The following is a 57,671-nucleotide window of genomic DNA, read 5'->3' on the forward strand; positions in this document are numbered from 1 at the left end:
GCACATTACCCGGCCAGGGATAGGCAGCCAGCTTCTTGATGGTACCCGGCCCCAGTTTCATCTGCCCTTTTTTGTATTTCCGCCCATATAATTTTAAAAAATGATCACACAGCAGCGGCAGATCGTCTTGCCGTTCGCGCAGCGGTGGCAGCTTGATTTCGACGGTGTTGATCCGGTAGAGAAGGTCTTGCCTGAACTTGTTCTCAGCCGACATCTCATAGAGCGGCATGTTGGTTGCACAAATCAGGCGGACATCAATTGGGCGGTGTTTATTTGAGCCGACCCGAGTAATTTTTCGATGCTGGAGGGCCGAGAGGAGCTTGGCCTGCAAGGGCAACGAGAGGTTACCGATTTCGTCGAGGAATAGTGAGCCTTTGTGTGCTGTTTCGAAGCGTCCGGCGCGGTCTTCGCGGGCATCCGTAAAAGCCCCTTTCACATGCCCAAATAACTCGCTCTCAAAAAGCGTTTCACTGACTGCACCCAGGTCGACCGTGACAAAGACCTGCTCTGCACGCTGCGAGGCGCGGTGAATTGCGCGGGATACCAATTCTTTACCTGTACCGTTCTCGCCAAGTACCAGCACATTGGCGTCGGTAGGTGCCACTTTGCCGATCGTTTCGAACACTTTACGCATGCCGGCAGACTCCCCGAGAAAAACCTGGTAGGGCGAGTCCATTGCTTCGCTCAGGTGCCGCTTTTGCCGGCGCAACTGGGTCATTTCTTTTTTTGAGGAACGCAGCCGAATGGCATTTTTGACCGTGGTAATCAAGCGCTCATTTTGCCACGGTTTAAGGATGAAATCCGTTGCCCCCTCCTTGATGGCATTTACGGCGGTTTCGACGTCGCCAAAAGCGGTAATCAGGATGACCGAAATGGCCGGGTCAATTTTGATGATTTCATTTAGCCAGTGGAGTCCCTCGAGGCCGGTGTTGTTGCCGCGGGCAAAGTTCATATCGAGCAGTATGACGTCATACGAAGTCTGCTGGAGCAGGGCCGGCAGGGCCGCGGGGTTCTCCTGGGTATCTACCTGCGCAACGTGTTGCTTGAGCAGCAATCGGGCTGCTTGCAGAATGTCGGGATCATCATCGATGACCAATACGCTCCCATGCTTCATATTAAACCACCAGATGCTTTGAATTTGTTGCTGTAAGATAGAGGTGTTCGATAACGAACACAAGCTGAATCGTATCCGAACACCAGCGCAATGTCTTTGGGTTTATTTATTTGGCTTAAGTTGTTGTTTTTAATAGGTTTGAAAATATTGGCACTGCTTTTGGAATAGAAAGTAACGGTAAGTAATCATAGCCCCATCAGGCAAATACAAGATGCAACAGTCAGACCTCAAACCAGGCCTCGGAGACACAAACCACAAGTCGTCATTCACGACGAGCGGTTCCGGGATGGATCGCGTCGTAGAAAAGCCGAAGTGGCCGCCCCAAAAGATCGGACTCATCGTTGGCGCCGTTCTTTTTGTCGCCATGGTCGCATATGGACTCTGGACGCAACAAGGTGGACGTAAGTTACGTGTTGAACAAGACAAGCTGACCATCAGCACCATCGCGCAAGACGATTTCCAGGAGTTTATCGCCGTGACTGGTGTAGTGGAGCCGTTGCGGACAGTTTTCCTCGATGCTGCGGAAGGTGGACGGGTGCAAGAGATCTTTGTCGAAGAGGGCGCGATGCTTGAAGCAGGTGACCCAATCGTAAAGCTCACCAACAACGATTTGCAACTGGATCTGCTGAACAGGGAAGCGCAGTTTTATGAGACGATGAACTTCTTGCGGGAGGCACGCCTCTCCATGGAGCAAAATACGCTCAACCTCCGCCAGCAGATTGTGGAGATCAATTACCAGATCACCCGCCTGCAGCGGCAGCACGCGCGTAATGAAGAGCTATTTAGCAAAGAGCTGATTTCAGACAACGATTACCATGAAGTGGCTGATGAACTGGAATATCAGAAACAGCGCAGAACGCTTACCCTGGCTTCACACAAGCAGGATTCCCTGATGCGGCTTGTACAGGTAAGCTCACTGGAATCTTCGGTTGAGCGGTTGCAACGCAACCTTGATGTGGTGCGGGCGAACCTGGAAAACCTCGTGGTTCGCGCGCCGATTGCCGGCCAACTTACCTCTTTTGATGTGGAAGTAGGGGAAGCCATTGGCGTCAGCCGGCGCATCGGGCAAATAGACAAACTCGATGGCTTTCGGGTCAATGTGCCCATTGATGAACATTACCTGACCCGCATCAACACAGGACAAATGGGGTCTTTCACCCTCGCGTCGTCAGACTATGCCTTGCAGATCCGGAAAGTTTACCCGGAAGTGCAAAATGGGCGTTTTGAAGTCGACATGGAATTTACCGATGAAAGCCCGGCCGGCATTCGCCGAGGGCAGACCCTTCGCATCCGATTGGAACTGGGTGACCTGACCGAGGCGCTGCTGGTGCCCAAAGGCGGATTCTTCCAGCAAACGGGTGGCAACTGGATTTTTGTTGTTGAAAATGGCGAGGCCACGCGACGCGATATCCAGTTGGGCCGGCAAAACCCGCAGTTTTATGAAGTGCTTTCTGGCTTGCAGCAAGGAGAGCGCGTCGTTACATCTTCTTACGATACGTTTGGCAACGTGGACCGCCTGGTGCTCCAGGAGTAAGGTGCACACACCCAAAGCCACGTTCCTCTGAACTTATTCTGAATAGAACCTAACGTTATGATTCGCACTAAGAACCTGACCAAAGTATACCGCACGGAAGACATTGAGACCTCAGCCCTGGGCGGCGTAGATATCGAAATCCAGGCCGGAGAGTTTGTATCAATCATGGGACCCTCCGGGTGCGGCAAGTCTACTTTGCTGAACATTCTTGGCCTGCTCGACAATCCTTCCGGCGGCGCCTACCATTTCTTCGGCGAAGAAGTTGCCGGCTTTACAGAGCGGCAACGCGCCGGCCTCCGCAAAGGCAGCATCGGGTTTGTCTTCCAAAGCTTCAACCTGATCGACGAGCTGTCGGTTTTTGAAAACGTAGAACTGCCACTGCTCTATATCGGCGTGAATGCCAAGGAGCGCGAAGAGAAAGTACACGCGGCGCTAGACCGGGTAGGAATGATGCACCGCCGCAAGCACTTCCCGCAACAACTCTCAGGTGGACAGCAGCAGCGTGTTGCCATAGCGCGGGCTGTGGTAGCCATGCCCAAGTTGATCCTTGCTGACGAACCTACGGGTAACCTGGATTCGGCGCATGGACAGGAAGTGATGAAGCTGCTGACTGAGCTCAACGAAGCCGGCACAACAATCATCATGGTAACGCACTCGCCAGCAGACGCTGAGTATAGCCACCGCGTGATTCACTTGTTTGACGGACACGTCGTGAGCGAGAACTTCATGCGCGAAAAATACGCCCTCAACTAGGCGCTGTCCAATAATAAAAAACAGCCAGCACCTATCCCGAACCTGATCCGGGATCTCATGACACGGTAGTGAAGGACCATCCTGTACTTAAACCCACCCGCTATGCTAAAGAACTATTTCAAAATCGCCGGTCGCAATCTGCGGCGCAACCTGGGATATACCTCCATCAATATAGGCGGCCTGGCGGTTGGTATTGCGTGTGTCTTGCTCATTCTGGCATATGTCCGCGATGAGGCGGGGTACGATGATTTTCATGTGGATGCTGAACGCATTTATCGTGTGCATGTCGGGGAAGACCAGGAAGTGACACCGACAGCCATTGCGCCCGTTTTGAAGCGTAGTGTCCCTGAAGTGGAAGCCGTAACGCGGCTGTATGACGTCGGGCGATTCCAGCCCCCCGTTGTACGACGCGGGACCATGCAAGCGCTCGAATCGAGCTTCTTCTATGCGGATTCAACCGTGTTTGATGTGTTTTCGCTACCCCTTGTGGTAGGGAGTCCATCTGATGCTCTCAGCCGGCCCCGAACCCTGGTTATCTCACAGACCCTGGCAGCCAAATACTTTGGGGATGAGAACCCGATCGGCCAGACCCTGGAAATCGGTCAGCGGCGGACCCCATTTGAAATAACCGCTGTAATGGCAGATCTCCCGAGTCAGTCTCACGTCCAGTTTGGTTTGATGGCATCATTCAATACAACCGGATGGGCAGATCGGGAGATTTGGGATTCTGCCAACTTCTTTACCTATGCAAAACTGGTTAATGCCGGCGCTGCATCAGCTGTATCTGCAAAAATGGCTAACCTTGTAGAGGAAGCACGGATAAGTGGATTGGTTGATGATGACTACAGCCTGTCGCTGTTTCCGCTGATAGGGATACATCTCGATTTTGAAGGACGGTCGATTTATCTGTACCTGTTGTCTGCCATTGCATTGATGATTTTGCTGATTGCCTGCGTGAACTACATTAACCTGGCAACTGCTCGTGGGGCTCGGCGCGCGCGGGAAGTCGGGGTGCGCAAGGTAGCTGGCGCAGAGCGGTTGCAGCTGATAAACCAGTTTCTGAGCGAATCGGCGCTAACAACCTTGCTTGCCTTGGGTTTGGCTGTATTGATAGCTGAACTCGCACTGCCCTTTTTCAACGACATCACTGGCAAAACGCTGGACTTGAACTACTTTGCTGATCCCATGCTTTGGGTGAGTATGGCCGGCATATTATTGCTTGTTGGCATTGCCGGTGGAGCGTACCCGGCGTTTATGCTCTCATCGTACGAGCCCGGGCATATATTCAAAACGACATCGCAAGCCGGAACGGGCGGAAGCGGGCTGCGGCGCTCACTTGTGGTTTTTCAATTCTCTGTATCAGTGGTGCTGATTGTAGGTACCGCGGTCATTTACCAGCAATTGCGCTACATACAGGACAAAGACCTGGGGTTCAACAAAGAGCAACTTGTTGTTTTGCCGATGGGACTCGGGAATGCCATTGAAGAATCCTATCCATCGATTCGGGGTGCCCTGTTGCAGGAAACGCAGATTGAGAGCGTGGCTGCCATCAATCACATTCCAGGGTACCAGGAAGGCGGCTACGGGTTTTGGGCAGCCGGCGTATTTGAAGACAGTAACACACTGCCTGATATCGGTGGGGTGCCTTCAGATCCGCATGTGGTTGAAACACTGGGACTTCGGCTGGTTGCCGGCCAGGACTTTCTTCCAATGACTGCCGATTCCATCACTTCCGGTACGTACCAATATCTCCTGAATGAGGCGGCTGTAGCAGAAGCCGGCTGGACACCCGAAGAAGCCATCGGCAGGCGGATTGCGCTGTCTGGAAACCGTATGGGTGCCGTCCGGGGCGTCATTGCAGACTATCACTTCCTTTCGCTCCACGAGAAAATTCAGCCCCTGGCTTATTTTTATGAGCCTTCAGGCTGCAACTACATGCTGGTGCGGCTTGCCGCTGGCAATACTTCAGAAGCAATGGAGCGGGTGGCTGAAGTCTGGGCCGCCATGTTGCCTGACAGGCCATTCAATTACACATTCCTTGATGACGAAATCGGCGCGCTCTATCGCAGTGAGCAGCAAACAAGCCGCGTGTTTTTCCTCTCTGCAATGCTTGCCATTTTTATCGCCTGTCTGGGCCTGTTTGGGCTAGCTGCTTTCACCACGGCGCAGCGGCGGAAAGAAGTAGGCATCCGCAAAGTGATGGGCGCGAGTGTTTGGCAGGTCATGGTGCTCCTGACCAAAGAGTTTTCCTGGCTGGTTGTGCTTGGGTTTGGCATTGCAGCGCCAATTGCCTTTGCAATCACGCAGCAGTGGCTACAGAATTTTGCATACAAAGCGCCTCTTTCGATCTGGCTATTCCTTACAGCCGGCCTGCTTGTACTCTGTATCGCATGGTTCACGGTTGGCTACCAGGCGTTTCGTGCAGCGCGTGTCAATCCGGTTAATGCACTACGCTATGAGTAGGGCATATGGGTACCCGGTGATACGCATCAAATGGCTTTAAACAGATCAACACCATGCTCAAGAATTACCTCAAAGTAGCTTTCCGAAACCTGCGCCGGCATCCCGGACAGACAGGCATCAACATCGTTGGGCTCGGTATGGGCATTGCCTGTGCCATGCTTGCCATGCTGTTTCTGCATAACGAGGTCACGTACGACAAATTTCACGATGATATAGATGATATCTACCGGGTGACGTCGCGTTTTGCCAAAACCATCCAGTTTACTGTTGTCCCAGATCCGATGGTGCCGGCGGCAATTGAAGAGATCCCGGACATCGTTGATGGCACCAGGGTTTGGGCCAGTGAAGTGCTCATTGCACAAGATACCGAGTTGTACGAGGAGCAGGCATCGTACGTAGATCCTTCGTTTTTTGATGTGTTCTCGTTTCCATTGCTCTCGGGGTCGCGTGTTTTTGATAAGCCACATGAAGTGATGCTTTCGCCGGCGCTTGCAAAGAAATATTTTGGCGAAACGAACCCGATAGGGCAGACCCTTTCTTTGCAACTCAATGAAGGCTTTCAGGCCTATACGGTGGTTGGGGTAACCGCACCCGTCCCCGAAAACTCGTCCATCGATTTTGACATGCTGCTTCCCTTTTCTCAGCGGTATGAACTGAAAGACCCTGCAGATGAAGAATCATGGGCGAGTTATGGGGTGACCGGGTTTATTCAATTGCGGGCAGATGCGGACACCGCGGCGGTTAGCCAGCAATTGCTCTCCCTGCTCGATAAGTACAGTGGGGAGCGGATTCGGGAGGAAGAGGCTGCACTGACAGACTATGCGTTTCTCCTTTCCCCACTGGCAAAACACCACCTCGCCGGGACGGGTCTGGGCGGGCACGGGATTTCATCGGGTACCAACCCGTCGTATGTCTACATCCTCTCAGTTATTGCTGGCCTTGTGCTGTTGATTGCCTGTTTTAACTTTATGAATTTGTCGATTGGACAGGCTTCGAGTCGGCTTAAGGAAGTGGGGGTGCGCAAGGTCATCGGCGCGGCGAGAAAGCAGCTTGTTTTGCAGTTTAGCTTTGAAGCGTTATTACTCAGCGCAATTGCTGCTGCCATAGGCGGGATCCTCGTGTATATCGCGTTGCCACATTTCAACAATTTAACGGGTAGTGCACTTTCCGTCGCATTTGTTGATGGGCCGCTTGTGGCGGGTACGTTTCTCTTTGTCACATGTACAACGGCTTTCTTCGCCGGCGCCTATCCCGCGATCATGCTGGCCGGCGTTGGTTCTATGGCGGCTTTTGGAGGCAAATACAAATTTGGCGGGGCCAATTTCTTTACCCGGTCACTTGTTGTGTTACAGTTTGCCTGCACCATCATGTTTCTGATCGGGACGGTGTTTGTGAGCCAGCAGCAAGCGTTCATGCGCAATGCAAGCCTTGGCTTCGAGCAAGAGCAGCTTGTTGTGTTGCCCGTTTCAGCACCATCAAATCAGCCACAAGCCGGCGCGCAGCTGCTTGAACGGTTTCAGGCACATATGAATGGACATCCAACGGTCCACGCAATTGTCGGCACCTCCAATGCATTTGCTGATGGCAATTCAGCAACCATGAAAACCCTCGAAGACGGACGGCAGCAGATTCTCTACACCTACCGGGTTGACAATGCTTTTGTGGATGTAATGGAAATACCCGTCGCAACTGGCCGCAACTTCGACGCATCGAAACCTACCGATGCCCAGGCCGGCATTCTGGTCAATGAAGCGTTTGCCCGGGTGTTTGCTATGGATAATCCCGTCGGACAAGTGGTGCCAGTTGACCTGGTTGGTATCGACAATCCTGTTATTCTCGGGGTTATGGAAGACTTCCATTTTGAAAGCCTGCACCAGCAAATCAAGCCGGTATTCTTCCATCAGCAAGCTGGCAATTACAAAATCAATTTCTTGCTGGCCCGCATTGCACCACACGATGTGCCGGCCAGTATCGACGCGTTGCGGGCTGCATGGGGCGAATTGCAGCCCGGTTATCCTTTTGACTACTACTTCCTCGATGAAGCCATCGATGCCCAGTACCAGGCTGAAGAAAGATGGGCACGTGCCATGCGCTATGCGTCCTGGATTGCCATTTTCATCGCATGCCTGGGTTTACTCGGACTGACCTCAATCACCATGTCCAAACGCACCAAAGAAATCGGAATCCGCAAAGTGCTCGGCGCTTCTGTGCCCGGATTGGTGCAACTGCTTTCTCGTGAGTTTGCGGTGCTTGTTGTCCTTGCAAACGTACTTGCGTGGCCCCTGGCCTTTTTCGCACTGGAGTGGTGGCTTGGGGCTTTCTCCTACCAGATCGATTTGAGCCTCATTGTTTTTGCCGGCATCGGTTTGCTCACGCTGGGCATCGCCTTGCTCACGATCAGCTTTCAAAGTATCAGAACGGCCCGGGCAAATCCTGTTTCAGCACTGCGATACGAATAGGTATTCGCCTTTTTGTCCTTATTCAAGCTATAAAACCAAAAAGCTGCACATGCTCAAGAGTTATTTCAAAAGCGCATTGCGGAGCCTGCGGATGCAACCCGGGCTTGCACTTATCAACCTGTTTGGGCTGGCGGTTGGATTGGCCTGCTGCATCTTAATTACGCTTTACCTGCAAGATGAACTCGGATACGATTCTTATCACGAAAATGGCCCGCAGATTCACCGTGTTGTGATCGATTACACAACAAACGGCGTCAAGCGCGAGCAGGGGTATACGCAGGGCATGCTGGCGCCGCTGCTAAAAGAAGAAATCCCCGAAATCAGTGATGCTGTACGATTGCTGGGCACCGGGGGCATCATGAGCTACGGAGACCGGCAGTTCAACGAAACGCGGCTTATTGTATCAGACCCGGCTGTGTTTTCTGTTTTCAGTTTTGAACTGCTTCGGGGTGCGCCTGAAGAGGTGTTGTCAGCGCCCGGCAGTATTGTGCTTACGGAAATGATGGCTGAAAAATACTTTGGCCGTGCTGATCCTATTGGAGAAGTGTTACAGTTTAGCAACGACCGTCAATTGACCGTCACCGGCATTGTAGCTGCACCGCCGGCGCAATCACACTTCACATTTGAAGGCATTATTTCCATGGCCACGCTGGACACTGCAGATGCGCCTTCGTGGATGTTCAGCGAATGGCTGTCTACTTTTGTACAGACGTACGTGTTGCTCGGCGAGGGCACCACTGCACCACAGGTTGAAGCAAAAATTGCTGGCCTTGTTGAGCGCCGCGCCGGCGAAATGATGCGAGGCGCCAACCGATGGGTTGACCTGTACCTTGAACCCTTATCTACGATTTATTTGACCTCTGAACGCGACGGGCTGGGAACGCGGGGCAGCCTGACCAATCTGTATGTGTTTGGGTTTATTGCCGGCTTTATTCTGCTGATTGCGTGTATCAATTTCATGAACCTCGCCACGGCGAGGGCCATGCGGCGCGCACGAGAAGTAGGGGTAAGGAAGTCTCTTGGGGCAGCCCGTCAACAGCTGGTTTTACAGTTTTTGCTAGAGGCGCTTTTTACTACGTTACTGGCTACGGCATTGGCTGTCGGGTTGGCTGGCTTGAGCATGGGGGCCTTTAATGATCTTGCTGGCAAATCCCTCGGGATACAAGCATTGCTTGATGGCCGCAATTTACTCGTGCTATTTGCAATGGTAGGCATTGTAACCTTGCTTGCCGGCAGTTATCCCGCGCTGGTATTGTCTGGGTTTGAGCCCATGGGTGTGTTGAAAGGCAAAATGGGGAACTGGCGTAGGGGGGAGGGCTTGCGTAAATCGCTCGTTGTATTCCAATTTGCAATCTCGATTGCGCTGATCGTGGCGACGGGCGTGGTGTACTACCAACTGCAATTTATGAAAGGCCAGCAGCTAGGCTTCGAAAAAGAGCAGGTGCTTGTCCTGGATTTTCAGGGAGATGATGAGGTACAGCAACAACTGCCTGCCATTAAATCTGAAATGCGCCGGCAGCCGGGGGTACTGGCCGTTTCAACATCGCAAACGGTACCTGGTCGTGGCTTGCCAGCAAGTGGCGGTGCGGTGCAACTCGCGGATGGCGTTTCGCAGGATATAAGCGTTGGACTGTACATGGTAGATTTCCCGTTTGTTGACTTGTACCAAATGGAAATGGTTGCCGGCCGTGATTTCAATAGCCAGATCGCTTCAGATTCTACGGCGGCGCTCCTCTTGAATGAAACAGCTGTTGCCCAACTGGGCCTGTCTTCTCCCGAAGATGCCCTTGGGCTTGAAGCAAGCTTCTGGGGTAATGCTGGCCGTGTTGTGGGCGTAGTCCGCGATATTCACCACTTCGCCTTGCAAACCAGCGTTACGCCGATGGCCTTGCGGATTGATCGGGATAACCAGTCCCTCTTTTCCGTGCGCATCGCACCAGAGAACATTTCACAAACAGTGGCGGCGTTGCAGGGCGTATGGCAGCAGATGGTACCAAGCCGGCCTTTTACTTACGAATTTTTGGATGAAACCTTTGATGCCCAGTATCGCGCTGAAGAACGGTTTGGTCGTGTCTTTTTTGTCTTCACCGTGCTGGCATTGCTGATCGCGTGCCTCGGACTATTTGGGCTTGCTGCCTACACCGTTGCCTATCGCACCAAAGAAATTGGAATACGCAAAGTGCTTGGCGCATCAACGCAATCTGTGATTTTGTTGTTGTCAAAAGACTTTACGCAGCTTGTGCTGATAGCCGTCTGCCTGGCTACGCCGGCTGCTTACTTTGCCATGCAGTCGTGGCTAGAGGCCTTTCCTTACCGGATCGGTGTGCCGTGGTGGCTCTTTGTAGGCGCCGGCGCACTTGCGCTCATAATCGCGTCCCTCACGGTTGGCGCGCAGTCGCTTCGCGCTGCCAATACCAACCCGGTAGAAGCACTAAAGCGCGATTAACCCCGGTAACAATAACATTCTCCATTTATCACCGTTGTGAGCCATGTTTCGTAATTATCTTCGCATCGCATTTCGTAACCTGTATCGGTATAAAGGATACGCCCTGATCAATATCCTGGGCTTATCGATTGGTATTGCACTGTGCCTGATTATCCTGCGGTACGTTCAGTTTGAAAAAAGTTTTGATCGTTTTCATACCCACGCAGCAGATATTGTGCGGGTGGAGAACCTTGTTCAGGCTGAGCAGGGCATTCGGCAATGGGCTTACACGCCGCGAGACCTGGCTGATTTTCTGCAAGACACATACCCGGAGATAAAAACGGTTACGCGAATTGGTTCAGAAGATGAGCCGCTGGTAAGCTTTGAAACAAAGCGATTTTACGAGTCGAATTTCCACTATGCAGATGCCAATGTATTTGATGTATTTGACCTGCGCGTCTTGCGAGGTGATGTAGAAGCATTGGATCGTCCGGGTACGGTGATGCTTACCCAAGAAATGGTGCGAAAATATTTTGCTGGCGTAGATCCTGTGGGGCAAACCATTGACGTATCTGATAAGTGGGAGGGGAGCGTACATACCTTCGAAGTTGTTGGTATTATCGAAGCCTTGCCTTCAAACTCGCATTTCTCTGTGCATTTTTTGGGCTCGCTGGCTACCCTTGATGCATTGTATGAGGACATGAACAGCCAGCAAGTGTACACGTACGTGCGCTTGAAGCGCGGTGCTTCTCCCGCGGCATTTATAGAGAAAGTGCAGGGGTTGCACGAGCGGTCCCAACTGGCGTGGTTGGAGAATGGCCGGCGGCTCTCAGGGACCCCGCTACTCGACATCCACCTGTATAGCAACAATGACCCGACCACAGAAATTGCTGTACAGGGAGATATCCAGGTTGTCTATCTGTTTTCTCTTACCGCTCTTCTGGTCATTATTCTTGCCTGTATCAACTATGCTAATCTGGCTACGGCGCGTGCATCAGCCAGAGCGATGGAGGTAGGGGTGAGGAAAGTAGTCGGCGCCGGCCGGAGCCAATTAATTGCACAATTTATTGCTGAATCGTTTGTGTTTGTCATCCTGGCACTCGGACTTGGTATTTTGCTTTCCAACCTGGCGCTACCCTTCTTTTACGGGCTGCTCGACAGGGAATTTGTATTTGACTGGGTAAACCCTTCCTTCCTTTTGGCAATAGGGCTTGGCACGGTTGCCATTGTGCTGCTGGCCGGCAGCTATCCAGCCTTTTTGTTGTCGGGGCTCAGGCCTATCCGCATCATCAAGGGCTTTGATTACAAGCAGAGTGGGGTAAGTTTTCGGAAAGGGCTGGTGGTGTTCCAGTTTGTGGTATCGATTGCATTTATTGCTGCAACCGTCACGATTTACCATCAGCTCAATTTTGTTACCAGTGAACGCCTCGGATTTGCGCAAGAGCAGCGGCTGATCCTCAAAACGCGCAACCGGTTAAATGCCAATGCGACAGCGCTAAAAGAAGAGCTGGAGGCTACAGCCGGCGTGAAGCGCGTTTCGCTGAGCTCCGGTTTGCCGGGCCATCCTTCAGCTATTTCCTTTTATACCCGTTCTGCTTTTGAAGGGGCAAGCGGAGACCCAGACGAGTATGTCGTTTTTGATCACATTTGGGTCGATCACAACTTTTTGGAGACGTTTGATATCCCGATTCAGCAAGGCCGCAATTTTTCAACAGCATTTGGCTCGGATGCAGCTACGGCTGTGCTGATCAACACATCTGCTGCGAAAGCGCTGGGACTCGACGACCCGGTAGGCAAAACCTTTACGCGAAATGACGTGCAGCTGGAAATCATAGGTGTTGTATCAGACTTCCATATTCACGACCTCAAACAGCTGGTCCGCCCGCTTATTCTGGAGCTAGACACGGCCACGACGTTTGTTACCGTTCAATTGACGTCGAATGAAGTGAGAGCCAGCCTGGTGGCAGTAGAAGCCCTCTGGAATAAACACATTCCTGATTTCCCGTTTCAATATGCCTTTCTCGATGAAGAAATAGCCTCGATGTACCGAGAGGAACAGCGACTCGGACATCTCTTCCTGGTCTTTTCAGGATTGGCTGTACTCGTTGCCTGTTTGGGGCTGTTTGGCCTGGCTGCCTATACTACCGTACAGCGCAGCAAAGAAATCAGCATCAGAAAAATCCTGGGGGCAAGTGTTCGGAATTTGGTGTCGATGTTGACGGAAGATTACCTGAAACTCGTGGGGATAGCTTTTATCGTGGCAGCGCCGCTTACCTACTTTGTGATGGATGCGTGGCTCGCGTCGTTTGTGTATCACATAGACCTTGGGATATGGATTTTCTTACTGGCCGGCGTGCTGGCTGCACTGATTGCCATTGCCACGGTAGGTTATCAGAGTGTAAGGGCTGCTATTGCAAACCCGGTAGAATCTTTACGGCAATCATAGCAGCCTTTGCGTGAGGCCGTTTCATTTGGTCAAGACACGATTGATATGAAAGAAATATGCGTAAATTTGCCCGAATTGGAAGTTGATGAGACCGTTGAGGTGGAAATCCGCGTCAAAGGTAAAAACCAGGAGCTGCGCTACAGGGTTGAGGCTTTTGATCTGACCGAAAGCAAGGTTGATGCTTCACGTGTGGATCAGCTACGCATCCTCATCCAGGCCTACGATCCAAACTGGGAGCTTGTACAAATCGGGATTCCAGATGAACAGGTCATCCCGGTGATGTTCAAGCAACGGGCAGAAAAATCCGCCGGCGAGTAAGCGCTGTAAAAGTTGTGAAATGAGAGGTTTAACATGTTGAAAATAAAAGAGTTAACCAAGTCATACATGCAGGGGTTTTCCCGGCATTTTATCCTGCGCAACATAAACCTGGAAATCGAGCAAGGGTCGTTTGTCAGCATCATGGGCCCTTCAGGTGCCGGCAAGTCTACCTTGTTGCATATTCTTGGTATGTTGGATGAGCCTTCTACCGGAGAATACCTGTTTAACGATGAGCCCGTGCATAAGCTGAGCGAGAAAAAGCGTACAGCATTGCACCGTGAACACATTGGATTTGTGTTTCAGGCTTACCACCTGATTGATGACCTCACTGTGTACGAGAACCTGGAAACGCCGCTGCTCTATAAAAAAATCAAAGGCAGCGAACGCAAGAGCATGGTGGCTGAACTACTCGACCGGTTCAATATGGTAGCAAAGAAAGACCTGTTTCCCAGCCAGCTTTCAGGCGGGCAGCAGCAACTCGTTGCCATTGCACGCGCCTTGATCATCAAGCCCCAATTGATCCTCGCAGATGAGCCTACGGGCAACTTGCACTCCAAGCAGGCGGAAGAGATTATGGAAACCCTCAAGAAATTAAACGAAGAGGGCGTGACCATTATTCAGGTAACCCACAATGCAGAGTTAGCCGGTTACGGCAACCGCATCATAGAACTGGTAGATGGGCGCGTTGAAGCAGATTATATCCCTGCGCCGGCAGCTTAAAGATAGCCTGCAACTGGTCCTTTTGGATTAGCGACAATTCCCTGTTGGTACATGGCATCTTGGGAAGAGATGTTGCATATTAGATGGGCTTGATCAATCAGAAAGGATCGTTGTATGTCTTCTAATGAGGCTGCCCGGACCACCGTTGCTGCTCTTTTGAGCTGCCGTGAGGATGAAAAGGGGCCTTCGGTAGATGAATTACTGCCGTTTATTTATGAGGAGTTGCGTGAAATGGCGCACAGGCAACTCGCCCGTGAGCAGGGGCAGCGTACATTACACACCACCGACCTCGTTCACGAAGCTTACATGCGGCTCGTAGACGATTCCCAGGTTTCGAAAAAAGGCAAGGCCTACTTTTTCTCTGCTGCAGCCAGCGCCATGCGGCGCGTCCTTGTCGACCAGGCCCGCAAACGGAATTCGAAGAAAAGGGGAGAAGGGATACAGAAGGTCAAGCTGGACGATGTAGAGATTGGTATCAATGCGTTCGCCGGCAATTTACTCGACCTTGACGACGCACTCAACGAACTCGCTGCTTTTAGCCCGCGCCAGGCCAGGGTGGTAGAATACCGCTTCTTCGGCGGACTCGGCGTCGAAGAGACGGCTGATATCCTGCAGATTTCGTCCCGCACGGCAACCAATGACTGGAAGCTGGCGCGGGCCTGGCTCCATCGCCGGCTTAAAGCATAATTTCTCTATCCTTCCCGACCCATGCAGGACCCAGCACACAACAAGGCACCAAGCCGCGAGCAGTGGCAGGCTGTAGAGCAGTTGTTTCTGAAGGCACTCGAACTGCCTACCGATAAAAGGGCCGCTTTCCTCGATGACGCTTGTGTAGCGGATACTACGCTACGCGAAGAGCTAGACTCATTACTGGCGGCCCACGATGAACAGCATGGATTCCTCGACGAAATGGATGCGTCGAGCGCTGTTGCCTTAATGCACGACATGCAGCCTGAAGCGGCTCGAACCTATGGTGCGTATCAAGTGGTACGGGAAATTGGGCGTGGCGGGATGGGGAAAGTATATCTCGCAGAGCGCAGAGACGGACAGTTTAGTCAGCAAGTAGCCCTTAAGGTGGTCAAGGGCGGGTTAGATACCGCCGGCATTTCTCAGCGTTTTCTGCAGGAACGGCAGATTCTGGCGCAATTGCAGCACCCCAATATTGCCAGGCTCCTTGACGGTGGATTGAGTACAGCTGGAGACCCGTACTTCGTGATGGAATACATCGACGGACAGCCATTGTTGATGTATTGCGATGCACAGCGTCTTTCCGTGGATGCCCGCATCCGTTTGTTTGTGAAAGTGTGTGAGGCGGTTCAGTATGCGCATCAGAATCTTATCGTACATCGTGACCTGAAGCCGGGCAATATATTGGTAACGCCGGCTGGGGATGTAAAGCTGCTGGATTTCGGCATAGCAAAGCTGATTGCGGACGGCGAAATGGAGGCGCCGGAGCCACTCACGGAAACTGGCTTTAAGGCAATGACACCCGAATATGCCTCTCCAGAGCAAGTGCGGGCTGAAGTCATTACAACAGCTACTGACGTTTATGCACTGGGCGTCATTCTGTACGAAATGCTCGTGGGTTGCCGGCCCTACCAGTTTGATCGGCGATCGATGCAGGAAGTGGTGCAGGCGATTTGCATAAATGAGCCGGCGCGACCGCTCCGGGCCCTCGATTTGCCAGCTTTGAACCTGCATCCCGTGCCTCAAATAGCTGCAAACCGTGGTCTTTCAATGCCTCGTTTGCAGCGCACGCTGAAAGGTGATGTCGAAGCAATTTTGCTGAAAGCGTTGCAAAAAGAATCTTCAGCGCGCTACGCCACGGTACAGGCCATTCGCGAAGACCTCGAACGGTATCTGGCGCGTTTACCTGTGAAATCACGTGCCGGTTCGCTCGGGTATGTATTCAACAAATTTATCCGTCGGCACCGGTTTGCTGTAGCTGGTTTGGGCTTATTTATTCTCTGTCTTGCAGTGTTCAGTATTGTGCTGGGCGTGCAGGCAAACCGGTTGGCTGCAGAACGCGACCGAAGCCAACGTGAGGCTGAGAAAGCAGTTGCTGTGGCAGACTTTCTGGAAAGTATCTTGAGTCAACACGTGCCACATTGGGGAATAGCGATGAGCCAGTGACTGCACAAGAGTTGTTAAAATCGGGAGTCGATCGGGTTAAGTCTGATTTCAGCGCTAACCCGGAAGTGCAGGCCATGTTGTTGCAGGTATTGGGACGTACCCACCTCAGTATGAGCTTTTTTGAGGATGGAAGACAATTGCTGGAGGAGGCATTGGCTATGTCAATCGCACAGCAGGGGCACGAAAGCCTGGAGACTGTCCAAAACAAAATGCTGCTTTCCTCAGTGCTCCGGACACTCGGGACTCCCGGCTGGAAAGAAGAGGCCCGCAGGCTTTATGAAGAGGCGCTGGCTACACAACGCCGGCTTGGAGACAAAGAAGAAAACATAGCAAATACACTGCTATATCTTGGCGTGCACTTGCATGCAATAGGCGATAAGGAATCCGTGAAAGCAACGGCGCAGGAGGCGCTGGCCCTTTGGGGAAGAACGCAGGACTATACCAATCCTGACGTAATTAAACGCACGTTTGAGATGGCTTCCTTACAGCGCTATGCAGGCGAATCAGCTGTTGCAGAGTCCCTATACGCTGATGTGATCACCCGTGTGGAGCCAACAACTGAAGTTTTACAATATAGGTTGTCGCAGGCTCACACGTACCTCGCCTCGTTGTATTTTACACTGCGCCGGGACAACGCAGAAAAGTTGTTTCATTACGAACAAGCCTATGAACTGATCAAAGACTTACCAGATGTAGCGTACGATGATTTTGTGGATAAACAAAATAGTTATGCTGTAGCGCTTGCCGAAAATGGTCAGACAGAAAAAGCCATTGCATTGCTCAACAAAAGCATTAGCTATTGGCAAAATCTGGATGAGACCTCGCAAGAAGCATACGAAGATCGAGAACGCGCATTTGGGTTGGCCCAGGCAGAAGGATACTTGCAGAAAGCATATCGCTTGGCCGGCGATTATGCGCAAGCCGAACAGGTACTCAAAAAATCTTTAGGACGTATTCGAGCGATCTTTGGTACTGACAATTACCAGCCTCGCATTATGGAAATCGAACTGGCCAAATTGCTGGGTGCTCAGGATAAAATGGCGGAAGCATATCTTGTTTTGGATGGTGCCATAGCCGAGTTGTCCAAACAGTTTGGCAAAGACTATCTCATAGTTAGCACAGCTCGTTCGCTGAAGGCTTCATTTTATATGAAAGACGGGCGTATTGATGAAGCAGAGCAGATGCTGTATGAAATAACCGCTGCACTTGCCAGTGATGAGGGCCGCATTCCAACCAGGCACCTGGGGCCAGTTTTTATGCTCGCGCGGGCCTTTGGTTTGCAAAACAAGCCCCTTCGTGCAGATTCACTGCTCCACAAACATTATGAAGATATCCTTGCTGTCTCAGAAGAGGAGACACTTGTGGGCCTTCGCATGAAAAGCGTGATAGACTCCCTGCACACAGCCGAAGGGTTTTCTGTTATGCACGGGTTTTGAGTTGTTTAATGTGTGACGACGAAAATCCTTCTAACAGTACCATTTGAGTAAGGACTGGGCTATATTTTTCTATACTCACCACCAAGTACAGGAGAACACCGTGGCTGTAGCTCACCTCAGCAATTTTCGTAGACCCTTTCTGCTCTTCGTATTGTGTATCGCATGGATGTGTGTTACCCCGCTCTATGCGCAGCCAACCGCGCCAGGAGAGTCATCTGAGAATGTGGGTATAACGCCACAGGCCCGGGCTGTGCGCGTTACCGAAGCGCCGGCACTCGACGGCGACATCCTCAATGATCCGGTCTGGCAGGCAGCTGAGCCCGTCGAATCCTTCTGGCAAACGACACCGCTGGAAGGTGCACCTGCCACAGAGAGAACCGTAGTGCGCGTGGTTTTTACAGAAAATGCCTTTCATCTTGGCGTTGTTTGTTATACTGCAGACCCCGACAAAATCATCGTTTCTGATGCTGTCCGCGATGGCGCGCTCAATGGCATAGACAGCTTTCAGTTTATCCTGGATACCTACAAAGATACCCAGAGTGGTTTCGTGTTTGGTACAAGTCCAGCCGGCATCGAATACGATGCACAGGTAACCAACGAAGGTGCTGGTGTTTTTGGGTTTGCCGGCCAGACGAGCGGCTCAGGAGGCGGACTGAATGTGAACTGGGATGGATCATGGGAGGTCGCATCGAAAATTGGAGATTATGGCTGGAGTGCCGAGTTCACCATTCCATTCCGGACGCTGAGGTTTCCAAACAAAGACCTCCAAAGCTGGGGTGTTAACTTCCAACGCAATATCCGCCACAACAACGAAGTGGTATTCTGGTCAAAGTTGCCCCGGCAGTTCAACCTGTACAAAGTCTCCATGGCCGGCACCCTCGACGGCCTGGAAGTGCCTGATACGCGCAACCTGAAAATCATGCCTTATGCGCTCGGGCAGACCAGCATTGACCGTGTTGGCGACGCAGGCGGGGAAACAGGCGACTTTGGTGTAGATGTGAAATACAGCCTCACCCCCAGCATGGCACTGGACCTGACTTACAACACCGACTTCGCGCAGGTAGAAGTGGATGATGAGCAGGTTAACCTTGATCGGTTTAACCTGTTCTTTCCTGAAAAACGCCCGTTCTTCCTGGAAAATGCCGGCTTGTTTTCGATAAAATCAGATGGCAGTATACGGACGGGAAGCGACGTAGAGCTGTTTTTCAGCCGGCGCATCGGGATCGGACCTAACGGAGAAACGGTGCCGATTATTGGGGGTGCCCGTGTATCAGGCAACGTGGGCAACAACACGAGTATTGGCCTGCTGAACATGCAAACCGAAAAAATCGGTGGTATCACAGCGTCCAATAATTTCGCCGTAGCGCGTGTAGAGCAGCAGCTGAAGAACCGCTCTTCGGTTGGTGCTATGTTTGTGAATCGAGAGGGCGATAGCGATCTCAGTCTTGATATTCCATACAACCGCCTGATTGGTGTTGACGGACAGTTAGGCATTGGTGACAATACAGAGATCAATGCATACGTAGCGCGTACCTTCTCGCCACATCTCGATGGTCGGCAGTACGCTTATGACATCTCGGCCCGCCGAAGTACCGAGTCATTGCTGATGACTTTCCAGTATGCAGAAATTGCAGACAATTTCAATCCGGAAGTAGGCTTTATGGCAAGGCAGAGCTTTCGCAAGTTGAGTACCTTGATTTTCAACACAATTCGCGTAAAAGATTACTGGAATTTACTCGAAATCCGCCCGCACATTGCCTATCGCAGCTATTGGGGCTATGCTGATGGATTCCATGAAACGAACTTTGTGCACGTTGACACGCACTGGGAATGGATGAGTGGCTTCGAAGTGCATACGGGTGTTAACTTCCGTAAAGAAGGCGTACGGAATACGTTCTCACTGGGCGGTGTTGAAATTCCATCTGACACCTACGATTGGGCCGAAGCACAGCTTGTGCTGATCACGGATCCGCGAAAAGACGTCAGCTACAGTATTCGTTCATTTATTGGTGGCTTTTTTGGAGGCCGGCGTATTACCTCTTCTTCAAACTTGAATTTCCGTGGCGGCGAAAAATTCAACGGTCAGGTAACCCTGCAACGCAGCAATGTCTTTCTCGACAATGGCGACTTTACAAGCAACCTGTTGCGGACGCGTTTGAGCTACTCGTTTACGCCCCGCATCTTTTTGCAAGGGTTGGCGCAGTACAATGATCTGGCTGAAATTTGGTCCTTCAACCTGCGGTTTGGCTGGCTGCAATCTGCAAATACAGGCTTGTTTGTGGTATTCAACCAGGCCAGTGCACTCGATCTGGCGGACGACGATGGTATCCTTTACGGGTTTGGAGATTTGCAAATTCGCAGCTTGACGCTCAAGTATACCTACTTGTTTGATGTGTTTAAGTAGGGAGTTAGGAGAGAGGAGTGTTGAGTTTGGAGTGTTGAGTTTGGAGAGTGGAGGGATAATCATGTGAGACTCGACACGCCTCACACGTTGCGCAGTAAATCGGCCGGGTTGGCTTTGCTTAGGCGGAATACTTGTGACAGCAGTGTGAGGCCGGCCAGGAGGACAACAAGGCCAAAGGCAATCATGAACGGTGCCGGGCCAAGTGGCATGTGCTCGAGGGCAAACTGGTCGAGCATGAGCTTGAGGATGACGAAACCAACGGGTGCTGCCAGTACGCCGGCAATCATTAGCAAGACGGCAAACCGCCGGTTGGTCAACTTGACAATCTGCCCAACCGATGCGCCGAGGATTTTGCGGATGCTCATTTCTTTCATGCGGCTCGAAACCTGCTGTGCTGCCAGGCCGAAGAGTCCGGCGCACGACAGGATGAGGGCAAACAAGGCGGCAAAATAAAAGATGTTGTTGATGCGGCCCGATTCAGCGAAGTAGCCAGCAAATGCCTGATCCTGATAAAATGAGCTAAACGTAGTTTCGGGGAAGTTTTCCCGCCAGATGGCCGAGAGTTGATTGGTAATCGCTTGCGTAGCTTTTGGTTGTGTGCGTACCGCTAGAAAAATGAACCCGTCACTATCAGTTGTGCGAAGGTAGGCCGGTTCGATGGCATGTGAGAAGTTCTGGAAGTAAAAGTCTTGTACAACACCCGCTACCCGGTACGACGTACTGTCCAGCACAACAAGCTGATCAACAGCAGTATATGTACCAAGGAGTTCGGCCATGGATGCATTGATCACCACGTCAGCCGGACCGGCAGGATATGTGCCGGCAATTAGTTTGGGGCGCACTACATCAAAATAGGTTGGCGCCACTTCGAATTCGAAGGCAGTATGGGAAGTCTCTGTAAGCTGCAGGTTTACTTCGTGCAGGGGATATGCACCAATATGGTTATTTGCGCCGGCTACGGCTGTAACGCCAGGTAAGGCGCTTGCAGCCTGGAGCATGGTGCCATAAGATTCTGGCCCTGTATGGAGGACGATTGTGTCTGCGTTGTCGTACCCCCAATCCGTATGTTGTAAATAGTTTTTGTTTAGCGTGAGGCCTACGCTGACGACCATCGTGATCAGGGCAAGTACAAACTGTAGACCCAGCAGCGTCAACATGATGCGCTTCGGACCGCCCATTTGCAGCCGGCCGGAAAAAATGGTTACCGGCTTGAATGCTGATATGTAAAACGCAGGGTAAAGGCCTGATACAAAGCCCAGCGCCACAACGAGGCATCCCAGGTAAATCCATAAATCGGGCCGGGTCAACAGGTTGAAGCTGAGGTCGAGTCCATTGGTGATATACGTGAAACCGGGAATTAAAAAGCTCCGCGCTACCAATACGCCAATCACCAGCGCAAGACTACATAGCAAGATGTTCTCAGACAAAAACTGAAATATGAGTTGCCGTTGCTGGCCGCCCATAACCTTTCGAATCCCAATTTCCTGCATCCGCGTGTGCATGGCGCCCAGCGTGATATTCATGTAGTTGAAGCAAGCCAACAAGAATAAAAACAGGGTGATGGTGGATAACACAATAATAGGACCCCAGTTAACCTGGTATGCGATGGTATATTTGACATCCGTTTTATTGTGCGAAATGTCTTTCAGGTTCTTCAGGTAGAACTGTTGGATCTGGTGTTCGAGCGGGGCTGCGCTTTGTTGTGCAGCCGCATAAGTTTTCAGGCTTGGGGTAACGGAGGCGCCCACTGCCGGCGTAGCAAGCTCAACAAATGTTGCGCGAACCAGGTTTGTCCAGCTGTTGAAATCGGTATCCGCTTTTTCCAGTACGTTAATCGGTAGCAGCAACGAAAAGCCAAGGCTGGTATTGGGGGGAAGTTTTTCTACAACACCACGCACGGTAAATGCCTGTTCTGGCGCGCCATCAATACTGAGATAGAGCAACTGTCCGAATGCTTCCCCTGTCGGGAAGTATTTGGCAGCCATTTCCGGTGTAATGACGATGCCATCCGCTGCGTGTAGGGCATCCTCGTTACCGGCCTGCATGGGGAAAGAGAACATCGACAGAAAAGAGGGATCAACAAACCGGGCGAACTCGGAGAAGTGGAAATCCTCAGTGATAACCAACACTTGCGCTTCGGCAACTCGGACGGCGTCATTTACCAGCGCTTGTTCATCGCGTAGTGCCGGCCCAAGCGGAGCCGGCGATTTGCCCCAAGTTTCGATCACTCCGTTCACGTCCGCTGTATGTTCTACAAGAAAGATTCGATCAGCTTTTTCGTGAAAGGTGTCGCGCTGTAGTTCTGAAAAGACAAACAGATACGCAAGAATCCCACATCCCAGTGTGATTGACAGGCCAAACAGATTAATACCCGTTGCAACTTTGTTTTTGAGCAAAGCCCGATAAGCAAGTTTGAAATAGCTTTTCAGCATGATAGGTGGCCGTGAGTCTTGAAAGCGGTGTATGCCCTATAGTATAACTGAAATCATGCCATTTGTTGTAAGTGTAATAAATACAAATGTTTGTGTGTGTTAGTGTTTAGGATTAAGTGTTCGGCGCCGGCACAGCTAATGTGCGATATTGAACAGTTGGGGGGATCTGGTGTTTTTTCGGGTTTTGGTGTTTTCGGGTTTTGGTGTTTTCGTTTTTTTGGGTTTTGGTGCCAGCTTTGCATTTCCTCCTCACTCCAAACTCCTCGCTCCAAACACCTCACACAAAAAAAGCCCCGAAGCGCAATGCCTCGGGGCCTTTTTTAAAACCTATCCGGTTAGGCTAGAACGTGTAGCGGAAGCCCATTTGCATGAACCAGCGCGAGCTGTAGCTGCCGGAGTCTTTGATCTGATCTTTGAAGAAGTCATCCTCGGTAGGTGTTCTTTCCGGGTTGAATTCAAGGCGATAGATCGGGGTGAAGTCGTTGTTGGCAGCGTCAACAAAACCACGGAATTCCACGAGTTCAAAACCACCGTTGCTTGAGCTGGTGAACTTGTCGTAGCGGAGGCCCCAGTCTTTGTTGAGCATGTTGCCAATGTTGAAGATATCGAGGGTGAACTCGAGCTTCGTGCGGCGGCTGCCCAGGTTGGCAAACAGCTCCTGAGAGAACTTGAAGTCGAAGATGTTCTCGAAAGGAAGCCGGCTGCCGTTACGCTGTGCAAAGTCGCCACGGCGATCGCTCAGGTAGTCGCTGCTTTCGATGAAGGCATCGAGGGCTGCTGCTGATGCGGCTGCGTCACCTTCCCATACAAAATCGCTGGCACTGTTTGGTACAAACAGCAGGCCGAAGTCGCGATAGCCTGGTGCGTTAACCAGTGCATCGCTGTTGTCGATTGTGTAGTTGAATGGACGACCGCTCTGGCCTGTGTAGAACAGCGATACGGTTGTACCGAGGTTGTTCAGGAATTCTTTCCGAACGGTTACAGACGCCAGGAGGCGGTGACCAATCGAGAAGTCTGAACGGGTGAGCGACAATTCGTTTGGCAGGTTGTCAGCAACCTCTACAGAACGCCACAGGGTGTTGATCTGAGAAGAGGTGCCGTCGTTGACTGCAAACGCGTCACCGAAGGTGTAGGAACCTGAGAGGATCAGGTCACTGTCGCGACCCAGCGCTTCCCTGAACGCTTTGGAAAGTGAAGCCGTGATGTCAAAGCTATGGCCTTCGCTTGTATTGCCAACCCGGTGAACGGCGCTATAGCGTGGGTCAATTACAATGTCGCCATTGTAAAACGGCCGGCTGCCAACACCTGAAGTCACAGCAACGGCGCTAGGATTCAGGTTGACGTTGGTCACGAGGATGTTGCTCAACGTTTTGGTAAACTGCCCTTCAAGCGTACCGATGAGGCCGTTGCCAAAGTCGCGGTCGAGCGCGAGGCTTGTACGCAGTACTTGTGGATAACGGAATCCTTCTTCGAAGATTTCGAGGCGTCCGCTCGGGATGTCACTCTGTCCGAAGTCAGCACCAGTCAACTGCTGCTGAGGATCTGCGATGAACGGTACAGCATCACCTGAAGGCAGTGTGCCTCCAAAGTTGAAGATGTAGCCCGAGTTGGTACCGTTGTTGAGGAACATGCTACCAGGCCATACAAACGGTACACGGCCCGTAAACACGCCAACACCACCGCGAAGCTGCAGCGTCTGGTCACCATTGACATCATAGTTGAAGCCAACGCGAGGGGAGAAGTACGGCAGCGCATCAGGTGTTTGGCCTGGTGTTGCGCCGTTCAGGTCGTACTGGGCTTCGATGTCCGGTATGGTTGTCGTTAACGCATCGGGAACGAAGCCTGGTGTCGAAGTAACTTTCGGGAAGTCTACGCGGAGACCATAGGTCAGACGCAAGTCTTCGTTCACCTGCCATTCGTCCTGCGCATAGAAACCAACCTGCATGGCTTTGAACGCGCCAATTGCATTGGTGCCGTCGCCGGCTACTCCGTCAACCAGTGAATAGCCACGCTGGAAAACACGCGGTGCTACTGGATCAACGTCTGGATTGCCAATGGCGTCGAGCGACTGCAGGAAGTCGTCCAGGCTATCGTATTCGTATGAACCGAAGTTACGTGGAATGAACAGGTTACCAATGTCATAAAACTCCAGGTGTGCACCGAACGTCCAGGTGTGGTTGCCCGAGAACAGGTTGAAGTTGTTGGTAATCGTGAAGATATCCTGCTCAAGGATGTTGGCGGTAGAGAAAGGCTCAGAGCCAAGGAAAATCTCACCGTCGCCATCGTTGATGATAACTTCAGGGAATGGATTGCCCGTGATACCACGGTCGTCTTCAACCCGGGTGAAACCAATGAGCAACTTGTTGGCGAACTGGGTGCCAAACGTGCTGTTCAGCTCAAGCGCCGTAGAGTTCGTTTTGTTCGGAAAGAACTCAGAGTTGTTGCCATAATTGAGGGTTGTTGACCGGCTTCTGAAAGCATCAATGTTCTCTGAATCTGAGTAGCTGTGACGCAGGCTCAGCTTGTTGGTGTTGTTGATGTTCCAGTCGATCTTGGCGAGGATTTTATTGTCATCCAGGGAAGACACTTTGTCGCCGAAGTCGCCCGGGTCGTAGCCCGTGGAGCTGATCAGTGTGTTACGAAGCTCATCAAGCCGGCCGGCAGACGTGCCCAGGTAATCCTGGAAGTCCTGTGGCGTTTCTGAACGCAGGAGTTCAGCATTGGCGAAGAAGAACAATTTGTTCTTGATGATCGGGCCACCGAGGCGAATACCATAGCGATTGCTGGAGAAGTCTGCCAGTGATTCGCGATCGATACCCAGGAAGTCAGCCTGAACACCTGGCGTTTTTCCTACAAAGGCTTCGTTTCTCAGGTAAGAGTAAACTGAGCCTTCAAAGGTGTTTGTACCAGAGCGGGTAACCGCGTTGATAGAACCGCCTGTGAAACCGCTCTGTGTAACATCATAAGGAGAGATGTTGATCTGGAACTCTTCGATGGCGTCGATAGAGATCGGCGTAGAGCCGGTCTGGCCGCCGTTGGTACCCTGTGCAGACAGGCCAAAGACGTCATTGTTTACTGTACCATCAATGTAGATCGCGTTGTAGCGGTTGTTCTGGCCGGCGATTGAGATGGCTGGGCCATCATCGTCGTCGTTTTCAACGTAAGCCTGAGGCGTGAGGCGCGTGAAGTCAGCCAGGTCCCGACCGATGGTTGGGGTGTAGTTCAGGCGTTCTTCGTTGATGCTTGTGCCTGTACCAACGCGGCTTGGGTCAAATACGCCGCCACTGGCGACAACTTCGATACCGTCGAGTTCGACAGCTTCTTCGAAGAGCGCAGCGTTGAGCTGGAAGGTCTCACCAAGCTTCAGGTACACATTGTCCAGTGTGTAGGTCTGGAAGCCGACGAAGCTTACTTCGATTGTGTATGGTCCACCAACGCGCATACCGCGGATGTTGAACACACCCTGAACGTTTGTGGTGGCACCGTACTGCGTGCCGGAAGGATCGTGGGTAGCAATTGCATTGGCGCCTGGCAGGGTTTCACCTGCTTCGTCAAAGATGTTACCACGCATGGAAGATGTTGTAACGCCCTGGCCGAACGCCGGCAGTGCAGCAAAAGCAATCAGGAGGCTAAACATCAAAACCCGCAAGAAGGAGTCTCTGAGGTTCATAGTAAGTATATATAAAGTTAGGGAATACAAAATTGGTGGAGTTCAAAATTACCACTTATTCCACTAATACCTGCTACCGTAATGTTAAGCGCCGATTAACTGCGTCAAATTCCGCTTTTCTTCATTACAAGCTCAGCTTACCTTCATCAAATCGTTGCACCTCCTTCACAGAAAAAGGCCTGCATGTGGAAACCCTGTTCAGCATGCAGGCCTTTTGAATATCGAACATCGAACAAGGAACGCTGAATGTCGAAGGGAAATTCAATCACTCCTCACTCCTCACTCCTCACTCCTCACTCCTCACTCCTCACTCCTCACTTATCCACCGAATCGTAATCGAGTACGTCTTTGCCGGCTTCGGCTGAGAGGATGTCGAGCGCACAAGAGGCGCCTTCGCCGGCTGAGATGATGGCCTGACTGCGGCGCAGCTTGGTGCCGCGTCCGATCACATACAGACGATCAATATCGGTGCGTCCGTCTCGGTCCACCTGAACACCTGAAAGGGCCAATTCAAGGCCCAGGTTATTGCAGAGTTTCATGCCTTTGCCTTCTGCAATGATCAGGTATTTACTGGTATGGGTTTGTTTGTCGTCGGTAGTAATGGTAAACGTATCGCCAGCTGTAATCGACTCCACAAATTTATCTTCCAGACGTGCGCCGAAACTTGCTACTTGTTTGCGGCTGATTTCCTGAAACGCCGTGCCCGTCATTTCTTCGATGCCGAGGTAATTGTACAGCATAGCGTAATGCATCGCTGTTTCATTTTTACCAAAAACTGTTACTTCCATGCCTTTCTTCGCAAGAAAAAGGGCTGCACTCAAGCCGGCTGGCCCGTCGCCAACAATAATGGTACTCATATCCGCTATCGCCAATGTTTTTAGGAGGAGAACTACATAGATGTCCCTCTAACCACTAATTACAAATAACGCTCCCTGATTACAGCGATGTGGTGTAATTCGTGTCCCGAAATGATATACATCAACGCGTGTACGGTGAATAGGCCATTGTTTGCGGTACCGGTGCGTGCCAATTCATCTTCAGATAAATGTTTGAAAAAGTGAATCGTCCCTTGTCTAACGGAATCATATTCTTCAATAAGCGATTCTATAGTACGGCCGGCAAAATTAACATTCGCCATATACAAGTCCTGGTCCATGCCAGGCAATGATTGCTGATCACCTCTTGCCATGCTAAGGGCACGGTACACAAAGACACGTTCTGTGTCAATTAAATGCCCTAACACCTCTTTTAGCGTCCATTTTCCTGGTGCGTACGCATAGTCACCCTGGGCCGCTGAAAGGCTTTTGTAAAGCGCGATGGTTTCATCAGATTGAACCTTCAGTTGGTTGGGGAATTTGACATCAGGTACCTTTTCTACGTATCGTTTGTAGAAAGGCGGGTATGCTGTAGACTCAGGGTTTGGCATGATTTAGGTAGAGGCAAATGGAACTGTAGCAGTAGGAATATAAGTCGGCTGTGTGTATTTCAACGTGAGAATATAGCATATTTTATTTGTGATGCCCGTACAATCTGTTTCTAAATCCCAGATGAGTAAAGATCCTGTTTTAATTCGGCGCTTCAGCCTGAATCAGCAGGCCATGCATGCCCAGGAATTCCTTCGCAAAGAGGGAATTGAAGCATTCATCTATATGGATGCCATATGGAGTGGAGGAGGGGAAACACAGCAAGGTATTCAGCTGGTTGTGAAAGCTGCTGATGCTGATGAAGCCTTTGGTCTTTTGCGCGCTTACGATACGCGTGATGAGGTCGTATCCCCCAATGTTATCGCCGGCGAGAAACAAGAAGGCCGGTTCTATTTGCAGGCTGCCTGGTTTGTTAGTGTCCTTTTTGCCTTTCTACTCGGTAGCTTCCTTACCGATAAAACCCTCGACAGCACCGAAGTGGCTGTTGGATGTGGTTTCCTTATTACCGCCGGCTACCTTTTCTTTGTAGCCAACATGCAAAAACGCAAGATTCACGCCTGATAAGCCCGTAAACGCCCGCCTTATCTGTAACATTGTTTGGTCGAAACTTATCTCAAGGAAAATATTAAGATAGGTTGCTATCCAACGAGGTTAATTATGGCTACTGTAGTTCTTACTTTGGCAGTTATGGGGATGTGTTTTGCAATGATTGCAACGCGTATTCTCCTGGTTAAAGACGGCGAGTTTAAAGGGACTTGCAGTAGCAATAACCCCTATCTAAAAGACGACCTGGGCGAGTGTACTGTCTGTGGCAAAAAGGTTGATGAACCCTGCCAGATGGACGCCCAGAAGGCCTGATTTATCTATTCTACTGTTCCGCTGCGGCTTACATCCTGCAATGATTGCGCTTCAGGGAAGCCTGCTGTTGTGGCCTCTTCAAATCCACCCTTTCCGTCTGCTGTAATAAAATACGCTTCAATGTCTGCTTGCGCCTCTGCCATTTGATGCGCTTTATCTTTTCCCATGACCATAAACGCTGTTGCATACGCGTCGGCTGTCATGCAATCTGGTCCTATTACCGACACACTTAGCAGGTCACTTTCTTCCGGATATCCCGTTTCCGGGTTAATGGTGTGTACGTATTTCTGTCCGTCGCGGACGTAGAAATTTCTGTAGTTACCTGATGTAGCAAGCGCCTGGTTGCCCAGGGTTATAGCAGCTTGCAGTTCACGCACTTCACTCTGTTCAAAAGAGGGTTTGTCAATGCCGGCGCGCCAGGGTCGGTTTTCTGGGTGCTGGCCTTTTGTACGCACTTCGCCGCCTATCTCCACAAAGTAGCTCTTGATGTTATGCCGCTCCAGTAATGCTGCAACAACATCTACACCGTAGCCTTTGGCGATTGCGCTAAAATCGACCTGTGCGCCCGGGTTTAGCTTTTTAAGGGTACTGTCTTTCAAAATAAACGCATCAAAGTCTGTGAGCCGTAACAGCGCATCAACTTCCTGTTGCGTGAGCGTGGAAGGGGCGTCTGCGCCAAATCCCCACGCAGTAATAAGCGGCCCCAGGGCAGGGTTAAACGCGCCAGCTGTTGAGGTGTGAATTGCTTTTGCGCGCTCGAATACGGTTACAAAATGCACATCAACAGGATGCCAGACACTCGTATCTGACGATGCATTGATGCGTGAGATGATCGACGTGTCAATGTACGTTGAAAGGGATTCATTGACTTTGATGAGCCATCCGTCAGTCAATAATTTGAGTTTTTTAGGCGCTGTCGTTACATCGTGGCTAGCAACTGCCGTAATGTTGTAGGTGGTGCCCATGGTTTGTCCTGAATACTGAATCAAGGAGTCAACGGGCAGGGCCGGCGTGTCGTTGGTACAACCGGTAAACAAGACCAGCGAAAGGAGAAGGAGGAAGCTGAAGCGTACCATGAAGCTGAGGTGCAAGATCGTAAGTGTAATGAAACGGGCACAACAAAAAAGGGGAATAGCTTGCAGGCCATTCCCCTTTGAAGGTGTCAACGTGAATGCATTGCATCCACAGCGTCAATCAACCGAAGTCATCGAACGCAATGTTGCTTGGTGGAACGCCGAGCTCGTCGAGCATATTCATAACAGCTTTGAGCATGAGCGGTGGGCCACACAGGTAGTATTCAATCTCTTCGGGCTCAGGGTGTTTGCTGAGGTACTGGTCGAGCACAACCTGGTGAATAAAACCGACTGGGCCTTCCCAATTATCCTCTGGCAGCGGCTCTGAAAGACCAATGTGGTACTTGAAGTTCGGAAAATCTTTCTCGATATCCCGGAAATGGTCTGTATAGAACAGCTCCCGCAAAGAACGGCCGCCATACCAGTACGATACGGTACGGTCTGTTTTTAGCGTATGGAACAGGTGGAAGATGTGCGACCGGAGCGGAGCCATGCCGGCACCACCACCAATGTAGACCATCTCTTTGCCGGTATCCTTGATGAAGAACTCACCGTAAGGACCAGAAATCGTAACTTTGTCGCCCACGTTACGCGAGAATACGTAAGAAGAACAGAGGCCTGGATTCACATCCATCCACTGGTTTTTCGCGCGATCCCACGGCGGCGTAGCAATACGGATGTTGAGCATAACGATGTTGCCTTCTGCAGGATGGTTGGCCATTGAGTAGGCACGGTAGGCAAGCTCATCGTTTTTCATTTTCAGGCCCCATAGCCCGAATTTGTCCCAATCGGCGTGGTATTCTTCCTGGACCTTCATGTCCTTGAAGTTTACCTCGATAGGGGGGACGTCGATCTGGATGTAACCACCAGACTGGAAATCGAGGATTTCGCCTTCAGGCAGCTTAACAACAAACTCCTTGATAAAGGTAGCCACGTTGTCGTTGCCGATGACTTCGCAATCCCACTTTTTGATACCGAAGATTTCTTCTTCGACGTGGATTTCCATGTCCTGCTTCACTTTGACCTGACAACCCAGACGCCAGTTTTCGCCGGCTTCTTTCCGGGTAAGGTGGTTCATTTCAGTTGGCAGTACATCACCACCACCTTCCATAACCTGGCAACGGCACATCGCGCAGGTACCCCCGCCACCACAGGCAGAGGGGAGAAAGATGTTCTTTTCAGAGAGTGCCGTGAGCAGGGTGTCACCTGGCTTCACAACAAGCGGGTTTTCTTCGTCACCATTGACGATAATCTTCACGTCGCCAGAAGGCATCAACTTCTCTTTTGCCAACACAAGCAGACCCACAAGGATCAGTGTCAGGGCAACAAAAGCGCCGATGCTCGCCAGCAGGACGGGTACCATATTCATTAATTCCATATCTATCTGCAGCTTTGATTAAAGCTTTATAATTGGATACCGGCAAAACTCATGAAGGCAACACCCATGAGTCCGGTAATGATAAACGCGAGACCCAGTCCTCTCAATGCAGGGGGGATATGGGAGTAACGCAGTTTTTCACGAATAGATGCAATGGCAACAATGGCGAGGAAAAAACCGAAACCAGAGCCAATACCAAAGACAACAGCCTCATCGAATGCGTAGTCGCGCTCCATGATGAAGAGCGAGCCACCAAGGATGGCGCAGTTCACCGTGATCAGCGGTAGGAAAATGCCAAGGGAGGTATAGAGCGCCGGGAAATACCGCTCTACTACGATTTCTACGAGCTGTACCATTGATGCAATTACCGCGATAAAAACGATGAACTGCAGGAAGGTCAGGTCTACATTGGCGAGGCTTGGCGACAGGGCTGCGAGGGCACCTTCTTTCAAAACGAACGTGTTGACGATCCAGTTGATTGGTGCAGTGATCGCGAGTACAAAAATTACTGCAAGCCCGAGACCGAATGCCGTCTTGACCGTTTTGGAGACCGCGAGGTAAGAACACATACCCAGGAAATACGCCAGGATCATGTTCTCAATGAAAGCGGATTTTATAAATAAGTTAACCAGTTCCATGGTTCTAATGTGCTACTAGGGTTGAAAGACACCAGTGAAAAACAACGGCTTTAGGATACATCAACAAGTTTGCTGTTGATGGAGCGTTGCAGCCAGATCAACAGGCCGATGATGAACATCGCTGCTGCTGACGTGAGCATGATGCCATTGTTTTCATAGCCCATGTCGTAGAGAAACTGCGGGATTACTTGAACACCGAACAAGGTGCCGGCGCCAAACAGTTCGCGGAAGAAGGCAACCACCAGCAGGATGGCACCATAGCCAATGCCGTTCCCGAGGCCGTCAAGCAATGAGGGCCATGGTTTGTTGCCCATAGCAAAAGCTTCCAGCCGGCCCATCACGATACAGTTGGTGATGATCAGGCCGATGTAAACGGACAATTCCCGGCTTACATCGTACACAAATGCTTTCAGCACCTGGTCAACCAGAATTACAAGGCTGGCAATTACAGTCAACTGTACGATCATCCTGATACGCGACGGGATGGTGTTGCGCAATACAGAAATGATGAAGTTGGCGCTAGAGATAACCACAATTACAGAGAGCGTCATTACAAACGCCGGCTTCATTTGTGTGGTTACTGCCAGTGCAGAACATACCCCCAACACCTGGACCGTAATCGGGTTGTTGTCATTGAACGGGTCCGTAATGAGTCGCTTGTTCTTTTTCGAGAACAACGGCTCTTTAGGTTCTGGTTTTAGAACTTCGGCACCCGAGGTTTTATCAACGGTTTCGGTACTCATACCAGATCTATGATTTAATTTTGTTGAAGTATGGGGAGTAGTTTTGCAGTTCCTCGCCGAACATGGTTGTTACACCATTGGTTGTCATCGTGGAGCCGGAAATGCCATCTACGATGTGGGGCTCACTTTCTACGTCATTACCGCTGCCTTTCAGCACGGCAATTGTAGCAAAAGTGCCGGAGATATCATAAATTTTTTTGCCTTTATACTGATCCTGAAATCGGTCGGTTTTGATTTCAGCACCCAGGCCTGGCGTTTCTTTTTCATGATCAAAGACGACACCGTAGATCGTAGTTACGTCATCTTCCAGCGCCACAAAAGCACTGATTGGCCCCCAGAGGCCGGTGCCCTGAATCGGGATGATGAAGTTGGTGCGTGAGTCGTCTTTATACACGAACAGGGGAAGCAGACGTTCTTCAGGGCTTTTCTTTGATTCTTTCGCTACATCTAAATCAAATGCAACCGCATCAGCTACTTCTTCACCATCCACGTTTACAACAACTTCTGTGATGAAATTGCTATAGTCCGCTTCCAGGGTTTCTTCATTTACCTCCATGACGCTCTGCAAAATTGCTTTGCGCTTGGCCTGGTCTTCATTGATCTTTTGTAACGGGTACAAACTGGTTGCCGCAACAGCCAGTACGAGCGCGACGAGCGCCGTAAAGCCCATAGCGTAAAGGAATGTATATCTATTTGAGTGCACGGCTCAGCCTCCGTTTAATGTTCGACTGTACAACAAGGTGGTCAATGGTTGGGGCAAAAACGTTCATGAACAAGATTGCAAGCATCCAGCCTTCCGGATATGCCGGGTTGAGGACGCGGATAATCATGCCAAAGACACCAATAAAAAATCCATAGACCCATTTGCCTCGAATGGTTTGTGAGGCGGTGACCGGGTCGGTGGCCATAAATACCATAGCGAACAGCATGCTGCCCATCACGAGGTGGTAATGCGCAGGTACATCCGGGAAAGGATTAATGTCTGCAATGGCAAGCACAGATGCAGTAACGAAGCCGCCGATGAGCATGCTCAGCATAATGCGCCAACTGCCAATACCGGTTGCAAGCAGGATCAGGGCACCAATAGCGATCGCAATAATTGACGTCTCACCAATTGAGCCCGGGATAAAGCCTAGCGTGATATTGGACAGGCTGTACGAGACGTGTTGCATGGCATCCAGGCCGGCAATGCCGTTTTGGAAAGCTACAGCCAGTGGTGTAGCGCCTGAGAACCCATCTACGAAGAGACTGGAGTCGCCGGCGATCCAGACTTTGTCGCCTGAGATATACGTTGGATAGGCAAAGAAAATGAACACACGTGCGGTAAGCGCAACATTCAAAATGTTCATGCCTGTACCGCCAAAAGCCTCTTTACCAACAACTACCGCAAAAATGGTTGCCAGCGCGACCATCCAAAGCGGAACAGTTGGCGGCATCACCAGCGGAATCAGCATCCCGGTCACCAGGAAGCCTTCATTCACCGAATGCTGTCGCGAGACGGCAAAAGCAAACTCAACACCAAGGCCGACGCCGTAGGATACGATCACAATAGGGAGCACTTTAAGCGCGCCATACATGATTTTATCGACGAAGCCTTCGCCGAGTCCAGCAAACTCACCCATGGCGAGGAAATGCTGGTGGCCGACATTCCAGATACCAAAGAGCAGGCATGGAATCATCGCAACAACCACGGTAAACATGGTGCGCTTCAGATCAATGCCGTCTTTAATGTGTGCTTCTCCTTTACCGGTTGCATGACCCGGCACAAAGAGGAAGGTCTCAAAAGCATCATACGCGTAGTACAGCTTATTCAGCTTGCCGCCTTCCTCAAAATGGGGCTTTAAACCGCCCAGTATATTTTCAAATAGTTTCATATTCAGTCAGAATCTCTTCCCGATTCAAGTGTGTCATCCTTCGATGCGTACAAGGTCGAGACCTTCGCGCAAAATCTTCTGTACAGGCTGTTTGGACGTGCAAACAAACTCACACAGTGCTACATCTTCTTCCACAAGCTCGTAAATGCCAAGGCCTTCCATCTGGTCAAAGTCCTGGTACATAATGGACTTGATCAGGTGTTGAGGCAAGACATCCATCGGCATAACCTTTTCGTACTGTCCGGTCATTACGTAGGCACGCTCTTCTCCGTGGTTGTTGGAGTTGACGTGGTACTCGCGGTTGGGGAAGAGGAACGATGGGAAGGTCCTTGAGAGGCTTGGGCGCGGGTAGCTTGGGAATAACCATCCCAGGAATTCGTGCTTGTTGCCTTCTTCGATGACGCTCACGAGGTCGTCAAACATACCTACAAATCCTTCGCTGGTAATCTGGGTCCCAGTAAGTACGTTGCCGCTGATATAGCGTACGTTGTCGTGGTTTACGTTGTTTTCCACGACCGACTTAATGGACGCGCCGATCCGCGTTTTGAAGTAGCCTGTTGTTTTCAGCTCGTCGCCTGCAAAGGCAACCGTACGCTCAGCATCATAAATGCCTTCTGCGAAAAGTTTACCGATGATGGCAACATCTTGGGGCCGAATGGTCCAGACCGTGTCTCCTTTGCTGATGGCTGAAACGTGGTGAATGTGAACACCAACGTTGCCGGCAGGGTGGGGGCCTTTGAACGCATGCGTTTTGACACCTTCTGCGCGTTTGTAAACTTCTGCAGAGGTTGACGTGACGCCCAGGTGAACTGCGCCGGCTGTAAGCTTCCCTAGCACATTCAGGCCATGCTGGAAATCTTTTTCCTTGCCCTGAATGACATAGTTTTGGTCAGCCGCCAGCGGAGCTGTGTCGAAGCAGGAGACAAAAATGTCTCGCGGTACGACATCCGGGTTTGGCACCACGTTGTACGGGCGTTGACGCATCAGCACCCAGGCACCCGATTCGAGGAGTCGGTTTACGATGTCTTCGCGAGATGCCGATGAAGGATCCATTTTTCCAAACTCGTGATATTTGATATCAGAGTCGGGCAGGATCACAATCTCGCTGATCGCGCGTTTCGCTCCGCGTCGAACTTCTACAATTTCGCCGCTAACAGGCGCCGAATAGATGATGTTCGGGGAGGGTTTATCAAAAAAGAGAGGTTCGCCGGCGCGAACCTCTTCTCCTTCTTTAACTCTTAATTTTGGTATAGGGGCAATGCCAATAATGTCCGTTGGCTTTAAAGCAAATAGACTGGGCTGCGCCACATCAAGGATTTTGTTTTCAGCTGTTCCTTTGAGCCGAATATCAAACCCTTTTTTTAGATTTTTAACGCCGTTGTTCATAAAGCGTGTGACAAAAACCGAATAATTCCTCAAAATTGATGCAAAAGAGCGTGGAGTAGCTCCACCTTTTACATCGCTTGCTTAAACGCACTAGTATAGATAATCCTTTCCAGTATCTGCTACATTCACGTATTATTAATACCACACGATCAAAAAATGTTAATTTGATCGATTTTGAATGGTCCGGAAGCAATCATCAAATGCGCTACCTGTTGTGCACTTATGTTGATCGGGCGGAGGCGCATATCAAACCCCTCGTGCTCAATCGAAAACTGTGTGGCTCCCAATAATTGGGCGCCCTCCAGTACCAACTTTACAACCTTGATCAGAAACGCCTCATCCGAAGTATGCACAACAACGGCGAGTTCGGGCGCCCTGAAACCTGCTCCTTTTTCCAGTACCTCAAATTCCACCGGATCCGCTTCTGGGTCCACACTGTCTGTCAGGAGATCAGCCAGCTTTTGTGTGGAAATATTCGGGATGTAAACCGGAATTTTTTTAGAGGCCATAGGGCATGCATTCTACCTTTGTCATAGCAGCGCTTATGTCCTGTAGAGCAAATTTTCACACCATGAAATAGGTATAGGAAGACATAGTTTCCACTTTTCCATGGTTTCATAATCCAGGGTGAAACTTCAACAAACCGGTTTAACGGATGGTGCAGCTATTCACCCTGGATATGAACGAAAATTGCGCATCAGGGACGACGCCCTGACGCCCGAGTGTGCCTCAGGATGCATCCAGTCTAGCGAGTGCTTCCAGATTGGCTTTCACGTGCTCTGCAGAATTGTTCATCAGTGCTTTCTCTTCACTGCTCAAGTCTACTTCAATGATTTCTTTGATGCCGCCTTTGCCAAGTTTTGCTGGCACGCCGAGGAAAATATCATTGAGTCCGTACTGGCCTTCAAGCCGCGCAGCGCAAGGCAACACGCGGTTGGAATCTTTAACGATGGCTTCAGCCATTTCAGCTGCTGCAGCGCCCGGTGCGTACCAGGCTGAGGTGCCCATCAGTTTTACAATCTCGCCGCCACCAAACTTGGTGCGCTCTACAATTGCGTTGATGGTTGCTTCATCCATCAGTTCAGGGAGGGGGATGCCTGAAACCGAGGTGTAGCGTGGGAGGGGTACCATGGTGTCACCGTGTCCACCTAGAAGCAGGGCTTCGATGGTTTTAACAGAAACGCCAAGTTCCATGGCAATAAATGCGCGGTACCGGGCCGTATCGAGCACGCCGGCCATACCCATTACGCGTTCGCTTGGCAAGCCGCTTTCTTTGAATGCTGCATAAGCCATTACGTCGAGCGGATTGGAAACCACAATCAGAATGGCGTTGGGGCTATCTGCCATGAGCAGCTTTGTCACTGAGCGGACAATCTTGGCGTTGATCGCGAGAAGATCGTCGCGGCTCATGCCGGGCTTCCGCGGAGAGCCGGCTGTGATAATGGCGATGTCGGTACCTGCGGTATCTTTGTAATCGTTGGTACCTACAACGCGTGTATCGAAGAGGTGAATCGGAGCTGACTCCTGGATGTCGAGTGCCTTGCCCTGTGGCAGGCCGTCTACGATATCAATAATGACAACTTCATCCGCAATGTCTTTCCGCGCTACGCAGTCCGCTGCGGTGGCGCCTACATTCCCTGCGCCTATAACAGTGATTTTCATCTTAATACTTACGGGGTAACATGAACATATATGTGGAAACAGAACCAACTATAATCTGCGCTATACTAAGGCCGCCGGACCTTATGCCGCATGCAAACTAATCCAAGATTTATCGAATTAACTGCATCGAAGAAAATTGTGGCGCATCAGCACGTGTGCCTTCACATCGAACGCAATTGGCGTGGCTTCTATTGGCTGGTCACGTTGAAGGTTTCATCGTAAGTAGAAACGGCAGCAATTATGTCTTGCTCGGTGAGGCCGTCTACGGTTAGCGTGACCTGGTTGCTGTGGTCCTCGCTTTGTCCGATGATAACCAGGCCGCGGGTGTCTGCGGTAAAAGTGAACGTGCCATGGATGGTGGCGTGGGGCGTATTGAGTGAGATGGCATTGAAGGTGAACCCGGTATAGTCCATCGGGTCATTGCGGTGGGTGCCACTCTGGCCGCCAAAGGTGGGGGGGCGTACTTTCCATGCTTGCGCTGAAATGGCAATGTTCATGGCATCCGAAATGAGCGATTCTGCATTGCTCTTTTTCAGATTGTCTTCAAAGGTAAAAATGCCGGCAACGATAGCAACTGCTACGAGGACGATACCCAATACAAGAAGTAATAGCTGCTGCTGACCCATTGCTCCGGGGGGAAGGGGATCCGGTCTTTAGTGAAGTAAAGTGTAAGGAGTTGTGAAAATACTAATCTTTTCCCAAAAATAAATAGCCTGGGGTCAACTATTCGCGATTCTGAGAACTTTTTCTGTTTTTGAAACCTGTATATGTTTAAATTATGTAATACACTGTTTGTATCATTCCTGTACCTGTGCGCCCCTTTGGCGCCCACTGTGCTGCCAGTTGCCTGTTGTCGTTTCCCGTGCCGGCCTGATTCCCCATGGATTTGTCAGATACCTCTTTTGTAGTTGTAGACACCGAGACGACGGGTGTGCGGCCGGCTACCGAGCGTATTATCGAAATTGCTGCCGTGCGGGTTGTCGGCGGGGAAGTGGTGGATACCTACAGCCAACTCATCAACCCGGATCGCATCATTCCGGGTCGGATTACCCAGATTACCGGGATCTCCAACAGCATGGTTTACGAGCAACCCTTTGCCGATCGGGTGCTGCCAGAATTCCTGGACTTTCTTGGTGATGATGTCTTTGTTGCCCACAACCTGGGCTTCGACCTTGGGTTCATAAACGCTGAATTGGCCCGGCTAGACCTGCCCGGCCTCGCCAATCCCTCCCTATGCACGCTTCGTCTTGCGCGCCGGCTATTGCGAGGGCTTCGGTCAAAAGGACTCACCGCCGTTGCTGCTTTTTATGGGATCAAAATTAAAGGCCGGCACCGGGCCCTCGGAGATGCCACGGCCACGGCAACCATTCTCGGCCATTTCCTCCAGAAGGTGCAGTACGAAAACGAAGTTGAAAACCTCGACGACCTGCTGCGTTTTCAGTACGCAACGTATGTGGGCAAAACAGGCACGAAGAAGAACCTGATCCACATCAAACAAAATGTACTGCCCGAATTGCCGCGCGACCCCGGCGTCTATTTTATGCGCGATGGCCGCAACAAGATCATCTACGTGGGCAAAGCCAAAAACCTGCGTAGCCGGGTCAAGAGTTATTTCAACGCCATCGAAGGCCATGAAACCAAAACCCGCAACCTTGTTGACCGTGTTGCCAATATCACCTGGGAGACGTTCGATACAGAGTTGCAGGCCCTGCTCGAAGAGTCTCGGCTGATTAAAGAATTGAAGCCCCGTTTTAACAAGGCCCAAAAGTTTTACCGCAACCGGCCTTTTATCAAGGTATCCGTAAACGAACTTTTCCCGCGCGCATCTCTGCATACCTACCTCGTTGATGATGGGGCGGACTACTTTGGTCCGGTTGCCACGCGCCGGCAAGGGGAACTGCTGCTCGACCTGATCAACAGGTTTTTTCTACTGCGCGAATGTGACGACACCACCTTTAATCGACGTACAACCTGCTTGTATCAGGATCTGAAACGGTGCAAGGCCCCTTGTGAGCGAAGCAACAAAAATGACTGGTATGACGATGAGGTTGAGCGGGTTAAACGGTTCCTTCGAGGAGAAGATGGGGACGTGATACTCGAACACCTCGATGAGGCCATGCGGGCGGCATCCATCGCGATGGACTATGAGCAGGCGGCGCTGTACCGGGATCACAGGGATCTTGTGTCGTTGCTGCTGGAAAAACAAAGCTACATCGCTTCGCCGGTGTTAGAACACAACGCCATTGTTGTGGACAATTCTATTCATGATAGTCATGTGCGCTTGCTGTTTGTGTGTCGCGGTCGGCTGGTTGAGACCTTGAAATGGGCACTGCCACTGGCCGATGACAGGGAAGCAATCTTGCGCGAACGGATTGCAACGCATTTCATCATCGAGACCAATCCAGACGAAGAGGCGCCTGAACCCACGCGCTACTTTAAAGCCGAGATTGAAGAAATAAGATTGTTGGCGCACTGGCTTTATGTTAACCGGGAGGCAAGCCAGAAAATTGATTGGCAACAGGATACCACCGAGGCAGAAATGGTTGGTCAAGTCATGTCTTTTTTGCAGGATATCCCTGTTGGGTAGTACGGGACAAAAAGGAGCTGTTAGACTGGTTTTTAGTACGATAATTCTGCGCCAAATTGGCATTCACGGTAGTTTTGGATTAATATAACCTAAACAGACTGCGTACCCATTGCCCTCCGGGTAGCTGCGTTTTACGTGATTTTACGTCGCCCATTCGCCGCATTCTGTCGCCTTAAAGTTGCAATAGCCCACATCTCCGACAGGACCCACCTTTTCCTGCCATAAAACTTAAGGCTTAAACATGAACAAGTATGTAACAGAGTTTATCGGAACGTTTTTTCTCGTGCTTACCATCGGATTGTGTGTAACCCAGGAGGTGGCTATGGCCCCGCTTGCCATTGGGTGTTCACTTATGATTATGGTATACATGGGAGGCCACGTCTCCGGTGCCCATTATAATCCCGCTGTGACGCTGGCTGTGTGGATGCGCGGCTCACTTTCCTCCAAAGAAGTTGCGCCTTACATGATCTCACAGATCCTTGGTGCTATTGTAGCGAGCTTGGCGGTCAATGGTATCCTTGGTCAGACTTTTGCGCCGGCTCCTTCAGCAGCGGCTGGCCCTGCGATAACAGTCGAAATTCTGTTTACCTTTGCCCTGGCGCTTGTTGTATTGAATACAGCAACTGCCAAGGCTACCGAGAATAACTCTTTTTATGGCCTCGCGATCGGCTTTACCGTCGTTGTTGCTGCGTTTTCAGGAGGGGGTATCTCTGGCGGTGCATTTAACCCGGCAGTTGGTATTGGACCAACAATTATTGATGCAACGATGGGTAACGGGACCTTCAATAACCTTTGGTTGTATCTCGTAGGGCCCCTTGTTGGTGGCGCGCTTGCTGCCATCGTATTCAAATTTCAGGATAACGATTAAATCTACAGATTTAGTCCGATAACCTGTATAACATTTACCGAAACCCCTCGGATAACGCATTCGATGGGGTTTCGGATTTTTTCCAGGCTAGAGAAGCGATGAAGAGATTCCATGTAATCCAGGTACTTTGGGTAGTTTTACTGCTGGCTGGTTGTTCTGCGGGTACACAAGTCACAACACCAGCAACGGTGCCGGCCAATCCGCCGCCTTCTATGCCTGCGGCTGAAGCCGAAGAGGTCGATGCAGAAGAGGCTTCTGAGGAAGAACGGCTCAACCACTGGATGCATCTCACAGGAGATGATGGCGCCTACGTAGGTGTTGGCACGCGTCGCGCGTATACCGCCCTGTTGAAAGACCGCACACCAAAGCAAACGGTCATTGTGGCGGTTATCGACTCTGGGGTTGACATCCATCACGAAGATATCAATGTGTGGACGAATACCGATGAAGTTGCCGGCAACGGCGTAGACGACGACAAAAATGGCTATGTAGATGATACCCATGGCTGGAATTTCATCGGCGGTGCTTCGGGAGAAAACGTGTATTACGACACCTTTGAAGTGACCCGCGAATACGCGCGGCTGAAAGGGCAATACGAAAGCGTAAATCCTGAAACACTTGACGAAGCCGGCCGCGCTGAACTGGCCTACTTCGAAGAAATCCGGGTTGCCTTTAATGATGAAGTGCGGCAAATGACGGAAATCTACAACAACATAAATGCAGCTGCGGGCATGCTGGATGCTGCAAACGGCATCATGGGTGATTTCCTCGGTAACGCTGACTTTACCATCGAAGAGGTGAAGAAAGTATCCTCTGCAAGGGAAGACGTAAAGCAGGCAAAATCGATCCTCGAATACTTTGATCAAATCGATCTCTCGCAATCACAGCTTCTTGATGAAAAAGCCACCTTTGAAGGCTACCTGCAGAAAGGGTTGAACCCGGATTTCGATCCCCGATCTATCGTTGGTGATACCTATAACGACAGCGAAGAACAGTATTACGGCAACAATGATGTGATAGGCCCGGATGCGTTCCATGGCACACACGTGGCCGGCATCATCGGGGCCAAACGTGGGAATATGCTGGGCATTGACGGTGTCGCTGATGCTGTCGAAATTATGGCTGTTCGGGCTGTGCCTAAAGGTGATGAGCGCGATAAAGATATCGCGAATGCCATTCGCTATGCAGTAGACAACGGTGCGCACGTTATCAACATGAGTTTTGGCAAAGGCTTCTCACCGCAAAAAGAAGTGGTTGACGCGGCCATTGCGTATGCTGCTGCCAATGATGTTTTGATGATACACGCAGCCGGCAACGATGGGGAGAGCAACGACAGCACCATGAATTTTCCAACACCGATTTTGCTTGAAGAAGCCGGCGAAGTTGATCCATGGATTGAAGTTGGCGCTTCTTCCTGGGAGGGACCGCAGAAACTGGCCGCCAGCTTCTCTAACTTTGGTAAGCAGAATGTAGATGTATTTGCTCCCGGCGTCGACATCTATTCAACGACGCCGGGTAACAAGTACAAGCACTCGGATGGTACCAGCATGGCCTCGCCCGTAGTTGCCGGCCTTGCGGCCCTCATTATGGCTTATTACCCCGATTTTTCGGCCAATGAGGTGAAAGAAATCTTGCTCTCGTCAGCCGCCTCCTACGCAGACCAGATGGTCACCCAACCCGGCACAGAATCAACCCAGATTGCTTTTGGGGTGCTGTCGCGTTCCGGCGGCATCGTAAACGCCTACGAAGCGCTCCGCCTTGCAGAAGAACGCGCCGGCAGATAGCGCAGCAAGCTTTCCTTACCGTATCATGTGATTGTAATCCTTGATAACCGTTTGCAGGAATGCGATAGGAGAGAGTGGGGAATCTGCTTCCAGCTTCTTCAACAACGTAGCCTTCATCTTTTCGCCAATTGGGCCGGCATTGCCTCCCTGCTGTAGCGTGTCGAGCACTTCTTTTGCCAGCGTAATTTCTGCTTCACTGAGCAGGCTTGCGTTGTCGAATGTGGGTGAGTAGTCTGTGTCAAGTTTGGTGTAGATGGTATCTTGCAACCCAACGGATCTTGAGATTTTAACAACGGCCGTGTTGGCCGCCATATCGCCGATCCGCTGGCCTTTGCCCCGCACAATGACTGTGACGAGAGCCACAAGCCCTAGTGTCATTTCAACTTCAATGAGTCGAAATAGCCACCTGATTATATAGTCTCCTACGTGCGGTGCAGTACCATCCAGGCGGGTAACTTTGATCCCGCGCAATTTTTTTCCTATTGTTTGACCGTTAAAGAGAATTTCTGAAAGGACAAAGTAGAGAAAGTAGGGGATTAAAATGACGATGGTCGTAGCAGTGGACTGGACGGCCTGGGTTGCAAGCGTCATACTTATCAAGTAAGAAATAAGAATGCATAAGTCGATGATTGCAGCAATAGCTCGATCCCCGACGCCGGCAGCCTCATAATCTATATAGACATTCTGTGCGGTTGTTATCTTAACCCGGTCCATAACTCAATCCTGTGCCTTTTGCTGGCACCCATTCAAATGCGCGAATTAGCGTTCCTTCATCAGCGTGCTGAACAATGGAAAACCTTTGAGTCAGCGCTGGAAGGCAAATCTGAATATGATTCTGATCAACTGGCAGACCTGTTTACACAGGTGCTGGAAGATCTGTCTTATGCCCAGACTTTTTACCCCGGCTCCAATACCACGTCGTATCTACAGGGCCTCGCGGCGAAAGCACACCAGGAGATCTATAAAAACAAACCCGAAAGCAAAAGCAGGCTACGCGCATTCTGGTTGGATGAACTACCAGGTATCATGTACACGGTGCGCAAGGAACTGCTTGTCTCACTTGTGATTTTTGTTGTCGCCATTTCGATCGGCACCATTTCAGCCAGCCAGGATACCGGTTTTGTGCGGCTGATTCTCGGTGACGCGTATGTAAACAAGACCCTGGAGAACATCCAAAACAATGACCCCATGGGCATCTATAAAAGCATGCAACCGGTCGACATGTTTCTTGCAATTACCTTTAACAACGTACGGGTATCGTTCATCGCGTTTGCCGCCGGCATGTTGTTTTCAGTGGGTACAGGCTACGTATTGTTCTCAAACGGCGTAATGCTTGGGGCTTTTCAGTACATGTTTTATGAACGGGGCTTGCTGGGTGAAGCCCTGCTTGTGGTCTATATCCATGGCACGTTGGAGATATGCGCAATCATCATTGCGGGTTGTGCCGGCATTGTGATGGGCAATGGACTCCTGTTTCCCGGCACGTACCCCAGGATTACATCGTTCATAGAGGCCGCCCGCAAAGGAGCCAAAATTGTAATTGGTCTCGTCCCTGTATTTATCGTTGCAGGATTCCTCGAAGGTTTTGTGACGCGCCAGACCGACATGCCGATCTACTTGAGCCTTTTCATTATCATAAGTTCTCTTGTATTCATTCTCTGGTACTTCATCTTGTACCCAATCCAACGATACAAGGCTACATCAAAACCCAACGCCGCATGAGTATGCTTGAACAAATAGAATTCCGGAAACAGCGGGATTTTGGCGATGTAATCAACGTTACGTTCCAGTTTTTGCGTCAGAATTTTTCTCTGTTAAGCAAGAGCCTGCTTTTTATAGTGGGTCCGGTTGCGCTACTTGGTGGGCTGAGTGGTGTCGGGTACATCGATTCGTTGCCCACTGTACTGGACGATTCAGAGGCGGTACCGGATGCGCTGAGCATGGGCCTCTTTGGGTTGTATTACATGTTACTCATCGTCATGGGCTTGCTGGCAAGTGTCCTTGCGGTGACGGTAGTGAGCAGTTTCATGTTTCTGTACCAGGCGCGCGGTGCCGGCGGTTTTGATTTTGAAGATGTTTGGGCAAAAGTCAAAGAGCGCCTGTGGGATATGGCAAAAACAACGATGCTGGCTGTTGTGTTGTACATGTCGAGTTTTGTTTTCATGCTTGCTCCAATGATGATTATTGCGCTGAGTACTTCATCTGGCGCCATGATGTTGGCCGCAGTTGCGACGTTCATTGGTATCATCATATGTATTGCAATCTTTTTCTATTTCGTCGTGGTGATTGCCTTGTTGTATCCTGTTCGTATGTTCGAATCTTCCTCAACAGGGGTGACGTTTTCGCGCAGTCGCTTTTTGCTGAAAGACAACTATTTGAACTCTTTTGCGGTGTTAATCGTCTCGGCGATTCTGATGATGATTTTGGGAATGGTATTTAGCGCGCCCAACTATGCCTTTGCGTTTGTTGGCGGATTACACTCCCTCACAGATGGGGAGGCAGGGGTAGTTAAATACCCGTTGATGCTGTTGAGTGTATTGGGATCAATCGGGAGCAGCCTCATGTATGCGGTGCCCGTTACAGCTATGAACCTGCAGTATTTTAGCCTTGTCGAGAAAAAAGAGCAGACTGGACTCATGGGACGCATTGACGCGCTGGACAAACAGGCGGGAGATGGTGTATAGCCGACGAACATACGTGGCTTTCCTTTTTGCACTGGCGTTCGGATTGTACCTTCCAGCCAGTTTGCCGACATACGCGTTAGCGAAGGCCAACCCATCGGACCAATCCCATGCTTCAGCCGGCCAAGCTGATTCAATTGCCGTAGCTGTTCGTCAACCTCCGACATCGGTATTGTCAGCCTATCGCGACAATCCTGATTACGCGTATCGACAACGCACAGACCAGGCGCTTACGTTCTGGCAGAAAGTGCGGCGTATGTTTCTGGATTGGCTAAGCAGAATATTCGATACCAACAATCAGGGCAGCATTTGGGAATACGTGATGTATGGGGTTGCAATTGGGCTGGTCCTGTTTGCTGTGCTAAGGGTCATGAAAATGGATTTCCGTGCCCTCTTTAGTCCCAGGGATGGCCCTGTGCCCGAAATTGTCGAGTTACCAGAAGAGTTACGGCAAGAGACTAATTTTATTGCACTGGCAGAGGCCGCCACCAATGAAGGGCATTTTCGGCTAGCAGCCCGGATGTACTATATGCATGTATTGCGCGCGCTCGATGCCAACAACATCATCGGCTGGTCACCCCGGAAAACGAATCAAGATTACCTGAAGGAATGCCGGAATTCAGATATTCATACCTCTTTTCGCCGGTTGACCTACCTCTTTGATTACGCGTGGTATGGCGACTTTCCTGTGGATCAGGCCCATATTACCGAAATGCAGGTCTTGGCACAGGACGTTGCCAAACGGGTAGGGTGACGATGATATCGCGAAAAGATGCCAAATATCTAAGTGTCTTCCTGCTGGTGTTTGCACTTGTCGTTTGGGCCAACGCCAAAAGCACCGAAAACCCATGGGAGGTGTCCTTTCAACGGGGAGATACACGGGCATATGGCAGCAGTATCTTGTTTGATACGATGCCGTATCTATTTGAAAATAAAGAGATTAGGTCTATAAATTTTCCACCCTATACGCTGCTGGAAGATACCTCGATTGTTAACACGAATTACCTCTTCATTACAAGAAATTTCGATATAGACAAAGCAGAAGCGGACGCGCTGTTGCGGTATGTTGCCCGCGGCAATACCCTGTTTATCGCCGCTGATGTTATTCAACCACCCCTTAGTGACTTGTTGGATATTAAAACAGATGTTGAGTTTATAGAAAATGTTGAAAACCTGCAGGCGCTTGCAGAGACCAGTCTTTTTGATACGACGAGAATAAATCTAGCATACCCGGAAGTTGCCGCGCCGGGCGGATATTATTATTCGACAGACTTGCTGTATTCGACGCTACAAAAAGTAAACCGGGAAGATTCTGCCAGTGAAGATTCTGCCAGTGAAGATTCTGCCAGTGAAGATTCAGTCGATGCACATTCGCCGGCGGTGACCCTTCCGTATGAAGTGTTGGGAAGTTATGAGGATGGGGGGTATAATTTTTTAAGAGTGGCGTATGGCGCCGGCGCTGTGCTGGTGAGTTCGGTGCCCCTGGCGTTTACCAATTTCAATATGCTGTACGAAGGCAATGATGCCTATGCGTATGCTGCCCTTTCCTATTTGCCTGACCAGCTTACATACTGGGATGCCTACTACAAACCAGGCCGGCCCTCGCAGCAAACGCCCCTACGCTATGTGTTGTCATCAGAAGCTTTGCGGATGGCGTATTACCTCGGCATATTTGGGTTGCTTTTTTTCATGGCTTCCAATGCACGGCGCCGGCAGCGGGTTATGCCAATTGTAGTGCCAAAAGAAAATCGAACGTTGGAATTTGCTACCACGGTGGGGCGGTTGTATTTCAACGAAGGGGACCACACGAACCTGGCGCAAAAGCAACTGGAGCAATTCAAACATTTTATGCACAGTACACTGCATTTGCCCAATCGGCCATTGACTGAAGTAGAGACTTCAATAATCGCAGCCCGAACCGGCGTGCCCGCAGTGCAGGTAGACACGCTGTTTACGCATTTGCTCGCAGTAGAACAAGGAAAGCAGGTCGATGCGGCAGGGTTAAGTGCGCTGGCCAATGAACTGGATCAATTTTATAAAGCAAGTACCCGGTAACAACTGAATATTATGCAAGAAGAGCGAAGATTTGAGAACCGTGTTGCATTGGATGAAATACGATCCGCGGTCGAAAAGGTGCGACTGGAAGTGCAAAAGATCATGGTTGGACAGCATGCACTGATTGATGCTTTGCTTGCAGCTGTGTTGGCAAACGGACATGTGCTGATTGAGGGTGTCCCCGGCGTTGCTAAAACGCTTGCTGCCAAACTGTTGGCCCGCACCCTGGATGTGGGCTTTGCGCGCATACAGTTTACCCCCGACCTGATGCCTTCAGACATTCTCGGGACAGCAATTTTTAACCCCAAAACCACAGCTTTTGAGTTCAAGGCCGGCCCCATTTTTTCGAACATGATATTGATTGACGAAGTGAACCGCGCGCCGGCAAAAACGCAATCTGCCATGTTTGAGGTGATGGAGGAGCGGCAGGTGACCATGGATGGGGTAACCCATAAAATGAAGCAGCCCTTTCTGGTATTTGCAACGCAAAACCCGATTGAGCATGAGGGGACATACCGGCTGCCTGAAGCGCAACTGGATCGCTTCCTGTTTAAGCTCAACGTTGGATATCCGTCGATGGACGAAGAAGCGCAAATGCTGGCCGGGCACCATGCCGGCCGTACGGGGCAAGATCTGAGCAACGTAAAGCCTGTTGTGTCAGCGTCCCAGTTGGTCGCATTTCAGCAAACTGTGCGGTCTTTGCACATTGAACCACGCTTGCTTCGCTACATCACCGAGGTGGTACAGGCCACACGCAACCATGAAGCCTTGTATCTGGGCGCGTCACCTCGCGCTTCGCTTGCCATGATGGGGGCTGCAAAAGCATTTGCTGCGATGGGAGGGCGTGATTTTGTGACGCCAGAGGATGTTCAGCAAACAGCAGTACCGGTGCTGCAGCACCGTATTATGCTTACGCCGGATCAGGAAATGGAAGGCGCTACGCCGGCGCAGGTTGTTGAACGGTTGATCAGTAAAATCGAAGTGCCTCGATGATGCACGTGCTGCGATCCCTTTTTCTGACACCACGATGCTTTCTGGTGATCAGTTTGCTTACAACGGCATTTATCCTTGCCCACTTTTATCCGGCATTGCTGGCCGCAACCCGCATTACATTTTTTGTTTTTGTTGCACTTGTCGCGCTGGATGTATGGCTCTTGTACCGCGTACGAACAGGGATCTCTGGTACGCGGGTCTGTCCGGACCGGCTTTCCAATGGCGACGAAAACCCGATTTCTATTGAACTCAACAATCACTATACTTTTCCACTTACGGCCGAAGTTATAGATGAATTGCCGCTTCAATTTCAGGCGCGTGACAATGCACATCATCGGATACTTAAAGCCGGAATGCGGGAGGTCATTGCTTTTACGCTCCGACCAACAGAACGGGGGCTTTATCGTTTTGGGCATGTTAACGTGTTAGCCTGTACGCCGCTCCACCTGGTGCAACGTCGCTATCAGGTTGCGACAGCGCGCGAAGTGCCTGTATACCCTTCATTTTTGCAGATGCGCGGCTTTGAGTTAATGGCAGCCAGCAATCGACTGCATGAGGTGGGTGTGAAGCGGATTCGCCGCATCGGGCAAGCTTCCGCGTTTGAGCGTATTAAGGAGTATGTTGTTGGAGATGATCCGCGAACAGTAAACTGGCGAGCCACTGCACGGCGAGGCGAACTGATGGTGAACCAGTACCAGGATGAGCGGGCCCAGCCGGTGTATTGTTTGCTCGACGCGGGGCGGGTCATGGAGTTGCCTTTTGATGGCATGACCTTGCTGGATCACAGCATCAACGCGTCGCTGGTAATCAGCAATGTTGCGCTCAAGAAGCAGGACAAAGTCGGACTCATCGCGTTCTCCAGCGAGATCCATAACGTTTTGCCGGCCTCAGCCGGGGTGCGGCAATTGGGCCAGATGATGGATCGCTTGTACGGGCTGCAAACCAATTTTCTGGCAACAGATTATGAGCGACTTTACAGTACGGTCCGGCGCCAGGCGCGACAGCGCAGTTTAATGCTCCTGTTTACGAACTTTGCTTCGATGGCAGCATTAAAGCGGCAACTACCGTATCTGAAGGCGCTGGCTCGCAACCATCTACTTGTTGTAATCTTCTTCGAAAACACCGAACTCACGGCCCTCGCGTCCATACCACCTGCCGATACAGCGGCTGTTTATACCCGCACCATCGCAGCGCAGTTTATGCTGCAAAAGCAACAGATTGTCAAAGAGCTTCAGAAGCATCTTATACAATCGGTTTTAACGCGGCCCGAAAATCTATCGGTGGATACACTCAACAAATATCTGGAGCTTAAAGCCAGAGGGCTCTTCTAACGGCTGAAGGGCAGGCCCAACGCACAAGAAACCTAAACCTTAGCATACACTCCCCCTATGGCAGGAATACTTTTAGACGGAAAGGCGTTGGCGCGTAATCTTGAAAAAGAACTGGCGAAACGCGTAGCGCATCTTGTTACCCAAACCGGACGCACCCCCATCCTCGCGACAATTCTGGTTGGTGATGACCCGGCATCTGCGACGTATGTACGCATGAAAGGCAATTCCTGCAAGCGCGTCGGCATGGATTCAGAGCGCGTAATTTTGCCGGCAGAAACAACAACAGCGGAGCTAGAGCAGGTAATCCACGACCTCAACGCAAATCCTGATGTACACGGTATTCTGCTGCAGCATCCGGTGCCCTCACAAATTGATGAGCGGAAGTGCTTTGACGCCATCTCTATAAAAAAAGACGTAGACGGCGTTACCACGGCCGGCTTCGGGCTGATGGCGATGAAAGAAGAAGCTTACGGATCCGCGACGCCGGCTGGCATTATGCGTCTGTTGAAGCACTACGAAATTCCGCTGGAAGGCAAACATGCCGTTGTAATTGGAAGGAGCCCGATTTTGGGCAAACCCATGGCATTTATGCTGCTGAATGAAAACTGCACGGTAACCATTTGCCATTCGCGAACGCAAAACCTGCCCGAGCATGTGAAACAGGCTGATGTGATTGTGGGCGCAGTAGGCCGGCCTGAATTTATTCGGGGCAGTTGGATAAAACCCGGTGCCGTTGTGGTGGATGCCGGCTACAATCCGGGGCCGGTAGGCGATATTGAAATATCAGCCATCATCGACACCTGCAGCGCCTACACACCAGTGCCGGGCGGGGTAGGGCCAATGACCATCGCAACGCTTATTGCGCAGACCGTAGAAGCCGCTGAGAAGGCTGCTGGAGTCGATGTGCATTAATTCATAATTTGTTCTATATTTCTAGTCCTTGCTGTAGCCTGGTGTAACCGAATGCGTGGTGGTTTACACCTGGGGTACAACGGTCTGCGTCTGCAGATACCGGCGAGATTCATACTGGTGTGACCCTGCGCTATCATCACCGTGATACCATCAACGCAGGGGGCCTTATACCTTAGGTCTCACCCGCACCAGTACATCGTGCCCACCAGGTATCTCATGCCATCGACGCATGACACTCCTTCTGATTAGAGAAGATCATCTCGGATGAATTTCCATTTATCTGCTACCCTTGGACTATCTGTACGGATGGATGCCATGAAGTATGTGCAGCGTCTGCTTCAGATGCGCATGTGTATTGTTAACCCTTATTTCAAGCGAGTATTTGTGGAGCGAATGAGCCTGTCGCGTGTTCTTGTGCTTGTCTGTGTGGTGGTGGGGCTATCCCTTGCTGGCATTGCGGATGCCGGCGCTTCGCCGCTCGATCCCGAGTTGCTAGTTGCTGAATCGGTAATCGCCGAAACCCTACCCACCGAATCAGTGGTTTCGCCGGCGCACCCGGCAAATGTGTTGCCCGCCGCTATGCCGGCTGCTGCGGATGGGGAGGCACCCCCCGTATGGTTGGTTATCCCGTTCATGTTGCTCCTCATCATGATTGCCACCGGGCCGCTCTTTTATGCCCATCACTGGCATCATCACTACCCCAAATACTCCGTTGCTTTTGGGGTGTTGGTTGTAGGATATTACCTGTTTACCAGCAACAGTTCGCCTGTCCTGCACGCCTTGCAAGAATACTTCTCTTTCATTGCACTGGTAGCCTCCTTATTTATTGCAGCAAGCGGTATTTATCTTGGGATTAATGCAAAAGGGACCCCGTTCAACAACGCGATCCTGCTTTTTGTCGGTTCCGTCATTGCCAACCTGATTGCTACAACAGGGGCGGCGATGCTATTCATTCGGTCGTACATGCGCCTCAATAAAGGCCGGCTGCGCCCGTACCACATTGTCTTCTTCATTTTCCTTGTGGCCAATATTGGTGGTGCGCTTACCCCCATTGGTGATCCCCCTCTTTTTCTTGGCTTTCTGCGTGGTGTGCCGTTTTTCTGGACCTTAACGCATGTGTGGTATATCTGGCTGCCCACAACGATTGTGCTGCTTGGTATTTTTTATGTGATCGATTCGCGTAACAAGAACCAGGGCAATGTACCTGATGCGAATGAGCCGGTGGTAACACTGGAAGGCTCCAAGAGCTTTATCTGGATTGGCATCATCATTTGCAGTGTATTTATCGATCCTAACGTGCTATCCTTTGTACCCAACCTCTACAAGGAATTTCACTTTCCAATTGGCATCCGTGAAATGATCATGTTCCTGGTAGCTTTCCTTGCCTACCGGTTTGCCAATAAAGCATGTTTCGAGAAAAATGAGTTTTCCTTTGAGCCCATTCGCGAAGTAGGCTGGCTGTTTTTGGGGATATTCTGCACCATGCAGCCGGCGCTGCAACTCATCAGCAATTTTGCCAAAGAGAACGCCGATAACCTCGGTGTTGGTGTGTTCTACTGGGGTACCGGGTCGCTTTCGGGTATTCTCGATAATGCGCCTACCTATCTGAATTTCCTTTCTGCTTCAATGGGTAAATTCGGACTCAATGTGGATGACCCGGCAGCTGTAAAACAATTTGCTGAGTCAGCTGCTGCCCACCCGGAGAGTTGGTTCTACCTGCAAGCCATCTCAGTCGCTGCCGTATTCTTTGGCGCGCTGACCTACATTGGCAATGCACCAAACTTCATGGTGAAAGCCATTGCTGAGGGGAATGGTGTTCGCACGCCTTCTTTCTTTGGCTACCTTGCGCGGTATTCGATTCCCATTCTCTTGCCCGTGTATTTCATTATTTGGCTGATTGTTTACAGTGGCTATATCCTCTAGCGGATCATTCCCGCGCCGGGTGAGGTAAAGTTGTATCGTTTCGGCACATTGTTTACAGGTTTTTACATTGGAAAAACTCATCCGCGAGTATATCCCGCACGACCCCACAGTCGGCCTTTATGTCGCGCCAGACATCCCATTCAAGAAGCTGCACAATGCCCTTGAAGACTACGCCAAGAAGGTGCGACGCAAAGAAGTGGTTGCGCTGTATGATGCAACCCTGATGGGGTCTGCAAAAGACGGCGCGCTCTTTATGGCGGACCGGTTTGTGTTTCAGAACAACAACCTGGAGCCGGCTTACGAAATTCTGTATGACGATCTTGTCGAAGTGAATCTGAAAAAGAAAATGATGGGCGGCCAGCGGCTACAGCTTAGTGTAAATCGCGGACGCGCCACCATCAATCTTGAACTCGACTTCTCCGGGAAAGCGAAAGCTGCGCCTTTTGTAGCCCGTTTGTTGGAAGATGTAATGTTCAGGACCACCGAAGCGGAGATGGCAAGGGACACCCGTCGTCGGTCAGATGATCGCACCCGCGAAGCCCAGGAGACCGATGTGCGCGTCGTTGAAGAAACCCTGATTGCACTCGTTAGAGAAGGCCATTTGCTGGAAGACGACTTTCGGGATATGCTGCGCGTACTCAACCAGCGATAATCTTGCCCGTCGTCCTTCGACGGGTGCCTGGGCTTTTGAGATTGCATACGTAAAGGCATGAATAAGTACACAATTCGCCCCGCTAAAAAAGCAGATGCAGCGCCCCTTTTGGAATTGGTACAGGCGCTTTGCACCCACACAGGCGACGGCATTGAACACTTCGATGACGACCGCTTCCTGGAAGATGCGTTTGGAGATGATCCCCAGTTTACCGTACTGGTTGCTTCGGATGAAGCAGGCCAATTGGGCGGGTATACGCTTTTCTTCGATGCTTATGAGCCGAGCCACACAGCACGCGGGGTTTACATTTCCGATTTGTTTGTGGCGACGCATGCCCGACAAGCTGGGCTGGGCCGGCAACTGATCGCTGCGGTAGCGAAAGATGCCAAAGCCAGGGGCCGTTCCTTTCTCTGGCTGGTCTCACCCAATGCGGATGCCCACCCATTCTATAACAAAATAATGGACGTCTCGCAGGCCCTTGTTGCATTTGCGCTTACTTACGACGCCTTCGATGCGTTAGCTGCGGCAGACTGATCTCTTTTTGGCACCACCATTTCTCTTTTTTGCCGGCCTGTCACATGGCTGCTTGCATCGCTATTTCTAATCCGCGCTGGATAGACCTTGCAACGATAGCGGGGTAGCAGTTCGGTATAAAAACATCTCCCCCTTAAATCTTGGTCCCGAAAAGCTGATACACTCATTTAGAGCAGTTTTGACCCAACGATAGATAGACGCACTATTAATAATTCAATTCAGTCTATCCTTAAGTATTAACTAAGCAATGCAGAAGCCAGATTCTTCAGGTACAACAGCGTTAGATGGCGCGCAAGGATCTTTTTTGGACTTTAAACTGGGCGACATCAAACTGGGCGATTACGTCCTGCTGGCCTTGCAACTGGCGTTATTTTACGTGGTTGTTAGCCTGTTCAGCATTGAAGAGTCATTCGGGTTTTCAAAAATAGTCCCGATCATTGTCGGGGGCTTTTTGATTCATGCCTTGCTACCGTTGCGGTTCAGGATGCCGTTCTTTACGCTGATTTCGCTCGGCGCCATCGTAAGTGTACTGGGGCCGGTCGGGGGTGGTATACTCATCGGCATTGGCTTGCTCATGATCGGGGTCTGTCATATTCCGATTGCGCGTTGGATGCGGGTTGTGTTGCTGCTGGCCATTACAGGCGTTCTTGCAATGTACAGGAGCGAAATCATCGCTTCATCCTGGAGCGCTTTGGTTATGCCGATTTTGGGCTCCATTTTCATGTTTAGGCTCGTTGTCTACTTTTACGACCTGAAAGACGAGAAGCCGGGCACCACTATTTGGACGCGCCTGTCCTACTTTTTCCTGCTGCCTAACGTCTGTTTCCCGCTTTTCCCTGTTGTTGATTACAGGATGTACAAGCGTACCTACTACAACTCGGATGCTGCTACCATATACCAGCAGGGCATGTTGTGGATGATGCGTGGGACGGTGCAGTTGATATTGTATCGGGTGGTCTATTACTACCTGCTGGTTGCGCCGGGCGATGTGAACGGACTCTGGACCTTTGTGCAGGCAGTGCTGACAACGTACCTGTTATACCTGCGTATCTCAGGACAATTCCACCTCATTGTTGGGATTCTCTGTCTGTTTGGGATGAACCTCCCTGAAACGCATCACCTCTATTACCTGGCTTCTAGCTTTAGCGATTACTGGCGCCGTATCAATATTTATTGGAAAGACTTCATGATGAAGATCTTTTTCTACCCGGCGTTTACCCGTTTTCGCGGCATGGGCACAACCCCGGCGCTTGTTATTGCAACGAGCCTGGTATTCCTCATGACCTGGATCCTGCATTCTTACCAGTGGTACTGGCTGCAGGCGCAATTCCCGATTACGGTGCCAGATGGTCTATTCTGGGCCATTTTGGGACTTGTTGTGGTTGTCAACTCTTTGCGTGAAATCAAAAATCCGCCAAAGAAAGCACTGGGCAAAAAAGCATTTTCCTTTAAAGATGCCTTTGTGCATTCTTCCAAGGTTGTAGGGATGTTTGTATTCATCTCTGTGTTGTGGTATCTGTGGAGCAGTGAAAGTGTTGAGGCATTTATCCTGGCCGTTGAAGCGGCCGGACAAGAGCCGGCCAGCGCCTACCTCCAACTGCTTGCCGGACTGGCAGGACTTATCGTTGTTGGCGTACTGCTTCAGTTTGCAGCATCCAAAAACTGGTTGTTTGATTCTGCTCCATCCAAAGGCGCCATTTTCAAAACAGCTGTATACTGCGCCGTATCGTTCATGATGCTTATTGGCATAGATCATCAGGTATTCAAGTCACAGTTGAACGAAGAAAATCTGGCGTTTGTAGAGTCGATCCAGTCGGAGGGCTTCAATCAGCAGGACCAAACGGATTTTGAACGTGGGTATTACGAGTCGCTACTCACCACGAACAAGTACACGTCGGCGCTTTGGCGGACAAACATGAACAAGCCAGCCGGCTGGGCAGGTATCCAGGATTCAGATGCAGTGCGGCCAACAAACGACATCAGGATTTACGAATTGATTCCTTCTATTCAGACGGAGCTCAAACAGGCGCAGCTTACAACCAACCAGTACGGCTTGCGCGACAAAGAATACCCGATGGAGAAGCCTGAAAACACGTACAGGATTGCCTTGTTGGGTACGTCGTACGTGATGGGGTCGGGTGTAGCAGACGACGAAAACTTCGAGACCTACGTCGAAAACAAGTTGAATAGCCAGGACGATGGGATCAACTATGAGATCATGAACTTCGCAGTAGGGGGGTACGGTTTGATGCAGCAGGTAGATGTTGCTGCGAAGCGGGTATTCGACTTTAAGCCTGATGCCCTGTTCTACGTGGCGCAGCCGTCTGAAGTTGAGCGTTCATACCTCCGCCTGATCAAACCCATTCGCTCTGGTGTGCCTATCGAGTATGAAGGCTTGAAAGCGGTCATCGAGACGCTGGATGTGGATCCGGGTGACGAGCCGGCCAAAGTCAACCAGGCATTGGCGCCGGCAGCAGAAGAAATGGCGCGTTGGGCGTATGATTATATTGCGCAGTTGGCAATCCAGCATGGGGCTGAACCAGTGATGGTATTTTTGCCGCAGACCAAACGTGCTTTTGAGCCAGGTGAAATCGATTACCTGACCAACATGGGTCGTGAAGCAGGCTTTACGCATACCATCGAACTCGATGATGTGTATGATCCTATTGACATCGAGTCCATTCTATTGGCCCCGTGGGATTATCATCCGAATGTACGCGGGCATAAACTGATAGGGTCACTCTTTTACAAACGGTTGAGCGAATCTCCACTGACACAGGAAATTCGACAATCAGTGCAGACGGCTGAGTTGGAGACGGGCCGGTAATCATTAGGTTGGCGTCAATAATGGGCAAACTTCTTTGTATTTCTTACCGTTTTGCGCCGGAGACCTATCCGCTTGCCATTCGGGTGGACAACTTTGTAAAACACCTCAGCAATTCTTTTGAGATTGAGGCCATCACGGCTGCGGAAGATGCACAGGCTCCGGATAATGTAAACACCCACCATGTGAAGCCGCGGGTACCAACCCGGATGATTCGCCGGCTCCGTAAGCTCCGGCTCGGTAAACTGGTCCCTTTCCTGTTCTGGCCCGACATGTTTCTGTTTTGGATCTGGCCGGCCTACAAAAAGGCCAAAGCCCTGATCAAGGCAAATCGGCCAGATGCTATTGTCGTGTTCATGATGCCCTATTCGCAGGGACTCGTTGGCATTCTGCTGAAGCGCAAATTTGGTATACCGTTAATCCTGAACCTGAACGACTCACCTACGTGTTCGTCGTTACATCCGGTTTTTCCTTCTCGCCTACACTTTTATCTGGCAAAAAAACTGGAATCGCTTTACATCAGATCTGCAGACGCTATCGTTTATGTGTCCAAGCAGAACCTGGATCGACTAAAAGCAGACGTGCCGTCTGCAACCCGTGATCGGATGCATCTTATCCGACGTGGCGCACCAACGGTGCAGCTAGATACGCTGCCTGAGAAGAAGGACAACAACCTGCACATCGTATATGGCGGCGGCATGGGAGGGTGGTACGCGTTCACTGAGCCTGAAAAACCTTCTTTTGCCAAGCGGATGTACACTGCCTGGGAGCAATTAGGCACGTACAGGCTGGTAAAGCTTGATCACCGCAGTCACAGTCCCGTATACCTTGGGCTGGCAATCAAACAGTTGATTGAAAGAAAACCGGAGTGGAAAGGTCGGATTACGCTGGATATTTATGGCAACAAGTACCCGATGCCCCTGGTGAACCAGGTTTTACAGCAGCATGGCATCGAAGACCTGGTCAACATCAACGGTGTACTGCCACACAAAGAAGTACTACAAAAGGTGTTTGGTGCGGACGCGCTGTTTATGGCGCTACCCGAGCGGAATGATGGCTCTCCGGATGCGCGTATTTCTGCCAAAACCTACGAATACCTGATGAGCGAACGGCCAATTATTGCCGGCCTGTCTATGGGGGAGAACACGCGCTTCCTTTCCCGTTTTGATGGGGTGCATATTGTC

At 50.9% G+C, this 57,671-nt stretch carries 45 protein-coding genes (1 of these 45 running past the window's edge); 29 read left to right on the forward strand and 16 right to left on the reverse strand.

Annotated elements, in window-relative coordinates; genetic code table 11:
• Positions 1 to 1,114 (reverse strand): sigma-54 dependent transcriptional regulator (locus tag AAF564_01095; GenBank protein MEM8484106.1); only part of this gene is annotated, 1,114 nt, incomplete at its 3' end.
• 211 nt (positions 1,115 to 1,325) lie between these two features.
• Between AAF564_01095 and AAF564_01100 the strand changes: the two genes are divergently transcribed.
• From AAF564_01100 to AAF564_01155, 12 genes are all read left to right on the forward strand, one after another.
• On the forward strand, positions 1,326 to 2,648 hold the full coding sequence (locus AAF564_01100) for an efflux RND transporter periplasmic adaptor subunit (protein ID MEM8484107.1): 1,323 nt from the start codon (positions 1,326 to 1,328) through the stop codon (positions 2,646 to 2,648).
• Positions 2,649 to 2,705: 57 nt separating this feature from the next.
• A complete protein-coding gene (locus AAF564_01105; protein ID MEM8484108.1) occupies positions 2,706 to 3,401 on the forward strand; it encodes an ABC transporter ATP-binding protein in 696 nt (231 codons plus the stop codon).
• 102 nt (positions 3,402 to 3,503) lie between these two features.
• Complete coding sequence (locus tag AAF564_01110) at positions 3,504 to 5,864, forward strand: ABC transporter permease (protein MEM8484109.1); 2,361 nt, start codon at positions 3,504 to 3,506, stop codon at positions 5,862 to 5,864.
• Between the two features lie 53 nt (positions 5,865 to 5,917).
• Positions 5,918 to 8,323 (forward strand): ABC transporter permease, encoded by a 2,406-nt coding sequence (locus AAF564_01115; GenBank protein ID MEM8484110.1) that lies wholly within the window; start codon positions 5,918 to 5,920, stop codon positions 8,321 to 8,323.
• Positions 8,324 to 8,372: 49 nt separating this feature from the next.
• A complete protein-coding gene (locus tag AAF564_01120) occupies positions 8,373 to 10,769 on the forward strand; it encodes an ABC transporter permease (GenBank protein ID MEM8484111.1) in 2,397 nt (798 codons plus the stop codon).
• Positions 10,770 to 10,812: 43 nt separating this feature from the next.
• Positions 10,813 to 13,194, forward strand: a complete 2,382-nt coding sequence (locus AAF564_01125; GenBank protein ID MEM8484112.1) for an ABC transporter permease — start codon at positions 10,813 to 10,815, stop codon at positions 13,192 to 13,194.
• A gap of 45 nt (positions 13,195 to 13,239) precedes the next feature.
• The gene (locus AAF564_01130; protein ID MEM8484113.1) at positions 13,240 to 13,512 is read left to right on the forward strand and encodes a hypothetical protein; all 273 of its coding nucleotides are present in this window, start codon (positions 13,240 to 13,242) and stop codon (positions 13,510 to 13,512) included.
• A gap of 33 nt (positions 13,513 to 13,545) precedes the next feature.
• A complete protein-coding gene (locus AAF564_01135; GenBank protein ID MEM8484114.1) occupies positions 13,546 to 14,232 on the forward strand; it encodes an ABC transporter ATP-binding protein in 687 nt (228 codons plus the stop codon).
• A gap of 114 nt (positions 14,233 to 14,346) precedes the next feature.
• Positions 14,347 to 14,919 carry an ECF-type sigma factor gene (locus tag AAF564_01140; protein ID MEM8484115.1) on the forward strand — a complete coding sequence of 191 codons (573 nt, stop codon included), beginning with the start codon at positions 14,347 to 14,349 and terminating at the stop codon, positions 14,917 to 14,919.
• Between the two features lie 21 nt (positions 14,920 to 14,940).
• Positions 14,941 to 16,365, forward strand: a complete 1,425-nt coding sequence (locus AAF564_01145; protein ID MEM8484116.1) for a serine/threonine-protein kinase — start codon at positions 14,941 to 14,943, stop codon at positions 16,363 to 16,365.
• Positions 16,362 to 17,801, forward strand: coding sequence for a hypothetical protein (locus tag AAF564_01150; protein ID MEM8484117.1), 1,440 nt, complete (start codon positions 16,362 to 16,364; stop codon positions 17,799 to 17,801). The genes AAF564_01145 and AAF564_01150 overlap by 4 nt, the downstream gene beginning before the upstream one ends.
• A gap of 100 nt (positions 17,802 to 17,901) precedes the next feature.
• Positions 17,902 to 20,205 carry a DUF5916 domain-containing protein gene (locus tag AAF564_01155; protein ID MEM8484118.1) on the forward strand — a complete coding sequence of 768 codons (2,304 nt, stop codon included), beginning with the start codon at positions 17,902 to 17,904 and terminating at the stop codon, positions 20,203 to 20,205.
• A gap of 80 nt (positions 20,206 to 20,285) precedes the next feature.
• On the opposite strand, the gene AAF564_01160 is transcribed toward AAF564_01155, so the two are convergent.
• The 4 genes from AAF564_01160 to AAF564_01175 all read right to left on the reverse strand — a co-directional run bounded on the left by AAF564_01160 (position 20,286) and on the right by AAF564_01175 (position 27,733).
• Positions 20,286 to 22,637 carry an ABC transporter permease gene (locus AAF564_01160; protein ID MEM8484119.1) on the reverse strand — a complete coding sequence of 784 codons (2,352 nt, stop codon included), beginning with the start codon at positions 22,635 to 22,637 and terminating at the stop codon, positions 20,286 to 20,288.
• Positions 22,638 to 22,977: 340 nt separating this feature from the next.
• Positions 22,978 to 26,307: a carboxypeptidase regulatory-like domain-containing protein gene (locus tag AAF564_01165; protein MEM8484120.1), complete on the reverse strand. Its 3,330-nt coding sequence runs from the start codon at positions 26,305 to 26,307 to the stop codon at positions 22,978 to 22,980.
• A gap of 314 nt (positions 26,308 to 26,621) precedes the next feature.
• The gene (locus AAF564_01170; protein ID MEM8484121.1) at positions 26,622 to 27,164 is read right to left on the reverse strand and encodes an FAD-dependent oxidoreductase; all 543 of its coding nucleotides are present in this window, start codon (positions 27,162 to 27,164) and stop codon (positions 26,622 to 26,624) included.
• Positions 27,165 to 27,223: 59 nt separating this feature from the next.
• The gene (locus AAF564_01175; GenBank protein ID MEM8484122.1) at positions 27,224 to 27,733 is read right to left on the reverse strand and encodes a DinB family protein; all 510 of its coding nucleotides are present in this window, start codon (positions 27,731 to 27,733) and stop codon (positions 27,224 to 27,226) included.
• A 121-nt stretch (positions 27,734 to 27,854) separates the two neighbouring features.
• Here AAF564_01175 and AAF564_01180 point away from each other — a divergent pair, with 121 nt between their 5' ends.
• A complete protein-coding gene (locus tag AAF564_01180) occupies positions 27,855 to 28,292 on the forward strand; it encodes a hypothetical protein (protein MEM8484123.1) in 438 nt (145 codons plus the stop codon).
• Between the two features lie 96 nt (positions 28,293 to 28,388).
• Positions 28,389 to 28,589 (forward strand): hypothetical protein, encoded by a 201-nt coding sequence (locus tag AAF564_01185; GenBank protein MEM8484124.1) that lies wholly within the window; start codon positions 28,389 to 28,391, stop codon positions 28,587 to 28,589.
• A 5-nt stretch (positions 28,590 to 28,594) separates the two neighbouring features.
• On the opposite strand, the gene AAF564_01190 is transcribed toward AAF564_01185, so the two are convergent.
• The 10 genes from AAF564_01190 to AAF564_01235 all read right to left on the reverse strand — a co-directional run bounded on the left by AAF564_01190 (position 28,595) and on the right by AAF564_01235 (position 37,969).
• Positions 28,595 to 29,665, reverse strand: a complete 1,071-nt coding sequence (locus AAF564_01190) for an FAD:protein FMN transferase (protein ID MEM8484125.1) — start codon at positions 29,663 to 29,665, stop codon at positions 28,595 to 28,597.
• Between the two features lie 118 nt (positions 29,666 to 29,783).
• On the reverse strand, positions 29,784 to 31,025 hold the full coding sequence (nqrF, locus tag AAF564_01195; protein MEM8484126.1) for an NADH:ubiquinone reductase (Na(+)-transporting) subunit F: 1,242 nt from the start codon (positions 31,023 to 31,025) through the stop codon (positions 29,784 to 29,786).
• Between the two features lie 41 nt (positions 31,026 to 31,066).
• The gene (nqrE, locus tag AAF564_01200) at positions 31,067 to 31,678 is read right to left on the reverse strand and encodes an NADH:ubiquinone reductase (Na(+)-transporting) subunit E (GenBank protein ID MEM8484127.1); all 612 of its coding nucleotides are present in this window, start codon (positions 31,676 to 31,678) and stop codon (positions 31,067 to 31,069) included.
• Between the two features lie 50 nt (positions 31,679 to 31,728).
• Positions 31,729 to 32,421 (reverse strand): NADH:ubiquinone reductase (Na(+)-transporting) subunit D, encoded by a 693-nt coding sequence (locus AAF564_01205; GenBank protein MEM8484128.1) that lies wholly within the window; start codon positions 32,419 to 32,421, stop codon positions 31,729 to 31,731.
• Positions 32,422 to 32,428: 7 nt separating this feature from the next.
• A complete protein-coding gene (gene nqrC, locus AAF564_01210; protein ID MEM8484129.1) occupies positions 32,429 to 33,124 on the reverse strand; it encodes an NADH:ubiquinone reductase (Na(+)-transporting) subunit C in 696 nt (231 codons plus the stop codon).
• Positions 33,111 to 34,295, reverse strand: coding sequence for an NADH:ubiquinone reductase (Na(+)-transporting) subunit B (locus AAF564_01215; protein MEM8484130.1), 1,185 nt, complete (start codon positions 34,293 to 34,295; stop codon positions 33,111 to 33,113). Before AAF564_01215 ends, nqrC begins: the two co-directional genes overlap by 14 nt.
• Before the next feature lie 33 nt (positions 34,296 to 34,328).
• Positions 34,329 to 35,681 (reverse strand): Na(+)-translocating NADH-quinone reductase subunit A, encoded by a 1,353-nt coding sequence (locus tag AAF564_01220; protein ID MEM8484131.1) that lies wholly within the window; start codon positions 35,679 to 35,681, stop codon positions 34,329 to 34,331.
• Positions 35,682 to 35,830: 149 nt separating this feature from the next.
• Complete coding sequence (locus AAF564_01225) at positions 35,831 to 36,190, reverse strand: hypothetical protein (protein MEM8484132.1); 360 nt, start codon at positions 36,188 to 36,190, stop codon at positions 35,831 to 35,833.
• A 220-nt stretch (positions 36,191 to 36,410) separates the two neighbouring features.
• Positions 36,411 to 37,343, reverse strand: coding sequence for a malate dehydrogenase (gene mdh / locus AAF564_01230; protein MEM8484133.1), 933 nt, complete (start codon positions 37,341 to 37,343; stop codon positions 36,411 to 36,413).
• 188 nt (positions 37,344 to 37,531) lie between these two features.
• Entirely contained in the window at positions 37,532 to 37,969 is a 438-nt protein-coding gene (locus AAF564_01235; protein ID MEM8484134.1) for a hypothetical protein, read from the reverse strand.
• A gap of 254 nt (positions 37,970 to 38,223) precedes the next feature.
• On the opposite strand from AAF564_01235, the gene AAF564_01240 reads away from it, so the two are divergent.
• The 3 genes from AAF564_01240 to AAF564_01250 all read left to right on the forward strand — a co-directional run bounded on the left by AAF564_01240 (position 38,224) and on the right by AAF564_01250 (position 42,582).
• Complete coding sequence (locus AAF564_01240) at positions 38,224 to 39,930, forward strand: DEDD exonuclease domain-containing protein (GenBank protein ID MEM8484135.1); 1,707 nt, start codon at positions 38,224 to 38,226, stop codon at positions 39,928 to 39,930.
• Between the two features lie 241 nt (positions 39,931 to 40,171).
• Positions 40,172 to 40,798 carry an MIP/aquaporin family protein gene (locus tag AAF564_01245; GenBank protein ID MEM8484136.1) on the forward strand — a complete coding sequence of 209 codons (627 nt, stop codon included), beginning with the start codon at positions 40,172 to 40,174 and terminating at the stop codon, positions 40,796 to 40,798.
• A 98-nt stretch (positions 40,799 to 40,896) separates the two neighbouring features.
• The gene (locus AAF564_01250) at positions 40,897 to 42,582 is read left to right on the forward strand and encodes a S8 family peptidase (protein ID MEM8484137.1); all 1,686 of its coding nucleotides are present in this window, start codon (positions 40,897 to 40,899) and stop codon (positions 42,580 to 42,582) included.
• A 15-nt stretch (positions 42,583 to 42,597) separates the two neighbouring features.
• Here the strand turns inward: AAF564_01250 and AAF564_01255 are convergent, their stop codons facing one another.
• Complete coding sequence (locus tag AAF564_01255; GenBank protein MEM8484138.1) at positions 42,598 to 43,296, reverse strand: RDD family protein; 699 nt, start codon at positions 43,294 to 43,296, stop codon at positions 42,598 to 42,600.
• 36 nt (positions 43,297 to 43,332) lie between these two features.
• Here AAF564_01255 and AAF564_01260 point away from each other — a divergent pair, with 36 nt between their 5' ends.
• The 12 genes from AAF564_01260 to AAF564_01315 all read left to right on the forward strand — a co-directional run.
• Positions 43,333 to 44,304, forward strand: coding sequence for a stage II sporulation protein M (locus tag AAF564_01260; GenBank protein ID MEM8484139.1), 972 nt, complete (start codon positions 43,333 to 43,335; stop codon positions 44,302 to 44,304).
• Entirely contained in the window at positions 44,301 to 45,266 is a 966-nt protein-coding gene (locus AAF564_01265; protein MEM8484140.1) for a hypothetical protein, read from the forward strand. Before AAF564_01260 ends, AAF564_01265 begins: the two co-directional genes overlap by 4 nt.
• Before the next feature lie 13 nt (positions 45,267 to 45,279).
• Positions 45,280 to 46,017 carry a DUF4129 domain-containing protein gene (locus AAF564_01270; protein MEM8484141.1) on the forward strand — a complete coding sequence of 246 codons (738 nt, stop codon included), beginning with the start codon at positions 45,280 to 45,282 and terminating at the stop codon, positions 46,015 to 46,017.
• A gap of 2 nt (positions 46,018 to 46,019) precedes the next feature.
• Positions 46,020 to 47,318, forward strand: coding sequence for a DUF4350 domain-containing protein (locus AAF564_01275; GenBank protein MEM8484142.1), 1,299 nt, complete (start codon positions 46,020 to 46,022; stop codon positions 47,316 to 47,318).
• Positions 47,319 to 47,330: 12 nt separating this feature from the next.
• Positions 47,331 to 48,311 carry a MoxR family ATPase gene (locus AAF564_01280; GenBank protein ID MEM8484143.1) on the forward strand — a complete coding sequence of 327 codons (981 nt, stop codon included), beginning with the start codon at positions 47,331 to 47,333 and terminating at the stop codon, positions 48,309 to 48,311.
• Positions 48,312 to 48,355: 44 nt separating this feature from the next.
• The gene (locus AAF564_01285; GenBank protein ID MEM8484144.1) at positions 48,356 to 49,642 is read left to right on the forward strand and encodes a DUF58 domain-containing protein; all 1,287 of its coding nucleotides are present in this window, start codon (positions 48,356 to 48,358) and stop codon (positions 49,640 to 49,642) included.
• 57 nt (positions 49,643 to 49,699) lie between these two features.
• A complete protein-coding gene (folD, locus tag AAF564_01290; GenBank protein ID MEM8484145.1) occupies positions 49,700 to 50,554 on the forward strand; it encodes a bifunctional methylenetetrahydrofolate dehydrogenase/methenyltetrahydrofolate cyclohydrolase FolD in 855 nt (284 codons plus the stop codon).
• 264 nt (positions 50,555 to 50,818) lie between these two features.
• Positions 50,819 to 52,477 (forward strand): sodium:proton antiporter, encoded by a 1,659-nt coding sequence (locus tag AAF564_01295; GenBank protein ID MEM8484146.1) that lies wholly within the window; start codon positions 50,819 to 50,821, stop codon positions 52,475 to 52,477.
• A gap of 67 nt (positions 52,478 to 52,544) precedes the next feature.
• Positions 52,545 to 53,129, forward strand: coding sequence for a hypothetical protein (locus tag AAF564_01300; GenBank protein ID MEM8484147.1), 585 nt, complete (start codon positions 52,545 to 52,547; stop codon positions 53,127 to 53,129).
• 57 nt (positions 53,130 to 53,186) lie between these two features.
• On the forward strand, positions 53,187 to 53,663 hold the full coding sequence (locus tag AAF564_01305; protein ID MEM8484148.1) for a GNAT family N-acetyltransferase: 477 nt from the start codon (positions 53,187 to 53,189) through the stop codon (positions 53,661 to 53,663).
• Positions 53,664 to 53,910: 247 nt separating this feature from the next.
• Positions 53,911 to 56,490, forward strand: coding sequence for a hypothetical protein (locus AAF564_01310; GenBank protein MEM8484149.1), 2,580 nt, complete (start codon positions 53,911 to 53,913; stop codon positions 56,488 to 56,490).
• Between the two features lie 20 nt (positions 56,491 to 56,510).
• Positions 56,511 to 57,671, forward strand: partial view of a glycosyltransferase gene (locus AAF564_01315; protein ID MEM8484150.1) — the 5' portion only. Its footprint extends 228 nt past the window's final position; only the first 1,161 of its 1,389 coding nucleotides appear in the window; its start codon is at positions 56,511 to 56,513; its stop codon lies beyond the right edge, outside the window.

Source organism: Bacteroidota bacterium (assembly GCA_039111535.1).
Taxonomy (GTDB): domain Bacteria; phylum Bacteroidota; class Rhodothermia; order Rhodothermales; family JAHQVL01; genus JBCCIM01.

Coding starts and splice junctions, on each gene's coding strand:
- AAF564_01100 (MEM8484107.1), top strand. CDS start 1,326: ATGCAACAGTCAGACCTCAAACCAGGCCTCGGAGACACAAACCACAAG.
- AAF564_01105 (MEM8484108.1), top strand. CDS start 2,706: ATGATTCGCACTAAGAACCTGACCAAAGTATACCGCACGGAAGACATT.
- AAF564_01110 (MEM8484109.1), top strand. CDS start 3,504: ATGCTAAAGAACTATTTCAAAATCGCCGGTCGCAATCTGCGGCGCAAC.
- AAF564_01115 (MEM8484110.1), top strand. CDS start 5,918: ATGCTCAAGAATTACCTCAAAGTAGCTTTCCGAAACCTGCGCCGGCAT.
- AAF564_01120 (MEM8484111.1), top strand. CDS start 8,373: ATGCTCAAGAGTTATTTCAAAAGCGCATTGCGGAGCCTGCGGATGCAA.
- AAF564_01125 (MEM8484112.1), top strand. CDS start 10,813: ATGTTTCGTAATTATCTTCGCATCGCATTTCGTAACCTGTATCGGTAT.
- AAF564_01130 (MEM8484113.1), top strand. CDS start 13,240: ATGAAAGAAATATGCGTAAATTTGCCCGAATTGGAAGTTGATGAGACC.
- AAF564_01135 (MEM8484114.1), top strand. CDS start 13,546: ATGTTGAAAATAAAAGAGTTAACCAAGTCATACATGCAGGGGTTTTCC.
- AAF564_01140 (MEM8484115.1), top strand. CDS start 14,347: ATGTCTTCTAATGAGGCTGCCCGGACCACCGTTGCTGCTCTTTTGAGC.
- AAF564_01145 (MEM8484116.1), top strand. CDS start 14,941: ATGCAGGACCCAGCACACAACAAGGCACCAAGCCGCGAGCAGTGGCAG.
- AAF564_01160 (MEM8484119.1), bottom strand. CDS start 22,637: ATGCTGAAAAGCTATTTCAAACTTGCTTATCGGGCTTTGCTCAAAAAC.
- AAF564_01165 (MEM8484120.1), bottom strand. CDS start 26,307: ATGAACCTCAGAGACTCCTTCTTGCGGGTTTTGATGTTTAGCCTCCTG.
- AAF564_01170 (MEM8484121.1), bottom strand. CDS start 27,164: ATGAGTACCATTATTGTTGGCGACGGGCCAGCCGGCTTGAGTGCAGCC.
- AAF564_01175 (MEM8484122.1), bottom strand. CDS start 27,733: ATGCCAAACCCTGAGTCTACAGCATACCCGCCTTTCTACAAACGATAC.
- AAF564_01180 (MEM8484123.1), top strand. CDS start 27,855: ATGAGTAAAGATCCTGTTTTAATTCGGCGCTTCAGCCTGAATCAGCAG.
- AAF564_01185 (MEM8484124.1), top strand. CDS start 28,389: ATGGCTACTGTAGTTCTTACTTTGGCAGTTATGGGGATGTGTTTTGCA.
- AAF564_01190 (MEM8484125.1), bottom strand. CDS start 29,665: ATGGTACGCTTCAGCTTCCTCCTTCTCCTTTCGCTGGTCTTGTTTACC.
- nqrF (MEM8484126.1), bottom strand. CDS start 31,025: ATGGTACCCGTCCTGCTGGCGAGCATCGGCGCTTTTGTTGCCCTGACA.
- nqrE (MEM8484127.1), bottom strand. CDS start 31,678: ATGGAACTGGTTAACTTATTTATAAAATCCGCTTTCATTGAGAACATG.
- AAF564_01205 (MEM8484128.1), bottom strand. CDS start 32,421: ATGAGTACCGAAACCGTTGATAAAACCTCGGGTGCCGAAGTTCTAAAA.
- AAF564_01215 (MEM8484130.1), bottom strand. CDS start 34,295: ATGAAACTATTTGAAAATATACTGGGCGGTTTAAAGCCCCATTTTGAG.
- AAF564_01220 (MEM8484131.1), bottom strand. CDS start 35,681: ATGAACAACGGCGTTAAAAATCTAAAAAAAGGGTTTGATATTCGGCTC.
- AAF564_01225 (MEM8484132.1), bottom strand. CDS start 36,190: ATGGCCTCTAAAAAAATTCCGGTTTACATCCCGAATATTTCCACACAA.
- mdh (MEM8484133.1), bottom strand. CDS start 37,343: ATGAAAATCACTGTTATAGGCGCAGGGAATGTAGGCGCCACCGCAGCG.
- AAF564_01235 (MEM8484134.1), bottom strand. CDS start 37,969: ATGGGTCAGCAGCAGCTATTACTTCTTGTATTGGGTATCGTCCTCGTA.
- AAF564_01240 (MEM8484135.1), top strand. CDS start 38,224: ATGGATTTGTCAGATACCTCTTTTGTAGTTGTAGACACCGAGACGACG.
- AAF564_01245 (MEM8484136.1), top strand. CDS start 40,172: ATGAACAAGTATGTAACAGAGTTTATCGGAACGTTTTTTCTCGTGCTT.
- AAF564_01250 (MEM8484137.1), top strand. CDS start 40,897: ATGAAGAGATTCCATGTAATCCAGGTACTTTGGGTAGTTTTACTGCTG.
- AAF564_01255 (MEM8484138.1), bottom strand. CDS start 43,296: ATGGACCGGGTTAAGATAACAACCGCACAGAATGTCTATATAGATTAT.
- AAF564_01260 (MEM8484139.1), top strand. CDS start 43,333: ATGCGCGAATTAGCGTTCCTTCATCAGCGTGCTGAACAATGGAAAACC.
- AAF564_01265 (MEM8484140.1), top strand. CDS start 44,301: ATGAGTATGCTTGAACAAATAGAATTCCGGAAACAGCGGGATTTTGGC.
- AAF564_01275 (MEM8484142.1), top strand. CDS start 46,020: ATGATATCGCGAAAAGATGCCAAATATCTAAGTGTCTTCCTGCTGGTG.
- AAF564_01280 (MEM8484143.1), top strand. CDS start 47,331: ATGCAAGAAGAGCGAAGATTTGAGAACCGTGTTGCATTGGATGAAATA.
- folD (MEM8484145.1), top strand. CDS start 49,700: ATGGCAGGAATACTTTTAGACGGAAAGGCGTTGGCGCGTAATCTTGAA.
- AAF564_01295 (MEM8484146.1), top strand. CDS start 50,819: ATGAATTTCCATTTATCTGCTACCCTTGGACTATCTGTACGGATGGAT.
- AAF564_01305 (MEM8484148.1), top strand. CDS start 53,187: ATGAATAAGTACACAATTCGCCCCGCTAAAAAAGCAGATGCAGCGCCC.
- AAF564_01310 (MEM8484149.1), top strand. CDS start 53,911: ATGCAGAAGCCAGATTCTTCAGGTACAACAGCGTTAGATGGCGCGCAA.